The sequence below is a fragment of the Flavobacterium aquatile LMG 4008 = ATCC 11947 genome (assembly GCF_000757385.1).
Lineage (GTDB): Bacteria > Bacteroidota > Bacteroidia > Flavobacteriales > Flavobacteriaceae > Flavobacterium > Flavobacterium aquatile.
In genome coordinates, this window is record NZ_JRHH01000002.1 from 576,713 (window position 1) to 634,383 (window position 57,671).

Annotated in this window: 39 protein-coding genes and 1 tRNA gene (2 of these 40 running past the window's edge); 27 read left to right on the top strand and 13 right to left on the bottom strand. The window is 33.3% G+C overall.

What is annotated here, in order from left to right; all coding sequences use genetic code 11:
* The 3 genes in view from pnuC to LG45_RS05610 are tightly spaced (at most 36 nt apart) and all read right to left on the bottom strand, a layout consistent with a single transcriptional unit that may run on beyond the window.
* Positions 1-467 carry the 5' portion of a nicotinamide riboside transporter PnuC gene (pnuC, locus tag LG45_RS05600; RefSeq protein ID WP_035125192.1) on the bottom strand. The gene continues 154 nt to the left of window position 1, outside the view, so 467 of the gene's 621 nt are visible here — the first part of the coding sequence; it begins with the start codon at positions 465-467; its stop codon lies off the left edge, out of view.
* Entirely contained in the window at positions 461-1,177 is a 717-nt protein-coding gene (locus LG45_RS05605; RefSeq protein WP_035125194.1) for a phosphoglycerol geranylgeranyltransferase, read from the bottom strand. Before LG45_RS05605 ends, pnuC begins: the two co-directional genes overlap by 7 nt.
* A gap of 36 nt (positions 1,178-1,213) precedes the next feature.
* Positions 1,214-1,864: a 4'-phosphopantetheinyl transferase family protein gene (locus tag LG45_RS05610; RefSeq protein ID WP_035125195.1), complete on the bottom strand. Its 651-nt coding sequence runs from the start codon at positions 1,862-1,864 to the stop codon at positions 1,214-1,216.
* A gap of 291 nt (positions 1,865-2,155) precedes the next feature.
* On the opposite strand from LG45_RS05610, the gene ahcY reads away from it, so the two are divergent.
* The 3 genes from ahcY to LG45_RS05625 all read left to right on the top strand — a co-directional run bounded on the left by ahcY (position 2,156) and on the right by LG45_RS05625 (position 7,299).
* Positions 2,156-3,472 (top strand): adenosylhomocysteinase, encoded by a 1,317-nt coding sequence (ahcY, locus tag LG45_RS05615; protein ID WP_035125197.1) that lies wholly within the window; start codon positions 2,156-2,158, stop codon positions 3,470-3,472.
* Positions 3,473-3,725: 253 nt separating this feature from the next.
* Entirely contained in the window at positions 3,726-4,103 is a 378-nt protein-coding gene (locus tag LG45_RS05620; protein ID WP_035125199.1) for a hypothetical protein, read from the top strand.
* A gap of 562 nt (positions 4,104-4,665) precedes the next feature.
* Entirely contained in the window at positions 4,666-7,299 is a 2,634-nt protein-coding gene (locus LG45_RS05625) for a DUF5916 domain-containing protein (RefSeq protein ID WP_035125201.1), read from the top strand.
* A gap of 3 nt (positions 7,300-7,302) precedes the next feature.
* Here the strand turns inward: LG45_RS05625 and LG45_RS05630 are convergent, their stop codons facing one another.
* The 3 genes from LG45_RS05630 to polA all read right to left on the bottom strand — a co-directional run bounded on the left by LG45_RS05630 (position 7,303) and on the right by polA (position 11,734).
* Positions 7,303-8,040 carry a nicotinamide mononucleotide transporter family protein gene (locus LG45_RS05630; RefSeq protein WP_035125213.1) on the bottom strand — a complete coding sequence of 246 codons (738 nt, stop codon included), beginning with the start codon at positions 8,038-8,040 and terminating at the stop codon, positions 7,303-7,305.
* An 8-nt stretch (positions 8,041-8,048) separates the two neighbouring features.
* On the bottom strand, positions 8,049-8,444 hold the full coding sequence (locus LG45_RS05635) for a hypothetical protein (RefSeq protein WP_035125215.1): 396 nt from the start codon (positions 8,442-8,444) through the stop codon (positions 8,049-8,051).
* Positions 8,445-8,872: 428 nt separating this feature from the next.
* Positions 8,873-11,734 (bottom strand): DNA polymerase I, encoded by a 2,862-nt coding sequence (polA, locus tag LG45_RS05645; RefSeq protein WP_035125221.1) that lies wholly within the window; start codon positions 11,732-11,734, stop codon positions 8,873-8,875.
* 147 nt (positions 11,735-11,881) lie between these two features.
* Between polA and LG45_RS05650 the strand changes: the two genes are divergently transcribed.
* From LG45_RS05650 to LG45_RS05660, 3 genes are all read left to right on the top strand, one after another.
* A complete protein-coding gene (locus tag LG45_RS05650) occupies positions 11,882-13,114 on the top strand; it encodes a metallophosphoesterase (RefSeq protein ID WP_035125224.1) in 1,233 nt (410 codons plus the stop codon).
* A gap of 204 nt (positions 13,115-13,318) precedes the next feature.
* Positions 13,319-14,809, top strand: coding sequence for a hypothetical protein (locus LG45_RS05655; protein WP_035125226.1), 1,491 nt, complete (start codon positions 13,319-13,321; stop codon positions 14,807-14,809).
* Positions 14,810-15,009: 200 nt separating this feature from the next.
* Complete coding sequence (locus LG45_RS05660; RefSeq protein ID WP_035125228.1) at positions 15,010-15,306, top strand: thioredoxin family protein; 297 nt, start codon at positions 15,010-15,012, stop codon at positions 15,304-15,306.
* On the opposite strand, the gene LG45_RS05665 is transcribed toward LG45_RS05660, so the two are convergent.
* The 4 genes from LG45_RS05665 to LG45_RS05680 form a co-directional block, all read right to left on the bottom strand.
* Positions 15,303-15,935, bottom strand: coding sequence for a polysaccharide deacetylase family protein (locus LG45_RS05665; protein WP_035125231.1), 633 nt, complete (start codon positions 15,933-15,935; stop codon positions 15,303-15,305). The genes LG45_RS05660 and LG45_RS05665 overlap by 4 nt on opposite strands.
* A gap of 69 nt (positions 15,936-16,004) precedes the next feature.
* Positions 16,005-19,208 (bottom strand): glycosyltransferase family 117 protein, encoded by a 3,204-nt coding sequence (locus LG45_RS05670; protein WP_035125234.1) that lies wholly within the window; start codon positions 19,206-19,208, stop codon positions 16,005-16,007.
* Between the two features lie 125 nt (positions 19,209-19,333).
* Entirely contained in the window at positions 19,334-20,017 is a 684-nt protein-coding gene (locus tag LG45_RS05675; RefSeq protein WP_035125237.1) for a response regulator transcription factor, read from the bottom strand.
* 4 nt (positions 20,018-20,021) lie between these two features.
* Positions 20,022-21,377, bottom strand: a complete 1,356-nt coding sequence (locus LG45_RS05680) for a sensor histidine kinase (protein ID WP_035125240.1) — start codon at positions 21,375-21,377, stop codon at positions 20,022-20,024.
* 302 nt (positions 21,378-21,679) lie between these two features.
* Between LG45_RS05680 and LG45_RS05685 the strand changes: the two genes are divergently transcribed.
* Positions 21,680-21,750: transfer RNA gene (locus LG45_RS05685), tRNA-Gln, on the top strand.
* A gap of 195 nt (positions 21,751-21,945) precedes the next feature.
* Here the strand turns inward: LG45_RS05685 and LG45_RS05690 are convergent.
* The gene (locus LG45_RS05690) at positions 21,946-22,770 is read right to left on the bottom strand and encodes a universal stress protein (protein WP_035125244.1); all 825 of its coding nucleotides are present in this window, start codon (positions 22,768-22,770) and stop codon (positions 21,946-21,948) included.
* A gap of 171 nt (positions 22,771-22,941) precedes the next feature.
* Between LG45_RS05690 and rimP the strand changes: the two genes are divergently transcribed.
* From rimP to infB, 3 genes are read left to right on the top strand one after another with little or no spacing between them, the layout of a single operon-like run.
* Complete coding sequence (gene rimP, locus LG45_RS05695; RefSeq protein WP_035125426.1) at positions 22,942-23,409, top strand: ribosome assembly cofactor RimP; 468 nt, start codon at positions 22,942-22,944, stop codon at positions 23,407-23,409.
* Between the two features lie 9 nt (positions 23,410-23,418).
* Positions 23,419-24,660 (top strand): transcription termination factor NusA, encoded by a 1,242-nt coding sequence (nusA, locus tag LG45_RS05700; protein WP_035125246.1) that lies wholly within the window; start codon positions 23,419-23,421, stop codon positions 24,658-24,660.
* 42 nt (positions 24,661-24,702) lie between these two features.
* Positions 24,703-27,573: a translation initiation factor IF-2 gene (infB, locus tag LG45_RS05705; RefSeq protein WP_035125249.1), complete on the top strand. Its 2,871-nt coding sequence runs from the start codon at positions 24,703-24,705 to the stop codon at positions 27,571-27,573.
* A 35-nt stretch (positions 27,574-27,608) separates the two neighbouring features.
* Here infB and LG45_RS05710 read toward each other — a convergent pair whose 3' ends face one another.
* Positions 27,609-27,998, bottom strand: a complete 390-nt coding sequence (locus tag LG45_RS05710) for an SPOR domain-containing protein (RefSeq protein WP_035125252.1) — start codon at positions 27,996-27,998, stop codon at positions 27,609-27,611.
* A gap of 217 nt (positions 27,999-28,215) precedes the next feature.
* On the opposite strand from LG45_RS05710, the gene LG45_RS05715 reads away from it, so the two are divergent.
* From LG45_RS05715 to queG, 10 genes are all read left to right on the top strand, one after another.
* Positions 28,216-29,565, top strand: a complete 1,350-nt coding sequence (locus tag LG45_RS05715) for a c-type cytochrome (RefSeq protein WP_035125427.1) — start codon at positions 28,216-28,218, stop codon at positions 29,563-29,565.
* A 33-nt stretch (positions 29,566-29,598) separates the two neighbouring features.
* A complete protein-coding gene (locus LG45_RS05720) occupies positions 29,599-32,670 on the top strand; it encodes a TAT-variant-translocated molybdopterin oxidoreductase (protein ID WP_035125254.1) in 3,072 nt (1,023 codons plus the stop codon).
* Positions 32,671-32,745: 75 nt separating this feature from the next.
* Positions 32,746-34,155, top strand: coding sequence for an NrfD/PsrC family molybdoenzyme membrane anchor subunit (gene nrfD, locus LG45_RS05725; RefSeq protein ID WP_035125257.1), 1,410 nt, complete (start codon positions 32,746-32,748; stop codon positions 34,153-34,155).
* 8 nt (positions 34,156-34,163) lie between these two features.
* On the top strand, positions 34,164-34,691 hold the full coding sequence (locus tag LG45_RS05730; protein WP_035125260.1) for a DUF3341 domain-containing protein: 528 nt from the start codon (positions 34,164-34,166) through the stop codon (positions 34,689-34,691).
* Positions 34,692-34,698: 7 nt separating this feature from the next.
* Entirely contained in the window at positions 34,699-35,256 is a 558-nt protein-coding gene (locus LG45_RS05735; RefSeq protein WP_035125428.1) for a c-type cytochrome, read from the top strand.
* Positions 35,257-35,292: 36 nt separating this feature from the next.
* Positions 35,293-36,816: a hypothetical protein gene (locus tag LG45_RS05740; RefSeq protein WP_035125263.1), complete on the top strand. Its 1,524-nt coding sequence runs from the start codon at positions 35,293-35,295 to the stop codon at positions 36,814-36,816.
* 18 nt (positions 36,817-36,834) lie between these two features.
* Positions 36,835-38,001, top strand: a complete 1,167-nt coding sequence (locus LG45_RS05745) for a cytochrome c oxidase subunit II (RefSeq protein WP_035125267.1) — start codon at positions 36,835-36,837, stop codon at positions 37,999-38,001.
* 21 nt (positions 38,002-38,022) lie between these two features.
* A complete protein-coding gene (locus LG45_RS05750; RefSeq protein ID WP_035125268.1) occupies positions 38,023-39,828 on the top strand; it encodes a cytochrome c oxidase subunit I in 1,806 nt (601 codons plus the stop codon).
* Between the two features lie 80 nt (positions 39,829-39,908).
* Entirely contained in the window at positions 39,909-40,931 is a 1,023-nt protein-coding gene (ruvB, locus tag LG45_RS05755) for a Holliday junction branch migration DNA helicase RuvB (protein WP_035125270.1), read from the top strand.
* Between the two features lie 2 nt (positions 40,932-40,933).
* Complete coding sequence (gene queG / locus LG45_RS05760) at positions 40,934-41,857, top strand: tRNA epoxyqueuosine(34) reductase QueG (protein WP_035125272.1); 924 nt, start codon at positions 40,934-40,936, stop codon at positions 41,855-41,857.
* On the opposite strand, the gene LG45_RS05765 is transcribed toward queG, so the two are convergent.
* Complete coding sequence (locus LG45_RS05765; RefSeq protein WP_035125274.1) at positions 41,841-42,866, bottom strand: LacI family DNA-binding transcriptional regulator; 1,026 nt, start codon at positions 42,864-42,866, stop codon at positions 41,841-41,843. The two genes, queG and LG45_RS05765, sit on opposite strands and share 17 nt — an antisense overlap.
* Before the next feature lie 158 nt (positions 42,867-43,024).
* Here LG45_RS05765 and LG45_RS05770 point away from each other — a divergent pair, with 158 nt between their 5' ends.
* The 7 genes from LG45_RS05770 to sov all read left to right on the top strand — a co-directional run.
* Positions 43,025-45,649 (top strand): TonB-dependent receptor domain-containing protein, encoded by a 2,625-nt coding sequence (locus LG45_RS05770; protein ID WP_052087502.1) that lies wholly within the window; start codon positions 43,025-43,027, stop codon positions 45,647-45,649.
* A gap of 141 nt (positions 45,650-45,790) precedes the next feature.
* The gene (locus LG45_RS05775) at positions 45,791-47,239 is read left to right on the top strand and encodes an MFS transporter (protein WP_035125277.1); all 1,449 of its coding nucleotides are present in this window, start codon (positions 45,791-45,793) and stop codon (positions 47,237-47,239) included.
* A complete protein-coding gene (locus tag LG45_RS05780) occupies positions 47,232-48,407 on the top strand; it encodes a glycoside hydrolase 100 family protein (RefSeq protein WP_035125430.1) in 1,176 nt (391 codons plus the stop codon). The genes LG45_RS05775 and LG45_RS05780 overlap by 8 nt, the downstream gene beginning before the upstream one ends.
* Before the next feature lie 30 nt (positions 48,408-48,437).
* A complete protein-coding gene (locus LG45_RS05785; RefSeq protein WP_035125278.1) occupies positions 48,438-49,367 on the top strand; it encodes a carbohydrate kinase family protein in 930 nt (309 codons plus the stop codon).
* A 307-nt stretch (positions 49,368-49,674) separates the two neighbouring features.
* Positions 49,675-51,972 carry an NADP-dependent malic enzyme gene (locus tag LG45_RS05790; RefSeq protein ID WP_035125431.1) on the top strand — a complete coding sequence of 766 codons (2,298 nt, stop codon included), beginning with the start codon at positions 49,675-49,677 and terminating at the stop codon, positions 51,970-51,972.
* Positions 51,973-52,039: 67 nt separating this feature from the next.
* Entirely contained in the window at positions 52,040-52,621 is a 582-nt protein-coding gene (gene ruvA / locus LG45_RS05795; protein WP_035125279.1) for a Holliday junction branch migration protein RuvA, read from the top strand.
* A 63-nt stretch (positions 52,622-52,684) separates the two neighbouring features.
* Positions 52,685-57,671 carry the 5' portion of a T9SS outer membrane translocon Sov/SprA gene (sov, locus tag LG45_RS05800; RefSeq protein ID WP_035125280.1) on the top strand. Its footprint extends 2,228 nt past the window's final position, so the window shows 4,987 of its 7,215 coding nt (coding positions 1-4,987); the start codon lies at positions 52,685-52,687; the stop codon falls past the right edge of the window.

Sequence of the window (57,671 nt, forward strand, 5' to 3'; positions counted from 1 at the left end):
CAATTCTCTATTTTTCTTCTTGCCATGAGCCACATTCCAACAAAGAAAATTGCGGTGGCTAATGTATCAATATATGATGTCCAATGGGTAAATTTATCAAAAAAGATGTAAACAGCAATAACAAAAACAATCGTTGCTAAAAAAATAAATACAGATAGCTTCTTTTCGTGCATTGTCATTGTAGAAATTGGAAATTCTACAACGTTATCTTTTTTTCTTGTCCAATGATACCATCCATAAATACTCATGATAAAGTAGTATGCATTAATCATCATATCACCAAGTAAAGACCATTTCCACAACAAGAAAACAAAAATTGAAGTGTTGATTAATCCTGTGGGAAAAACCCAAATGTTGTCTTTTTTGGCAAACCATACACTGAATAATCCAAAAATTACTGCTGTAATTTCTAGAATTATTTCGTGAGTTGGATAATTATTATATTGTTCGAATAAGTATTCTAGCATTCGTTAAAAAAGTTTATATCATTTTCAAAGGCTGTCCCGATTACTACTATATCGGCTCCAGCATTGTAAGCGCTTTCTATTTCTTGTTTAGAGCGAATTCCGCCACCGACGATTAATGGGACTTTTATGTTTTGCGAAACTAACGAAATCATTTCTTTTGGAACCGAAAGTTTTGCACCGCTTCCAGCTTCTAGATAAATTAATTTATTTCCGATGAACTCGCCAGCTTGTGCGGTTTGTAATGCATATTGGTGATTATTTCTGTCTAATGGTTTGGTTTGGCTTACTCGTTCTACAGCAGTTTCGTTACCGCTTTCTATCAAAATATATCCTGTGGAAATGACTTCAAGATTGGTTTTTTTAATGATTGGAACGGCATTTACCTGATGTTCTATTAAATAATCGGGGTTTCTGCCAGAAAGTAAAGTTAAAAATAAAATTCCGTGCGCTTCTTTAGAAATTTGCGATGGATTGCCTGGAAATAATAGAAATGGTAAATTGATTTGGGCTTTTAATTGGATGATTAGTTCGTCGAGATGATTTCCATCAAAAGAACTTCCGCCAATGAAAATGTGTGTTGCAGGCGATTGATTAATTTTTAGAATTAAATTCGAAAGATTTTCAACAACCAACTTGTCTGGATCTAAAAGAATCGCTAGAAGTTTTACACCTTTGGTTTTGCAAGTAAGTATTTGTTGGTATAGTGACATTTTTTTGGGAACGCTGATTGGAGAAATTAGAGAAATCTACTTTACGGCTTCAAAGGCACAGACAAAGATATAATCTTCTTCTTGATCAAAGCGAATTTTGAAATTTTCTTCTTTGTTATTAAATTTCAAAGTTGCAGTTGTAATTTTATCATCGAATGTGAATGCGGTTTCCGAAATATGATCGGAGAAACTGATTCCGATTTCGTTTTTTAATTTGAATATGCTTTCTTTTATTCCCCAAATTACGGTTGCTTTTTTTATTTTATCTTCGGTTGATAGATTTTCTAAATGTGAAATATCCATGAAACGAGGTGCAATTTTTAACGTTTTGTCTTTGAGTTGCTCGAGGTCTAATCCTACTTTTTGTTCGCTGATAACAATTGCTGAAAAATCATGTGAATGTGAAATTGACAATTCTAAATCTTTAATACTACAACCTTGTGGTTTTAAATGTGGTTTACCAAATTCGTCGTAAAGCAAATCAAAATCGGTGTACTCTAGATGTTGCAAAATCATGCGAACCGCGAGAAATCCTTTTTGGTGGCTTTCCGATTTCATGCCTTCTAATCGTGCTAATGACGAATCTTTAAGTCGTACTTCTCTAAAAAGCGTGTTGTAGTCTTCGGAGATTTTCCAGAGGTATAGTTTAGTATTGGGTTGTAGATAGACTACTTTATGTAATGGCATGATGTTTAAATTTTGTACTAAAACCTTACTAACTAAGCGGTAGTATAAATTGTGTTAGCCCAGATTGCAACGAAAATCCTTTTTATTTTTTCTTTAAAAATGAAAAGATTGTAGTGGAAAGCTGGAAATAGCTCCTGAGATTACTTCGCACACTCGTAATGACAATTATGCGATTGTTTTTCAGTAGCTTAAGAATGTAAACATTTCATAATTTTTGAAATAAATTATTAAATCCAAATCCTATGTTGTAAATTTGCAAAAATTATTTAATAAACACAAATTTTTACATAGATGAGTACACAAACTTTGCCTTATGTAGCTTTTAAAGTGAAAGATATTTCGCTTGCAGCTTGGGGAAGAAAAGAAATTGAATTGGCCGAAGCTGAAATGCCAGGATTAATGGCTCTTAGAGCAGAATATAAAGACGAACAACCCTTGAAAGGTGCTCGTATCGCTGGTTGTTTACACATGACCATTCAGACTGCGGTTTTAATTGAAACTTTAATTGCTCTTGGTGCAGAGGTTACTTGGTCTTCTTGTAACATTTTCTCTACACAAGATCAAGCTGCTGCTGCTATTGCTGCTGCTGGTATCCAAGTTTATGCTTGGAAAGGTCTTGATGAGGAATCGTTTGACTGGTGTATTGAGCAAACATTATTCTTTGGTGAAGATAGAAAACCATTGAACATGATTCTTGACGATGGTGGTGATTTAACTAATATGGTTATTGACCGTTATCCTCATTTGGTTGAAGGTATCAAAGGTTTATCTGAAGAAACTACAACTGGTGTTCACCGTTTGTATGAAAGAGTAAAAGCTGGAACTTTACCAATGCCTGCAATTAACGTTAATGATTCGGTTACTAAATCGAAATTTGACAATAAATATGGTTGTAAAGAATCTGCGGTTGATGCTGTAAGAAGAGCAACTGACTTAATGTTGGCTGGAAAAAGAGTAATCGTTTGTGGATATGGTGATGTTGGAAAAGGAACTGCTGCTTCTTTTAGAGGTGCAGGTTCTATTGTAACTGTTACTGAAATTGACCCAATTTGTGCGCTTCAAGCTGCAATGGACGGATTTGAAGTTAAAAAATTAAACTCTGTTATTGCAACTGCTGATATTATTATTACTACAACTGGAAATAAAGATATCGTTCTTGGTTCGCACTTTGAGCAAATGAAAGATAAAACGGTTGTTTGTAACATCGGTCACTTTGATAACGAAATTGACATGGCTTGGTTAAACTCTAATCATGGTGCGTCTAAAATTGAAATCAAACCACAAGTTGATAAATATACAATCGCTGAAAAAGACATCATCATTCTTGCTGAAGGTCGTTTAGTAAACTTAGGTTGTGCAACGGGTCATCCAAGTTTTGTAATGAGTAACTCATTTACAAATCAAACTTTGGCTCAAATTGAGTTATGGAAAAACAGTGCAGCTTATAACAACGACGTTTATATGTTACCAAAACATTTAGATGAAAAAGTAGCGATGTTACACCTTGCAAAATTAGGAGTTGAGCTAGAAACGTTACGTCAAGATCAAGCAGAATATATTGGTGTTGAAGTTCAAGGTCCATTTAAACCTGAGTATTACAGATACTAATTTAGTGATTAGTCATTAGTGATTAGTGATTAGCAAAAATATAAAACCCCGATTTCAATTGAAGTCGGGGTTTTTGTTTGGTGTACCATTTTGTGAAGGTGTTTATTGTGTAATAGTATTATTGAATTGTGTAACTTATTTTACTGAGATTTCGTGAACTTTACAATAGTAATTAGCTCTAGAAATTGGTACCCTTAAATGTGGATTTTTCTCTGAGATAATACTTTTAAACAAACTATAAAAAATCAAAAAGATGTCAGGAAAAAACAAAAAACAGTTTGGTGTATGGATGGATACGCATAACGCTACAATTATTGGAAGAGAAGATGTTGATACAGGAGAATTTGTGGTACTAGATCACGTAACAAATAGTGGTGCTGATAGAAACACGAGTGAAAATGCAGAGAACAATCAAGAGATTGCTTTAACGCAGAAGTTTTTTAAAGAGATTGCAAGTGTGATGCCTAATGTAGATCAAATTCACATTACTGGAACAGGACAAATACAAGAGCAATTCATTAAGTTCTTGGCCGATACTGCGCAGTACAAAAACGTTGAATCGTCTGAAAGTACTTCTAACAAAATGAGTGATGAGAATATGGTTGCTTATATTGAAAAGTATTTTAATTAGGGAGAAGCACGGAAGTGTGAAGATGGAAGTGTGAAGATGGAAGATGGAAGTGTGAAAACTTCAGTTGTATTACAAAACCCCGATTTCTTAGGAAATTGGGGTTTTTTATTTGTCGTAAATGCACAAAAACCGTGGTTGACCACGTCTTGAACTCCGTTTACCACGTCATATGACGTGGTAAACGACGTACGGAACGTGGTAGACCACGTACACCAACGTGGTAAACGTAGTTAGGAACGTGGTCAACCACGTATACCAACGTGGTAAACGTAGTTAGGAACGTGGTCAACCACGTATACTAACGTGGTAAACGTAGTTAGGAACGTGGTCAACCACGTATACTAACGTGGTAAACGTAGTTAGGAACGTGGTCAACCACGTATACTAACGTGGTCAACCACGTATACTAACGTGGTAAACCACCATTTTGAAGATTTATTTGGTTAGCAATTCTTGAAATTGAATCAGTCGAAAGTTAATTTTTTTATTTTGTGTTTTAAAAGTGTAACAATTGTTAAAAATAAGTGTCTATTATTTCAATCAATCATCACAATCATCAATCATGAAATCATCAATCACATTAATTACATTATTTTTCTCGTCCTTATTTATTCCGATTCTTGCTCAAGAGAATTCTACTGTTGAAAAACGAGTTTACACTACACAATTTTTAAATGAAACCGAAGCGCCAACAATTGATGGACTTTTAAACGATTCTTCTTGGGATATTGTAGATTGGACATCCGACTATATTGAGAATGAACCCGACGAAAATACACCACCAACAGAACAAACAAAATTTAAAATTGTTTATGACAAAAGCTTCTTGTATTTTGCCTTTAAATGTTATGATAAAGACCCAAAAGGAATTGTAAAACGACTGTCTAGACGTGACGGATTTGAAGGCGATTGGGTTGAAGTCAACATTGATAGTTACAACGATAAGCGAACAGGTTTCTCCTTTACAATATCGGCATCGGGAGTAAAAGGTGACGAATTTATATCCGACAACGGAAACAATTGGGATGGAAGCTGGAACCCTATTTGGTATGTAAAAACCAATGTCGATGAAGAAGGTTGGACTGCCGAAGTGAAGATTCCGTTTAGCCAATTAAAATTTGGTGCGAGTAAAGAACAAGTTTGGGGTTTGCAATCTACCAGAAGGTATTTTCGTGCCGAAGAACGCTCGGTTTGGCAACGTGTAAAACGTGATGCGCCAGGTTGGGTTAGTGAATTTGGTGAACTTCGTGGTTTGGTAGATATTCAGCCACAAAAGCAACTAGAAATTCAACCGTTTGTTGTTACGCAACTCGATACGTATCCAAAAGAAGAAGGAAATCCGTTTAGAGACGGAAGTAATTCTAAAATCACCGGAGGTTTGGATGCGAAAATTGGTATCACCAACGACTTGACTTTAGATTTAACCATCAATCCCGATTTTGGTCAGGTTGATGCCGATCCAGGAGCGATTGCACTTGATGGTTTTCAGATATTTTTTCAAGAACGACGACCGTTTTTTGTAGAAAATAAAAACATTTTTAACTATCAATTTGCCGATGGTCAAGATAATTTATTTTACTCTAGACGAATTGGTAGAAGTCCGCAAGGTTATCCGAACACTTCTGGTGGCGAATATGTTGATATACCAACCAACAGCACGATTCTTGGTGCAGCAAAGTTTAGCGGAAAAACTAAAAACGGTTGGTCAATTGGTGTTTTAGAAAGTGTCACCGATAAAGAGTTTGCCAAAATTGATGACGGAACGAGTAGAAGAGAAGCACTTGTTGAACCATTAACCAATTATATTGTTGGTAGAGCGCAAAAAGATTTCAATAACAGAAACAGTTATTTTGGTGGGATTTTCACTGCAACCAATAGAAATTTACAAGCCGATCAATTGAATTATTTAAGAAAGTCGGCTTACACGGCAGGTTTCGATTTTATGCACAATTGGAAAAATAGAAAATATTATATTCTTGGAAATGTGGTTGCCAGTCAAGTTAACGGAAGCAAAGAAGCAATTGCTATTACGCAACGAGAATTAACACATTTATTTCAACGTGTTGATGCTGGTCATGTTGAAGTGGATGAAAACCGAACTTCGCTAACTGGAACCGGAGGAAAATTAGAAATAGGAAAAAACAGTGTAGGAAACTGGCGTTATTACGGATTTTTCTCTTGGCGTTCTCCAGAATTGGAACTGAACGATATTGGGTTTTTGCGTCAAGCAGATGATATTAAACAGATAGGGATTCTAACTTATCAAACGCTGAAACCTGTTGGTTATTTTAGACGAATCAATGCTCGTTTTGAGCAATTTACCACTTACGATTTTGACGGAAATCACAACCGAACTCAAAATTCATTAAGTTCAAATGTCAATCTTAAAAACAATTGGTATTTGAATTATCAACTTATTCATAAACCGAAGATTTTCACCAATACGGTTTTGCAAGGCGGACCACGATTTAGATATTCTGAAGAAGTAATTAATAGCTTGAATGTTTCTACCGATTCTAGAAAGAAAATTAGATTTGACGCTGGGATTGTAGTTTCTCAAGGAAAAGACAATTCGTTTTCTTACACCGAATTTTCTTCTGGTTTCGCTTATCAGCCAATCAATGCATTTACCATTTCGATGTATCCAATGTATACTATCAATAAAAGTAAAACGCAATATGTTACGCAAACCGATTTTGGAGCAACACCAAGATATATTATGGCCGATATCGATCAACGAACTTTAAGCGCTGCGATTCGAATGGATTATTGTATCAATCCCAATTTGACAATTCAGTATTATGGTGAACCATTTATTTCTCGTGGAAAATATAGAGATTTCAATAGAGTAACCAATCCTGTTGCTAAATATTACGGTGATAGAATTGAGGTTTTTAATTCTAATCAAATTGCATTTGATGAAACAAACGATCGATATGATGTAGATGAAGATGCGAATGGATCAACCGATTATAGCGTAAGAAATCCTGATTTTGCTTATGTACAATTTCGATCTAATTTGGTTCTGCGTTGGGAGTATATTCCGGGTTCTGAAGTTTTCTTAGTTTGGTCGCAAGGAACAACTGGTTTAGGAAATCCGAAGGATGATTTATTCACAAGTCTAGATTCTCAAATATTAGGAAGAAAACCAGAAAATATCTTTTTGATAAAAGCTACTTATCGATTTTTATTGTAGGTTTTATTTAGAATTAGATTCGATTTTCTTATCATCATCCCAAGTAATGTATCCGATAATGGCGTTGAAAAAGTAGAAAATATATTTAGCACAATTTGCAATATTCATTTGTAGCAAATTTTGAATCAGCTTTGTTAAATTATAAATCTGCCACATAAACCAGTTGTCTGGATACATTCTTGCGGTGTTGAATGTTCCGCCAAAGGTTAATCCTGCAGGAATTGCAATTGCAAAAAATAATTTCCAGTCAATAGGTTTGTCAGAAAGATATTTGAAAGCGATGTAATTTAGAACTAGCGAAAAGACAAATCCAAGAATTAAATTTCGATAAAAAATAAAATCTATCGAACGTAAAATAGTACTTTTCTTCCACGCTCTAAAAACTAGATAATTTCCAATAAAAGTTACAGGATAAGTTAAAATGGCACCAATATTTCCAAGTAAATAATCGATTGTGCCACTTAAGAAGGTGTTGCAAGTAGCTAGAAAGTTTCCTATGTTATTTCTTTTAGTAACCAATCGATTTCCAATCATCGACAATCCAGTGTTGACAATGGAAACGTAACCCAAAAAGAAAACATAGTTTTTTCCTTGAAAAGAAAATTTATATTCGGTGTTGTGATATCCTAAAACAATCGAAGCGCTAATTACAATTGCCAAACCAATAAAATCAAGATAAGTACTATTGGTTATAGACTTAATAACTTGAATTGATTTTTTGGAAAGAGAGAGTTTGGACATTTTTTATTTTAAGAAACAAAAGTATAAATTATTATTACTAAAATGAATAATAATATTATTGGTCTATACTTTCTTTGAATACTTGCTTTTTTTAAAAAACCATCTTTTTCATATTCCCAAGAAAAAAGGAACATAAAAATCTCACTCCAATTAATAAATAAGTTTGTAGGGTCCAGACTAAAAAAATTAAAGCTTTCATTGGCAATTTTAGAAGTTTCAATTCGATCTCTTTTATTTTCTAAATATTTTGCTTGTTCAATTTTTTTAGAATCAACTTTTCTGTTGTAAAGTTCATTTTCTGCAAGTTTAAATGCAATAGGATTCCATTTTTTTGGTGCGCCAACAATTTTTAATAAATCTTCGGTGCTTCTTGATTTTATTGGCGGTTTGAAATCGTCAGTCATTTCTTCTTAAATTTCAAATAAATAGAATAGATACAATTTGATAAAAATAAAAGTATGCTAGATATAAATAATATGAAAATTAAACTATAAAATTTGAAGCAAATCAAAAGTAACACTATGCTTAAAATTGAAAAAATTAAATTTGTTTTTATTTTTAAGAGATATAAAGTTAGATAAGTTGAAAAGTAAATTATCGAAAGCGGAATTATATAGCTTGTTATATCCCAGGCCCAACCAACAGTTTTGTTAATTCCAGTTATTCCTGTTACATTCATGAAAACTATTCCAATTACAAAAATTGAAATTAGAAGGATAAAAGAGAATTTTATAAAAAAGATGAAATACTTCATATCATTAACTAATGCGATTCCTGCGGAATGACAACTTTGTGTGAATTACTTTTCTGAAATCTGAAATCTGAAATCTGATTAATGCGCTTCCAACCAATTTTTTCCAACACCAATTTCAACATCCAACGGAACATCCATTTTAAAGGCGTTTTCCATTTCGTGTTTAATCATTGGTTTGATTTTTTCTAATTCAGAGTTGTGAACGTCAAATACAAGTTCGTCGTGAACCTGCAATAACATTTTCGATTTCCAATTTTCAGAAGTCAATTTCTTGTGAATATTAATCATCGCAATTTTGATAATATCAGCTGCCGAACCTTGAATTGGTGCATTTACTGCATTTCGTTCAGCGCCACTTTTTACCATCATATTGGCAGAATTGATGTCTTTTAAATAACGTCTTCTTCCTAAAACTGTTTGTACATATCCATGTTCTCTAGCAAAATCAACTTGATTGCTCATGTACGATTTCAGTTTTGGATACGTTGCATAATACGCATCAATTAACTCGGCACTTTCTTTTCGGGAAAGCGATGTTTGATTCGAAAGTCCGAATGCAGAAACTCCGTAAATAATTCCGAAATTTACAGTTTTGGCATTGCTACGTTGTTCTTTTGTAACTTCTTCTAACGGAACATTGAACACTTTTGCAGCCGTACTTCTGTGAATATCTTCGTTGTTTTGAAACGCTTTTATCATATTTTCTTCACCAGATAAAGCTGCTATAATTCGAAGTTCTATCTGAGAATAATCGGCAGAAACTAAAGTGTAATTTTCATCACGAGCGATAAATGCTTTTCTTATCAATCGTCCACGTTCGGTACGAATTGGAATATTTTGTAAGTTAGGATTATTCGAACTCAAACGACCAGTTGCGGCAACGGTTTGCATATAATCGGTATGAACGCGACCAGTTTTTTTATCCACTTGATTTGGTAACGCATCAATATAAGTACTTTGCAATTTCACCATTTGACGCCAGTCGAGAATATCTTTCACAATCGGATTGTCATTCGCCAAATAGCTCAAAATCTCTTCGCCAGTTGCGTATTGACCAGTTTTGGTTTTCTTTTGTTTGGCACCGCCAATTTTCATTTTGTCAAATAAAACGTCGCCCAGTTGTTTCGGTGAAGCCAAATTGAATTTCTCGCCAGCAGTTTCGTATATTTTTTGTTCCAATTCTGAACTTTCTTTTGCCATTTCTACCGACATTTCTTTCAAGAATGGAACGTCAAGATTGATTCCTTCCAATTCCATTGCAGCCAAAACTGGAATTAGCGGAATTTCGATTTCGTTAAACAACTTTTTGGTTTCGGCTTTGTCTAAAATCGGACTGAAATTTTGCTTTAATTGATACGTAATATCGGCATCTTCGGCAGCGTATTCTTTGATTTCTTCCAAAGAAACATCGCGCATCGATTTTTGATTTTTACCTTTTTTACCAATTAAATCCTCAATTGATTTTGGTGAATATTTTAAATAAGTTTCACTCAAAACATCCATATTATGACGCATATCAGGATTTATTAAATAATGTGCAATCATGGTATCGAATAATTTTCCTTTGATTTGAACTCCGTAATGCGACAGAATTTTCAAATCGTATTTTATATTCTGACCAATTTTTTCGATGCTTTCATTTTCAAAAAACGGTTTGAATTTATCAACTAAAACTTGTGCTTCTTCTTGATTTTCTGGAAACGGAACATAGAAAGCCTCGCCTTTTTGCCATGAAAATGACATTCCAACCAATTCGGCATTCAAGGCATCAATTCCTGTAGTTTCGGTGTCAAAACATACAGAAGTTTGATTTTGTAAATTTTGCAAAAATAATTTTGTACCCAAGTCACCTTGAATAATCGTATAGTTATGATTGGTGTTTTCCAAAGTTGCGTAGAACGAATTTGGTTTTACATCATCATTTTCTTCATCAGAAAAACCAAATAAATCAAATTGATCTTCGTTGGATTTTTTTGCTGGAGCTTTTTTTGCTGGTTGAGGTGTATCGCTTGAAGTTCCATTACCATTGGTGTCAATCTCATCGTATTCTTTGCCAGTTCCAAAATATTTGTCAAACTGCGCTTTCATTTGACGGAATTCCAATTCTTGAAACAATTCGTCAGTTTTTTCAACATCAGGTTTAGAAAGTTCAAAATCTTCGGCATTGAAAGTTACTGGACAATCGAGTAGGATAGTGGCTAGTTTTTTAGACAACAATCCCAATTCGGCGTTAGCTTCAATTTTATCTTTTATGGCACCTTTTAGTTGATGTGTATTTGCCAAAAGATTTTCCATCGAACCGTATTCTGCCAAGAATTTCTTCGCAGTTTTTTCGCCAACGCCAGGCAATCCCGGAATATTATCGGCTGCATCGCCCATCATTCCTAGGAAATCGATTACTTGTAACGGATTGGTAATTTCAAATTTTTCTAAAACTTCTGGAATTCCCCAAATTTCGATGTCGTTACCCATTCGAGCTGGTTTGTACATGAAAATGTTTTCGGAAACCAATTGTGCAAAATCTTTATCTGGCGTAACCATGAATACTTTGAAATCTTCTTTTTCGGCTTGTTTTGCTAATGTTCCAATTAGATCATCTGCCTCAAATCCTGCCACTTCAATTATTGGAATGTGCATTGCTTTCAGCAATTCTTGTATATAAGGGACAGCAATTTTTATAGCTTCTGGCGTTTCGTCACGATGCGCTTTATATTCTTGGTACATTTCGTAACGATACGTGCTTCCGCCTTTGTCAAAAGCCACTGCTAAATGATCGGGTTTTTCACGTTTGATAACATCCATCAAGGCATTCATAAATCCCATAATGGCTGAAGTATCCATTCCTTTCGAATTGATTCTTGGGTTTTTTATAAAGGCAAAATAACCGCGAAATATTAATGCGTAGGCGTCTAGAAGGTAAAGGCGTTTTTGAGTTGACATAAAGTAGTTTTTATAAAGTGTAAAAATAGAGAAAGTTTCAAAAAATACTATTTGTTTTTCTGTAGAATTTAAACCAATGTTAAATAATATTTAACAACTGCCGTTTGCTTTCAGTTTCTTCGTTAATTTGTTAAAAATTTTCAAAAAATGGCTTTTCGCTGGATTATCTTACTAATACTAATTTCAATCATTGAGATTTATGCTTTTCAAGCTGTAAAAACATTTACTAAAGTTAGATGGGTTCAGCTTTTGTACATTGTAATTTCATTTGCTGCAGTAGTATTTATTTTCTATGGTTTTTCAAAATTTGACAGAGGCGTAGGTCAAACGCAAATGTTCATGATGACCATTGGAGTTTTGTTATTGGTCTTGGTTCCTAAAATGCTTATTACTTTACTTATGCTTCTTGAAGATATACTTAGATTGATAGTTGGAACTAAGAATTATTATGCAAAGTATGATACTGATAGTTTTTTGCCAGAGAGAAGACGTTTTGTGAGTCAGGTTGCTTTAGGAATTGCTGCTGTTCCTTTTCTTTCAATGATATACGGTATGACCGTTGGAAAATACAATTTTAAAGTTTTAAGACAAACCTTATTTTTCCCAGATTTACCTGATGCATTCGATGGTTTTAAAATAACTCAAATATCAGACATTCACAGTGGTAGTTTCGACAATCCTGAAAAGATAAGTTATGCAGTAGATTTAATTAATGAACAAGAATCTGATTTGTTATTGTTTACTGGTGACATTGTAAATACCCATGCTACCGAAATGCATCCTTGGATTGAAACTTTTAAAAACATTAAAAATCACGAGTTTGGTAAATTTTCTGTTTTAGGAAATCATGATTATGGTGAATATGTAGATTGGAAATCGGAAGTAGCAAAGAATAAAAATTTTGAAGACATAAAAGATTTACATCGACAAATAGATTTCAAATTGATGTTGAATGAGAACACCAAGATTAAAAAAGGAAACGACGAGATTGCTATCGTTGGTGTAGAAAATTGGGGTGTTAAATTCAAGAAAGTTGGCGATTTAAATAAAGCTGCGGCAGATTTGAATAAAGAAGATTTCAAAATCTTAATGAGTCATGATCCAAGTCATTGGGATGCTGAAGTGAAAGATCATCCAAAAAATTTCCATTTAACACTTTCTGGACATACACATGGATTTCAATTTGGAATTGAAATTCCAGGAATTATCAAATGGAGTCCAGTAGAATATGTCTACAAACAATGGGCTGGACTATATGAAAACCTTGGTAAATACATCTACGTAAATAGAGGTTTCGGATTTCATGCATTCCCTGGAAGAGTTGGAATTATGCCAGAAATTACCGTTATTGAACTTAAAAAAGGTCCTGTTACAGCCTAATTTTTTGTTTTTGTGAATCTCATAATTTTTTTCATAAGAAAAATAGTATAATACTTTTATATAGTTTTATTCTTGTTAATACTTCAATATTTTACATTTTATCGAGTTTTTATGCTTTTTAACTACATAAAAATATTTGATGTGTAGAAATAAAATTAAGTTTGTTTAAATAGTTGCCCAAACCCCACAAGCAAATTTATTATTATGAAAAAAATTACTTTTGGGTTGTCTTTTTGGACAACTTTACTGCTTTTGTGTGTCTTTAATTCTCAGGCACAAGTTGGAATTGGAACTGTCACTCCAGATACAAGTTCGATGATGGATGTAAGTTCTACTACTAAAGGATTTTTAACGCCAAGAATGACCACTACAGAGCGAAATGCAATTGCATCTCCAGCAGATGGTTTAATTGTTTATGATGTAACTTTAAAATCATTTTATCACTACAACACTGCAACCAGTACTTGGGTAAGAATTAATAGCGAAGTTAATGGAAGATTAAAATTTAAAAGAATAAAATCGACAGATGTATTAGCGACCGTTTTGGCAGCAGAAAAAACAGCTGGAAGTAATACTAAATATCTTTTAGATGCTAATACTTATTATGAAATTAATGGAACGATACTTGTAGATTTGCCAATTGATTTAAATAATGCTTATTTGGTTGGATTGGATGCTAATGAGGATGTTTTATCTAGATCGGGAAATTTATTTGTGGGTGCCACTGGAGGAACTATAAAAAACATTACTATTTCTGTTCCAAGCGGAAATGTTTTTACATTAAGCGGAGCAAATACAGAAAACTTTCTTGTTAGAGATTGCATTATTGCTAATTGTAGCAATGTTGGATCAATTAGTGGTTTTGGATTAGTGTTTTTTGCCATTGTTCAGTATTCTGGAAATACAACTGGAATTACTTACAATAACATTACTAGATTATTGCTAAGTAATACTGCGTGGTTTGGAAATAACGCAGGAACATTTGAAAAATATACTGGTACTTTTTCCTTGATTCAAAAGCAAGGTGGTTTCTGTGAAGTTAATGGAACGGCAATTGGTGTAGATGTTTCTACGGCTGGTCTTTCAATTACTGGTGACGCTGTTATGGAAACTGTTGTATTTACAGGAACTTTAAGTACAGGTAAGTATGTAAAAGGATATTCTCCAGCAACTTATTCGGGATATAACTTTAACAATAGTTGGACCGTTCGCTGTGCCGGAATTCCAGTAGAAGCAGATGCGACGTCAACGGGAAATTTATATAAATCTTCTTTAACAGGTGTTAGTACTATAGCAACAGTTTTGGGTACAAACTATAAAGTACAAACTACTTCAACTTCAACTACGAATTTGTTTAGATTTGAATCAACAACAACTGGTAGGCTAACGTATAAAGGTAAGAAAACCAGAGCATTTCAAGCAAACGCTTCTTTATCATTTCAGGAAAACGTTGGTTCAACAAATACTGATTATGTATTTTTCTTTGCGAAAATTTCCGCTAATGGTTCAGTAACGACACCATTGCCAGAAACAGAAACTTATATAGATACGAATAGTGGATTTGTTCAAGCTTTTCCAATTAGTGGAACTATTACTTTAGCAGAAGGAGAATCAGTAGAGCTGTTTTTAAGAAGAGTTGGATCTGGAAATAGAATAACTATCTCAACTCTTTCCTACAATCTATCTCTTAAATAAAAAAAGTAAATGATTAATTGAAACGCATTATTTGTAATTAAAGAATGCGTTTTTTTAATTTTATAATCATCGAACTATATTTATTTTACTACAATTTTCATTAAAAATGATAAAATTTGATGTAATTTGGTATAAAATACTACATTTGTATATTAATATTTCTTTTTCATACGTGAGAAGGATACAAATATTTTGGTTTTATGTCAAAATTTGGTGAACTTATAAACGCTCAAGTTCCTGTGTTAATTGACTTTTACACAGAGTGGAACGAATCATCTGTATCAATGCATCCTGTAATTAGAGATGTAGCGGCAGCACTTGGTGATAAGGCAAAAGTGATTAAAATTGATGTGGATAAAAATCAAGAATTAGCAGAAGCACTTCGAATAAAAGGTTTACCAACACTTATGATTTACAAAGAAGGTCAAATGGTGTGGAGACAATCGGGTGAATTAGATGCTAATACTATAATTGGTTTAGTTCAAGAACAGGTTTAATCTAATTTTTCAAAAACAAATCCTCTTTCATTTAAAAACTCTAGAGTTCTTGGTAATACATATTCCAAGTTCTGGAATGCTTTTTTACTGTCGTGAAAAACAATAATACTTCCCGATTTCACATTTTTCAATACGTTTTCTAAACATTGTTCTTTAGATATTGTTTGGTCAAAATCATACGAAATTACATCCCACATTATTATTTTGTATCCTAACTTTCTAAGTATTTTAGATTGCGATGGTTTTATTTTGCCATAAGGCGGACGGAATAGTTGGCAGTGTTCAGTACTAAGTTTGCAGTGTTCAGTTTCGTATAATTTGGTATTTTTAACATAATCATGTGTAGAAGTTTTCCAGCCATTTAAATGATTGTACGTGTGATTTCCTATTGAATGTCCATCGGTTATAACTTTTTTAAAAATTTCTGGATATTTTCTAACATTATCTCCTATACAAAAGAAGGTTGCTTTGGCATTATAATCTTTTAGTTGATTTAATGTCCAATTTGTGATTTCGGGAGTTGGACCATCGTCAAATGTTAAATATACTTTATTTTCATTGTTAGGGATATCCCAAACGTAATTTGAAAATAATTTCTTTATTAACCAATGTGTTTTTATCCAATTCATTTTTCAAAAATAAATAAAAAAAGTGCCAATAAATAAATCATTGACACTTAAATATAAATTGAAAATCAATTATTCCATTTCTCTTCCAATATTCGCAAAACGATTGTTGTAATTGTTGAATTCGGTTCTGCTTTTAGTGTAGAATTCTAAATCGTTGTTGTTTTTCATCACACCAAGAAGACTTCTATATCGTTCAATATCAGTTGCGATATCGGTTCCAATATAGGTTTGATCAATAGGTTTGATGTTGCTATAATACTTTAAATTTTCTTTGTATTTTGTCATTAATTTAGTTAGTAAATCACGTGCTTTTTGTTTTTCACCAACTTTGTAATATCCATCAGCAAAAGGTTCAACAGTCGAATAATAACCATAATAATCTAATGGAAATTTGCTAATTCCCATGTCAATTATTTTCTTGGCTTTATCTATTTTACCCTCTTTTATTAACTGATACATTAATCTAGATAGGTTAGTTCTTGATGATATACTATTTTTTCTAGTTTCTGGATCATGATAAATTGTGGTTTTTTCACCATTACCCCAAGTCCATTTGTTAACGATATTATACATTTTATCGGCATCAATTTGACCCATATCAGGATAATTCTCTTCGTTATATTTAGTTTTTATTGGAACCAATTTATAAACCATTCCGTCCAATTGAAGATAATCTTTCATCCATAAATAATCATCATCTGCAAAACTTCCTGGACTAAAATAGATAGGACGTTTCCAATTGTTATTATTTAAAATGTCTAACATTATGATACGGTTTTTATATATTGCATTTCCAGAAATATCAATATCAATGAAGGGAACAATAGAATCGTTGTATTTTGCATCAACTACTTTGTTTTTAATTACCGCATTTTTATCAACTGGAATTCTAACTTTATTCGTTGGGAAAAAATGAACTTTTTGACCACTTCCCATTTCTACTAATGTTCTTGGGTCTTCGCTTTTAGCAAATTCCATAAAGTCTTTAATATCCCATCTTGAATCTTTAGCTTGATCACTAAAAATGATGTAATCTCTTGTGCCATCAACATACTGATTGTGTTCAAATGAAATAGGCAATCCATCAGATGTATACGTTTTCATTTTCATCTGATCTACATACCAATCGGTCATCAATAAACTGGTACAGCAAATTTTAATATCGGGACGAACACCTTCAATTTCTTGTGCGTACCAAAGTGGGAATGTGTCATTGTCACCAATTGTATATAAAATAGCATTGGGTTCACAAGATTCTAAATATGCTTTAGCCATAGCAATTGCAGTATATTTATCAGATCTATCGTGGTCGTCCCAATTTTGGGCAGCCATAATAATTGGTGCCGCGAGTAATGTTGCAGCAATAGTAAGTGGAGCGGCAATTTTAGAGGCTATTTTTTCTCTAATAATTTCATAGATAGCATAAACTCCGAAGCCTATCCAAATAGCAAAAATATAGAATGAACCAACTAGTGCATAATCTCTTTCTCTTGGCTCAAAAGGTCTTTCATTAAGATAAATTTTTAATGCTAATCCAGTAAACAAAAACAGTGCTAATAAGACATAAAAGCTTTTTAAATCTCTTTGTGCATGATACATAAATCCGATTAATCCTAAAATGAACGGAATAAAGAAGTAAACGTTTCTACCTTTATTGTTTAATGTATCTGATGGCAAATCGGTTTGAGAACCTAAGTGAAGTTCATCTATAAACTTAATTCCGCTCAACCAATTTCCGTCTAAATTGTCATATCTTCCTTGGATATCATTTTGTCGTCCTACGAAATTCCAAAGTAAATAACGACCGTACATGTAACCAAATTGGTATTCAACCATATATCGAAGATTGTCCCAAGTTGATGGTTTTTCGATAATTAGATAATCGCCGTAAGCTTTTAAAAATGCCACATAACCATCATTGTCAATTTTTTTAGAAGCATAAGCATTTCTGAATTCTGATACAATTTTGGTAAGTTCAGGCTCTTCGGAATAATCAGGATTTATTCTAAATTCTGGTGGACTTGAAAAATTAATATAATTTGCTACGTGATCGGTACTCCACATTCTAGGTAAAATGGCTTTGTGCGCGTCATCAGTATTTTGTTCCGCATTTTTGAAATTATTTACAACAACATATTTACCCGTTTTGTAATCTCTTTCGTAGTTTGGTGCTTTGTCAAGATAAGGGTTATCTTCATCTAAACCTGCAAAAGTATCTGTATATTGTGGTCCGTAAAACAAAGGATTTGCACCATATTGCTCACGATTGTAGTAGGCTAAAACTTCGGCAGCATCAGAAGGTTTGTTCTCGTTAATTGGGGTATTTGCATTGGCACGAATTGGCAACATCATCCAAGTTGAAAATCCAATTAAGACAAATAATACACACAATAATATGGTGTTGTAAAATGGTTGTTCTTTTTTCTTGGTGTATCGCAATCCTAAATAGAAGAAACCAATAATCAACAACAAAGCAAAAATACTTCCAGAATCGAATGGTAAACCTAATGAGTTGACCATGAAAATTTCGGTTTTTCCGAAGAAAGCCAAGGTGTAAGGCAATAATAATTTGAAGATAAAAAGTAAAACTGCAATGATAACAATGTTTGCTACAATGAAGTTTTTAATAGTTACCTTTTTATAATTTTTAAAATAGTATAAAAATCCAATTGACGGAATAGCAAGCAATGCCATGAAGTGAACTCCAAAAGACAAACCAACTACCAATGAAATCAATACTAACCAACGATTTCCTCGTGGTGTATTCATATCTTCTTCCCATTTTAATCCTAACCAGAATAATAATGCAATTAGTAAAGTTGCCATTGCATAAACTTCGGCTTCAACGGCATTGTACCAAAAACTATCCGAAAAAGTGAAAGCTAATGAACCAACAAATGATGCTCCAAGAATAACAATGCTATTGTCTTTGTTCAATTCAGAATAAGATGCAATTATTTTTTTGAGCAACATTGTAGAAGACCAAAACATAAATAAAATGGTAAATGCACTAGAAAATACCGACATCATATTAACCATGTAAGCCACATTTTCATTGCTTGTAGCAAACATAGCAAAAAATGCTCCCATCATTTGGTATAGTGGCGCTCCAGGCGGATGTCCAACCATTAATTTAGCAGATGTTGCAATATATTCGCCACAATCCCAAAAACTCATAGTAGGTTCAACAGTTAGTGTAAAAGTTACTAAAGCCACAGCAAAAGCAAACCAACCTAATATTGTATTCCACTTATTAAAATTAAATGTTGTCATAAAAAAGGTATGAAATTAATTCAAATGCAAAGAAACTATTTTTTTATCGAAACCACATAAATTGACGTTGATAAAATTTTTACAAATCCTAGTTTCTGTAAAGTTTGATGTAAATTATTATTTTGTTATTCTGATATTTTAAATTCTAATCCAATGAAGCGCGTACTTTCAATGGTAATTCGGGCATCATCCTGAAAATATTTTCTAATTTTAGTTATAAATACATCCATACTTCTACCCGAAAAATAGTCGTCGGTTTTCCAAACTGCCTTTAAAATCGCTTCTCTTTTGACCAATTGATTTCTATTATTGTACAGAAAATGAATTAATGCTGCTTCTTTTTCGGTTAATTGTTGTGTTTTGTTTTCTAATTTTAAACACATTCTCTTTGTATCGAAAAGATATTTGCCAATCTTAATTTCTTGAATATTCATTTTTGAATTGCTTTCACTTCTCTTTAGAATATTGTTCAATCTTAAAATTAATTCTTCTACTTCAAATGGTTTTACGATATAATCATCCGCGCCAAGCTGAAGTCCTTTAATTTTATCTTCCATCATACTTTTAGCAGTCAAAAAGATAAAAGGCGTTTCCGGATTTATTTTAATCAGCTCTTCTGCCAATGTAAATCCGTCCATAACTGGCATCATAACATCCAAAATGCAAATATCAAAAGTGTTTTTCTGAAAAAGTTCTAATGCTTTTGCTCCATTTTCTGCCCAAGAAAGCTCAAAATTATGCAATTGCAAATACTGAATTAATACGGTAGACAAATCTAAATCGTCTTCGGCTAAAAGTAATTTCTTCATAAATTTAAGATGGAATTGATAAAATAAAACGCGTTCCTTTTCCTAAATCACTGATCAAATTAATACTTCCTTTATGAGCTTTAATAATTTGGTCTACATAATAAAGTCCTAATCCTAATCCTTTTGTAGTATGTAAATTACCTTGCTCAACTCTGTAAAATTTATCGAAAAGTAATGATTGTTTATTTTTTGCAATACCAATTCCGTCATCTTCAATGCTGACACTGAATTGATTGTTTACTAGATTTGTTGAAACAACAATAGTTGTGCATCCATATTTTACAGCATTTTCCAATACATTTATAATAGCAGTTGTAAGATGAAATTTATCTAAAGTCAATTGTGTTTCTGCTTTAAAATCAGTTTTAATTTCAATATTTGGATACGCTAATTTAAAATCATCAATTAGGGTTGTCAAAAATAAATTAGCTTTTATTTTTTCTTTTTGTAGTTCAATTTCTTCAAATCCGAGTGAATTGCTCATAACTTGATCGATTAAACTTTGTAACCGGTCGTTTTGGCGATTGATGGTGCTTAACAATTGATTGTAAATGATTTCGTTTTCTTTGACTTCTTTGCGTTCCAATATTTTTGTAGAAACCGATAATGTGGTAAGTGGTGTTTTTAATTCATGTGTAATGTTGTTGATGAAATCGGTTTTTACATCACTAATTTTTTTCTGCTTGATTAATGCTTTAAGAGTGATGATAAAAATCGTAATTAATGTGATTATGGATGCAAAAGCGAAGAATAACAATAAAGCCATTCGTTTTAAAATGATGATTTCCCAGTTTTTTACCGAAACATACAGCGCGTCTTCGGTAAGTAATTTGTAATTTGATTTTTCAGTATTTGAGCTTGTAGTTCCAACGTAATTTCTAATTAAAAAAGCATCGTCTAGGGAAGCTAGATTTCCGTACATTTTATTTTCAATAAATGGCTTTTCAGCAAATAACGTGTCGGCTTGTTTGGCGTTATTGTAAATTACAAATTTGTTTAGAACGATAGCAAAATCAATTGAATGATCTGGAAATTCTTTATCGAATTCTTTTTGTAATTTTTGAGTGAGTTGTTTTCTAAAATGATTTTCTAGTAATTGCTTCTTTATTTGTGAACGATAATTTCGATCTATCAAATAGTTTTCGGCTAATTCTTTATAAAGAAAATCTTTCTTGTGAAAAATAGTACTGTCAATATCGCTATAGTCATTGGTTATGTTACTGAGTCGTTCCTTAACTTCGGTTCTAAATTGGGCTACCTTATAATTGTATGTTGTAGTTACCAAATAATATTGCATAAAACAAAGCGCAATTAAAACAATAGCCGATAGAGAAATTAATATGTTTATTTTTTGCTTCATTAAATAGGTAATCAAAGTTCAAAAATAATAGGATTTCTATCAAAAATACCATTTTAATTCATCTTTAACCTACGATTAACTTTCGAATGCATTTTTTTGAAATTTAAAAATCAATTTTATAATTGCAAAAACACATTAAAAACTAATTAGTTACCTTGAGACAAACTAAAATTGTTTTATTTTTTCAATAAAAAAAGCATAAATGTTTGCTTAAAATAAAATTTGTTTTAAATTTGCACCCGCATTCAAGTACAAACGAAGTTCATTGAACTCCAATAAAGATAAATGCTTGGTGAGATAATTGGTCTATGGTGTAATGGTAACACAACTGTTTTTGGTGCAGTCTTTCAAGGTTCGAGTCCTTGTAGACCAACAAAATAATCCTAACTTTACGGTTGGGATTTTTTGTTTCAACAAGGCGAGAAGTTTATCCCGATACTTCGGGAAGTCCTTGTAGACCAACAAAATAATCCCAACTACTAAGTTGGGATTTTTTGTTTCAACAAGATAAATAAAAAAACCTCTCAAGCAATTGAGAGGTTTTTTTATTATATAAAACTCTAAAAATTTAGATTTTAAAAGTCACTACAGGACGCGTTGCATGATTTACTAAATCCTCACTGATGCTTCCGTTAAAGAAATGCGACAATCCTTTTCTTCCGTGTGTACTCATTCCAATTAAATCAGCATCAATACTGTTTGCAAAATTTAAAATTCCTTTTTCAACATTGGTTTCGTTGTAAACGTGCGTTGCTACTTTTTTAACTTCAAATCCTTTTAGGAAATTATTCATCGTTTGCTCAGCAACAGAAGTTGATTTGAAATTATTCGGAGTATTTACAGTAACTAGGTGAAGTGTAGCATCAAATTTGTTTGCAAATTCTACCACTTTAGCGAAAGGTTTTTTTACTTCATCAGCAAAGTCAGAAGCGAAAACAAAATCATCAACTTGGAAATCATTTTCTTCTTTTTTGATAATTAATACAGGAACTTCAGAGTTGCGAACTACTTTCTCAGCATTCGATCCAATAAACATTTCTTTGTATCCGCTGGCTCCGTGAGAACCCATTACAATTAAATCAACATTGTTAATTTGACTAATTTTAAGAATTCCGTCAAATGCCAATTCAAATTGAACTACTTCCGAAACTTTAATACCGTCAAGATAATCTTCGTCCATTAAATCTTCTAGTTTTCTTATTGCTGCATTTTTGAAAAACATTATTTCTGGAATATCAGAACCACTTCCAACAGCGTCACTTCCTTGATGAGGTAGTTCTAACATGTGTAATAAAATGATTTCTCCATCATTTTTTTTAGCGATTTGAGCTGCAACTTTTAAAGCATATTCTGCATGGTCTGAAAAGTCAGTAGGTATTAGAATTTTTTTCATGATTATAAATAAAGATAAATTTTGTTGTTTGTTCGTTATTAGAATATAAAGGTATAAAAAAAATATAAAAGCCAATGGTTTTTTAATATAAAAAAAATTCCTATATTTGCACCATTATTAAACAGAAATGGGATAATGAGGGAAGCACTGCTTCCCTCTTTTTATAAGAATATGACATTTAAAGAGCAAGTTTTAAAACTTTTAAATGATGGCTTAACTGATAAGCCTGAGGTTTTTTTGATAGATTTATCAATTTCAGATACTTACAAAATTATTGTAACTTTGGACGGTGATAATGGAGTAAATCTTCAAGATTGTATAGATATTAGTAGAGTCATTGAAAATAACTTAGACAGAGAAGAACATGATTTCTCTCTTGAAGTGGCTTCTGTAGGTGTTGGGTCTCCATTAAAATTGATTAGACAATACAAGAAAAACGTTGGTAGAACATTAATTGTGAAAACAGCTAATGAAACTATCGAAGCCGAATTAGTTGATGCTAATGATGAAAAAATAGTGTTGTCTTGGATGGCTAGAGAGCCAAAAAAGATAGGTAAAGGTAAAGAAACGGTTCAAAAGACTCAAGAAATACCTTATAGTGAAATAAAAGAAGCAGTTGTTACAGTAAATTTTAATTAAAACAGAATAATGGAAAATATTGCATTAATCGAATCATTCTCAGAGTTTAAAGACGATAAACTTATTGATCGAGTAACGCTTATGGCGATTTTAGAAGATGTGTTTAGAAATGCTTTAAAAAAGAAGTATGGTTCTGATGACAATTTTGATATTATCATAAATCCTGATAAAGGAGATATGGAGATTTGGCAAAGACGTATCGTTGTAGCTGATGATGATTTAGATTTAGAGCACTTAGAAATCACACTTTCTGATGCAAGAAAAATTGAACCCGATTTTGAAATTGGTGAAGAAGTTTCAGAAGAAGTAAAGTTGATAGATTTAGGAAGAAGAGCTATTTTAGCATTACGTCAAAACTTAATTTCTAAAATACATGAGCACGATAATACTAACTTGTACAAACAATTTAAAGATATTATTGGCGAAATTTATACAGCAGAAGTGCATCACGTTCGTCCAAGAGTTGTTATCTTGGTGGATGATGAAGGAAACGAAATTGTGTTGCCAAAAGAAAAACAAATTCCGTCTGACTTTTTCCGTAAAGGAGATAACGTAAAAGGAATTATTGAAAGCGTTGAATTAAAAGGAAATAAACCTCAAATTATTATGTCTAGAACTTCAGAAAAGTTTTTAGAAAAATTATTTGAACAAGAAATTCCAGAAGTTTTTGACGGTTTAATTATGATTAAAAAAGTAGTAAGAATTCCAGGTGAAAAAGCTAAAGTAGCTGTAGATTCTTATGATGATAGAATTGATCCTGTTGGAGCTTGTGTTGGTATGAAAGGTTCACGTATTCATGGAATTGTTCGTGAATTAGGAAACGAAAATATCGACGTAATTAATTACACAACCAATGCATCTTTATTAATAACAAGAGCATTAAGCCCAGCAAAAGTATCTTCTGTGAAAATCAATGAAGAAACAATGCATGCTGAAGTTTTCTTGAAATTGGAAGAAGTTTCTAAAGCAATTGGTCGTGGTGGTCAAAACATTAAATTAGCAGGACAACTTACAGGTTACGAATTAGACGTAATTAGAGAAGGAAGTACTGCAGAAGATGATGATGTTGAATTAACAGAATTCTCTGATGAAATCGATGGTTGGATTATTGACGAGTTTGCAAAAATTGGATTAGATACAGCAAGAAGTATTTTAAAACAAGACGTTGCCGATTTAGCAAGAAGAACCGATTTAGAAGAAGAAACTATACAAGAAGTAATGCGCATATTGAAAGAAGAGTTCGAGAACTAATTTTTCAACCTAAATTAAAAAAAAGAATTTATAAAAGATTTTATGTCTGAAGAAAGAAATATTAGAATAAACAAAGTTTTAAGGGAATTAAACATTTCGTTAGAAAGAGCTGTCGATTATCTTAAGGATAAAGGAATTGCAATAGATGCAAATCCAAACGCTAAGATATCCGACAAGGAGTTTGATATTCTACAAAATCAATTTGCTGGTGATAAAGGCAACAAAGAGGCGTCTAAAGGTGTTAGCGAAGAGATAAAAAAGGAAAAAGAAGCGCTTCGTCTTGAAAGAGAAAAAGAAATTGAAGACAAAAGAAAAGTAGAAGAAGAGCGTCAACGTCTTGAAGTTATCAAAGCTAAAGCTGTAGTGTCTGGCCCAAAACAAGTAGGTAAAATTGAACTGGATCCAAAACCAGGTGCTTCAAGTAAGACAGAAGAAGTAAAAGCTCCAGAAGCCAAACCACAAGAAGTGAAAACTCCTGAGGTGAAAGCACCTGAAGTAAAAATACAAGAGGTTAAAGCTCCAGAAGTGAAAACTCCTGAAGTTAAAGCTCCAGAAGTAAAAGTTGAAGAGATTAAAGTTCCAGTGGCAGAAGTGAAAGCGCCAAAAGTGGTTGCAATTGAAACTCCTAAAGTGGAAACTAAAGCAGAAAATACTTCAGAAGTAGTTGAGGATGAAACACACACTACTCAATATCAAAATCTTTCTGGTCCAACATTAACAGGTCAAAAAATCGACTTATCGCAATTCAACAAACCTAAGAAAAAAGTTGAAACGCCAAAGATTAATAGCGGAAGTAAATTAAATCCAGATCCGAATAAAAATAAGAGAAAAAGAATCCCACCAAAACCAGGTGAAGCACGTCCAAATACAGGTGGAAATGCCGCAGGAGGAAATACTGGAGGTCCAAATAGACCAGCTGGTGGAAATAAATTTACAGCAAATAAACCTGGCGGTGGCGGTGGTTTCCAAAAAGGAAATCGTCCAGCTATTGTTCAAAAAGTCGAGCCTACTGAAGAGGAAGTTAAAAACCAAATCAAAGAAACTCTTGAAAGACTTCAAGGTAAAGGTTCTAAATCTAAAGCTGCAAAATACAGAAGAGATAAAAGAGATACGCACCGTCAACGTTCAGATGATGAGCAAAAAGCAATCGATGAAGGAAGTAAAACTATCAAAGTAACAGAATTCGTTACTGTTGGTGAAGTTGCTACCATGATGGATGTGCCAATTACAAAAGTGATTGGAACTTGTATGTCACTTGGAATAATGGTTACAATGAACCAGCGTTTAGATGCAGAAACATTGTCAATCGTTGCGGACGAGTTTGGATATGAAGTAGAATTTATCACAACAGATTTAGAAGATTCTATTGATGTTGTCGTAGATAGAGAAGAAGATTTAATTACTCGTGCACCAATCGTTACCGTTATGGGTCACGTAGATCACGGTAAAACATCGTTACTTGATAATATCCGTAAAGAAAATGTAATCGCTGGAGAATCTGGAGGAATTACGCAACATATCGGAGCTTACGGAGTAACTCTTGATGGTGGACAAAAAATAACTTTCCTTGATACACCAGGTCACGAGGCGTTTACCGCAATGCGTGCACGTGGAGCTCAAGTTACAGATATTGCAATTATTGTAATCGCTGCGGACGATGACATCATGCCTCAAACAAAAGAAGCAATTTCTCACGCTCAGGCGGCAAATGTTCCTATGATATTTGCAATTAACAAAATTGATAAACAAGGTGCTAATCCTGAAAAAATCAAGGAGAAATTAGCCGGAATGAATTTACTTGTTGAAGATTGGGGTGGAAAATATCAATCACATGATATTTCTGCAAAATCTGGAATTGGAGTAAAAGAACTATTAGAAAAAGTATTGCTTGAAGCTGAAATTTTAGACCTAAAAGCTAACCCAAATAAACCAGCTGTTGGTACGGTTGTAGAAGCTCAACTTGATAAAGGTAGAGGATATATTTCTACAATATTAGTACAATCTGGGACATTAAAAATTGGAGATTACGTTCTTGCTGGAAAAAACCATGGTAAGGTTAAAGCAATGCACGATGAGCGTGGAAATAATATTACAGAAGCTGGACCATCAACACCAATATCTATTTTAGGATTGGATGGTGCGTCAACTGCTGGAGATAAATTCAACGTTTTTGAAGACGAAAGAGAAGCCAAACAAATTGCTGCCAAACGTACTCAGTTAATGCGTGAACAATCGGTAAGAACACAGCGTCACATTACTCTTGCAGAGATTGGTCGTCGTATCGCTCTTGGACAATTTAAAGAACTTAATATTATCCTTAAAGGAGATGTTGATGGTTCGGTTGAAGCACTTTCGAGTGAATTCACAAAATTATCGACAGAAGAAATTCAGATTAATATTATACATAAAGGAGTTGGAGCAATTACAGAAACCGACGTTATGTTGGCATCTGCGTCAGACGCAATTATCATCGGATTTAACGTTCGTCCTGCCGGAAGTGCTCGTCAATTAGCTATGAAAGAAGAAATTGATATTAGAAATTACTCTATTATTTATGACGCTATCAACGACTTAAAAGATGCGATGGAAGGAATGCTTTCTCCAGAAATGAAGGAAGAAATTACTGGAACTGCCGAAATTCGTGAAACATTCAAGATTTCAAAAGTGGGTACAATTGCTGGATGTATGGTTACAGATGGTAAAATATTCAGAAACTCTAAAATACGTTTAATCCGTGAAGGAGTTGTAATTTTCACTGGAGAATTATCTACACTAAAACGTTTTAAAGACGATGTAAAAGAAGTTTCAAAAGGATACGATTGTGGTATTCAATTAAAGAATTACAACGAAATAGAGCAATTAGATATTATCGAAGCGTTCCAAGAAGTAGAAGTAAAGAAAAAGTTGAAATAAGAACAAATAAAAAATCCCGAGAAATCGGGATTTTTTTATTTACTAGGTTTTATTAAAATTGAATTTGGATATTTTTTTCGAACTAAATTCAAATTTCGTTCAGCTTCAATTCTTGTTTTAAAATTACCAACGATAACTTTATAAGCCGGAGTACTAAAAATTATTGTAGCATCATAGTTTTTAAATTCTCTTTTAAAGTCAATCAATGCTTTTTTAGAACTCTCACTATTTCCATTAAAAATCTGTATTTTATATCTGTTATTGATTGTTATTGAGGAGTTTATTCTTCTTTTTTCGTTTAATAACTGCTCAAAATTGTCATCTTGACTAACAGTGACGCTTTGTGCATTTACAGTTGAAAATGAATTTAAAATGATAAAAGTCAACAGTGAATAAATGACTCTTTTTTCCGATAAATAGTTCATAATAGTTTGATTTATATGCAAATGTACTACTTCTTAAATTAACCAAAACACCTAATATTATTTAGAATTAATATAAATTAAGAATTAAGATATATTTAAGGTTTTGAGAATAATTCTTAAGTCGTATTTTTGTGCAAGTTTTTAAAAATGTACAATGTTTTTCTATAATTATTCAATAGAAAAAATCATACCAAAATTGTCGATAATCATTAACTATATGAAAAAAGTGGGTAACCATAATTCGATTTCTAGGAATTTAATTCTAAGCTTAGCTTTAATGCTAACAATTTCCTTAACTTCATTTGCTCAAGATGCTGCGCCTGTAACGGCTGCTCCTGCTACTGATGTTGCTGCAACTCCAGCCGCTGCTCCTGCTGCCGGTGGTGATGCTGTAAAAGGTAAAGAACTTTTTAATGCCAATTGTGCTGCTTGTCACAAATTAGATGCTAAAGCAACTGGTCCTGCACTTCGCGGTGTAGCGAACAAGTATGACATGGCTTGGATTTACAAATGGGTAAATAACAGTTCTGAACTAATTAAATCAGGTGATGCAAAAGCTGTAAAAATATTTGAAGAATACAATAAGTCTGTAATGACTGCGTTTCCTCAATTATCAACTGCAGATATTGATAACATTATCGCTTACACTTCAGAAGTTAAGCCAGAAGCTCCAACTGGAATGCAAATCAGTAATGGTGGTCTTCAAGCAAAAGACGAAAATTCAATTTCAAACAACGTAATTTTAGGGTTTTTAGTAACAGTAATGTTATTATTAATTGTGATGTTGTTCCTTGTTTATAACATGTTGAACAGAATTGCTGCTTCTAAAGGATTAGAGATTCCTAAAAAAGATAATTCTTTATTATCAGTTTGGAGAGCATTCGCAAGAAATCAATTCTTGGTTTTAGTTTCTTCAATCTTTTTATTGCTTGCAAGTGGTTATTTTGTTTACGGATATTTATCTCAAATTGGTGTAGATCAAAACTACGCCCCAATTCAACCGATACATTTCTCTCATAGAATTCACGCTGGAAGTAATGGTGTTGATTGTAAATACTGTCACTCTGCGGCTCGTGTTAGTAAAAATGCTGGTATTCCTTCATTAAATGTTTGTATGAACTGTCATAAAAACATTGCTGAAGTTGCAGATACAACCGCGACACCAGAATACTCTAAAGCATTCTACGATGGAGAAATCCAAAAATTATATACTGCTGTTGGTTGGGATAAGTCAACTCAAAAATATACAGGAAAAACAAAACCAGTGAAATGGGTTCGTATTCATAACTTACAGGATTTCGTTTACTTCAATCACTCACAACACGTTTCTGTTGCTGGAATTGAGTGTCAAAAATGTCACGGTGAAGTTCAAACGTATGAAATCCAAAAACAATTCGCTCCATTAACAATGGGATGGTGTATCGATTGTCACCGTAAAACCGATGTTAAAATGGAAGGAAATGCTTACTACGATAAAATTCACAAAGAACTTTCTAAAAAATACGGTGTAGACAAATTGACTGCTGCACAAATGGGAGGTTTAGAATGCGGTAAGTGTCACTATTAATCAATTTATTAAGAAGCTAATAATATATATACGATGTCATCAAACAAAAAATACTGGAAAAGTGTTGAAGAACTAAACGAAAATAGTTCTATTGTTGAGACGCTTAAAAATAACGAATTTGTGGAAGCAATTCCAACAGATGAATTTTTAGGAGACGCAGCATCTTTGTCATCATCATCAACTACTCGTCGTGATTTTTTAAAATACGTTGGATTTAGTACAGCAGCAGCTACATTAGCAGCTTGTGAAGGTCCAGTGCATAAATCAATTCCTTACGTAGTACAACCAGAGCAAATTATTCCTGGTATTGCAGATTTTTATGCAACTACTATGTTTGACGGTTTTGATTTTGCCAATCTTTTAGTTAAAACTCGTGAAGGTCGTCCTATCAAAATAGACAACAACAAAATCGAAGGTGCAAAATTTGCTGCAAATGCAAGAGTTCATGCTTCAGTTTTGTCATTGTATGATAGTATGCGTTTGAAATCACCAATGATTAATCAAAAAAACGCCAATTGGACTGAAGTAGATGCTAAAATTAAATCAAGTTTAGCTGATGCAAAAGCTAAAGGTGGTCAAGTAGTTTTATTGACTAACACATTAGCAAGTCCTTCAACTGAAAAATTGATTGCAGATTTCTTAGCTAAAAATCCAAATTCAAAACATGTAATTTATGACGCTGTTTCAGAATCGGCTGCTTTAGATGCTTTCGAAACTGTTTACGGTCAAAGAGCTCTTGTAGATTACGATTTTTCAAAAGCAAATACAATAGTTTCTATCGGTGCTGATTTCTTAGGTGATTGGCAAGGTGGAAGTTTTGATTCAGGTTATGCAAAAGGTAGAATTCCTCAAGCAGGAAAAATGTCTAAGCATATCCAATTTGAAGCAAACATGACTTTATCTGGTGCTGCTGCCGATAAAAGAGTTGCAATGTCTGTTGCAAATCAAAAGCAAGCATTAGTTAAAATATATAATGTAATAACTGGTTCTTCAATTGCATCTTCTTTAGGAAAAGAATTTGATACTGAAGTAACAAAAGCTGCAAAACAATTACAAGATGCAGGAAGTAAAGGTGTTTTAGTATCTGGAATTCAAGATAAAAACGCACAACTTTTAGTTATTGCAATCAATCAAGTTTTAGCAAGTGAGGCATTCTCAACTACTGGAGCAAGACAAATTAGAAAAGGATCAAACGAAAAAGTAGCTCAATTAATCGCTGATTTAAATGCTGGAACTGTTCACACATTAATCATGAGTGGCGTAAATCCAGTTTATACTTTAGCAAACAGTGAAGCATTTATATCTGGACTTAAAAAGACAAAATTATCTGTTGCATTTTCTTTGAAAGAAGATGAAACAGCATCTATAACTACAATTGCTGCGGCTGTTCCTCATTATTTAGAATCTTGGAACGACCACAGTTTAACTGCAGGAACATATTCATTAACTCAACCAACAATTCGTCCATTATTCAATACGAAACAATTTCAAGATGTTTTATTGTCTTTAAATGGTGCTGGTGGTACTTTTTATGATTATTTAAAAGTAAATTCTGGAGCATTTGTTGCAGGAACTTCTTGGAATAAAGTAGTTCATGATGGTATTTTCGTTGGTGCGGCTTCTACTGTTTCTGGTGGAACTGCTGATTATGCTTCGGCTGCTAATGCATTATCACAAGCAAAACCTGTCGCTGGATTTGAATTGGTTTTATATACTAAAACTGGTTTAGGTGATGGACAACAAGCAAATAACCCATGGTTACAAGAATTTCCAGATCCAATCACAAGAGTTTCTTGGGATAACTATTTAACTGTTTCTAAAGCTGATGCTGAAGAATTAAAATTAGGAAATGAAATCGTTGCTAATGGTGGTTTAAATGGTAGTTATGCAACAGTAAAAGTTGGAAAAACTGAACTTAAAGTGCCAGTTATTATTCAGCCAGGTCAAGCTAAAGGAACTGTTGGTTTATCTTTAGGATATGGTCGTAAAGCGGCTTTAAAAGAAGAAATGCAAGTAGGTGTTAACGCTTACGTATTATATAATAATTTCGATAATGTTCAAGCTGCACAATTAGTAAAAGCTGATGGTGAACACGAATTTGCAAGTGTTCAATCTCAGAAAACATTAATGGGTAGAGGTGATATTGTTAAAGAAACTACATTAGCAGTTTACAAAGAGGCTAGTGCTAAAGGTGATATCAAAGCATTTAATGCTCCACCAATGGTATCTTTAGATCACAAAGAAGTAGAAGCTACAAAGGTGGATTTATGGGAGTCATTTGACCGTTCAGTAGGACATCACTTTAACCTTTCTATCGATTTAAATGCTTGTACAGGTTGTGGAGCTTGTGTAATTGCTTGTCATGCAGAAAATAACGTACCAGTTGTTGGTAAAGACGAAGTAAGAAGAAGTCGTGATATGCACTGGTTGCGTATTGACAGATATTATTCGTCAGAAGATACTTTCGCAGGTGATAATAAGAAAAAAGAAGAATTTGACGGTTTAACTGGAGATAAAGGTTCATTAAGCGGATTTGGAGAAATGGAAGATCCATCAGATAATCCTCAAGTAGTTTTCCAACCAGTAATGTGTCAACACTGTAATCATGCACCTTGTGAAACAGTTTGCCCGGTTGCTGCAACATCTCACGGTCGTCAAGGTCAAAACCAAATGGCTTACAACAGATGTGTTGGAACTAGATATTGTGCAAACAACTGTCCTTATAAAGTACGTCGTTTCAACTGGTTCTTATATAACAATAATGATGAATTTAATTTCCATATGAATGACGATTTAGGTCGTATGGTAATTAATCCAGATGTTAACGTTCGTTCTCGTGGAGTTATGGAAAAATGTTCATTGTGTATTCAAATGACGCAAAAAACAATTTTGACAGCTAAACGTGAAGGTAGAGAAGTAAAAGCAGATGAATTTGAAACAGCTTGTTCTGCAGCTTGTTCTTCTGGAGCCATGATTTTTGGTGATGTAAATAATACTGAAGATGCGGTTACAAAATTAGCAGCATCAGATAGATCATACCATTTGTTAGAGCACGTTGGTACAAAACCAAACGTAGTTTATCAAGTAAAAGTTAGAAATGTATAATAAGAACATATAGATAGAAATAATAGTTTTTCTGAGTAAAATCTAAAGTTAAAATCTAAAATTTAAAATTAAATTATGTCGTCTCATTACGAAGCACCCATTAGAAAACCCTTAGTTATAGGTGATAAAAGTTATCATGATATAACGGTAGATGTAGCTGCACCAGTTGAAGGTAGAGCAAATAAACAGTGGTGGACTGTATTTTCTATCGCATTAGCCGCTTTCCTTTGGGGAGTTGGTTGTATAATTTATACCATATCTACAGGTATTGGAACTTGGGGTTTAAATAAAACCGTTGGTTGGGCTTGGGATATCACTAACTTCGTTTGGTGGGTTGGTATCGGTCACGCCGGAACATTAATTTCTGCAGTATTATTGTTATTCCGTCAAAGATGGAGAATGGCAATTAACCGTTCTGCTGAAGCAATGACTATCTTCTCTGTAGTTCAAGCTGGATTGTTCCCAATAATTCACATGGGTCGACCTTGGTTAGCTTACTGGGTTGTGCCTATTCCAAATCAATTAGGTTCTTTATGGGTGAATTTTAACTCACCTTTATTATGGGACGTATTCGCAATTTCAACATACCTTTCAGTATCATTAGTTTTCTGGTGGACTGGTTTATTACCTGATTTCGCAATGCTTAGAGACAGAGCTGTCACACCATTTACTAAAAGAGTTTATTCTATTTTGAGTTTTGGATGGAGCGGAAGAGCTAAAGATTGGCAACGTTTTGAAGAAGTTTCACTTGTATTAGCAGGTTTAGCAACTCCACTCGTACTTTCTGTACACACGATTGTATCTTTTGACTTCGCAACTTCAGTAATTCCTGGATGGCATACTACTATTTTCCCTCCATATTTCGTTGCTGGAGCGGTTTTCTCTGGATTTGCAATGGTAAATACTTTACTTATCATCATGAGAAAAGTATCTAACTTAGAAGCATATATCACAGTTCAACATATCGAATTAATGAATATTGTAATCATGATTACAGGTTCTATCGTTGGTGTTGCTTATATCACAGAGTTATTCGTTGCTTGGTATTCTGGTGTAGAATACGAACAATATGCATTTTTAAATAGAGCAACTGGACCTTACTGGTGGGCATATTGGTCAATGATGACTTGTAATGTATTCTCTCCTCAGTTCATGTGGTTCAAAAAATTAAGAACTAGTATTATGTTCTCTTTCATCATCTCAATTGTGGTAAACATTGGAATGTGGTTTGAACGTTTTGTAATCATTGTAACATCATTACACAGAGATTACCTTCCGTCTTCATGGACAATGTTCTCTCCTACATTTGTTGATATTGGAATTTTTACAGGAACTATCGGATTCTTCTTCGTATTATTTTTATTGTATGCTAGAACATTCCCAGTAATTGCTCAAGCAGAGGTGAAAACTATTTTGAAATCTTCGGGAGAAAATTATAAAAGACAAAGAGAACAAGAAGGACATAATCATTCAGAAAAACATTAATATTTGTTATGAGTAGTAATAAAGTTATACACGCTATATACAATGATGATGACATTTTAATGGATGCCGTAAAGCAAACAAGAAAAGCACATCATCATATTGAAGAAGTTTTCACTCCTTTTCCAGTTCACGGATTGGACAAAGCAATGGGATTAGCACCAACTAGACTTGCAATATGCGCCTTTATTTATGGCTGTATTGGTCTTTCGGTTGCAACTGCAATGATGAATTATATTATGATTACTGACTGGCCTCAAGATATTGGAGGTAAACCAAGTATGAGTTATATTCAAAATATGCCAGCTTTCGTTCCGGTTATGTTTGAGATGACTGTATTTTTTGCAGCTCACTTAATGGTAATTACTTTCTATATGAGAAGTAAATTATGGCCATTCAAAGAAGCAGAAAATCCAGATGTAAGAACTACAGATGATCACTTCTTAATGGAAGTAGCTGTTAAAGATAATGAAGAAGAATTGACTTCTTTTTTAAGAAATACTGGCGCAGTAGAAGTTAAAGTAATTGAAAAGCACTAATTTAGATATGAAAAGTTTAATTAAAATAGCAGGTCTATTCGTATTAGTAGTTTCAGTTTCATCATGTAAAAATGATTTGAAACCAAACTATCAATACATGCCTAATATGTACGAATCTGTAGCATACGAAACTTATGCTGAATCTGATGCTTTTAATTCGCCAACAGGTTTAAAAGGTAAAGAAGGACAAATCCCAGCCGAAGGTTCTATTAAAAGAGGTTTTGAACCATACGAATATCCAAACACAACCGCAGGTTATGATGCCGCAAAAGCTAATTTAAAATCGCCACTAGATTCAACAGGTGTTGATGCTAAAAAAGCAGAAGAATTGTACACTATATACTGTTCAATTTGTCACGGTGAAGCTGGTGATGGTAAAGGAAAATTAGTAAAGCAAGAAAAGTTTTTAGGAGTTCCTGCATATAAAGACAGACCGGTTACTGAAGGTAGTATTTACCACGTAATTACATACGGTTTGAACTCAATGGGTTCTCATGCGAATCAGCTTTCTTCTAAAGAACGTTGGATGGTAACATCACATGTTCTTAAATTAAGAAATCAATAATTAAGAATTATTTCATAAACAGATAGTTATATAGATATGTACACATTTTCAAAAAATTTAAAAAACATTGCACTTGCCCTAATGATTTTAGGATTAGTAGGTATTGTGTATGGTTTTTTATCTGCTCCAAAGACTATTGAAGAGGTAGAAAAAATTGTGGCAGAAAGTCATCATGGTGGACATCATGCTGAAGCAACAACTCACGATGCTCATGCAACAGAAGCAACTCATGAAACTAAAGCTGCTGTAGCTCATGAAGAAGTAAAAGATACTACTCATGCAGTTGCCCACAATACTGAAGTTAAAAATGATTCGGTAGTTGCATCTGAAAATGATTCTACAAAAACTGAAGTAGCACCAGTTGTTACTGAAAATCATGATAATCACACAACAACTGAAGTACCTCACGTTGCTAAAGTTGATGCTGAAAAGGAGCACAAAGAACATATTGAGCACGTTTTTCATCAATTACAAAATAAACCATGGGCTGCTTTATACGTAGCTTGTATATTTTTCCTTTTAATTTCTATGGGAGTTTTAGCATTTTATGCTATTCAACAAGTTGCACAAGCAGGTTGGTCTCCAGTTTTATTTAGAGTTATGCAAGGAATTACGGCTTATTTGCCATATGGTTCTGTGATTTTCTTCATATTATTATTACTTTCAGGTTTCCATGTAAATCATTTATTTGTATGGATGAAAGAAGGTGTAGATGTTGTTGGTCACGAGAATTATGATAAATTAATTGCTGGTAAAACAGGATACTTAAATGTACCTTTCTGGTTAATTAGAGCGGCAATATTTTTAATTGGTTGGAATTTATACAGACACTTATCAAGAAAAAACTGTTTAGCTCAAGACGAAGCTAATGATAATTTATTCTATAAAAAGAACTTTAAATTATCTGCTGCATTTTTAGTTTTCTTTATAGTTTCTGAGTCAATCATGGCTTGGGATTGGATTATGTCTGTTGATCCTCATTGGTTCAGTACATTATTTGGATGGTACGTTTTTGCAAGTTTCTTTGTAAGTGGAATTACTACAATTTCAATGGTAACATTATATTTAAAATCTAAAGGATATTTAGAAAATGTAAATTCAAGCCACATTCACGATTTATCTAAATTTATGTTTGGTATTAGTGTTTTCTGGACGTATTTATGGTTCTCACAATTCATGTTGATTTGGTATTCTAATATTCCAGAAGAGGTAACTTATTTCATTACAAGAATCAAAGATTACAATTTATTATTCTTTGGTGCTGTAGCTTTAAACTTCTTATTCCCAATATTAGTTTTAATCAATACTGATTTCAAACGTGTAGCTGGAATTGTAGTTTTTGCTGGTATCATCATTTTATTCGGACATTATATTGATTTCTTCAATATGATTATGCCTGCAACAGTCGGAGATCAATGGTTTATTGGTGTATCTGAAATCAGCTCTCTATTATTTTTCTTAGGATTATTTATTTTTGTAGTATTCAATGCATTAACAAAAGTGCCACTTACTCCAAAACGTAATCCATTCATCGAAGAAAGTAAACATTTTCATTATTAATATTTAAAGAAAAAACAAATGACAAGTTTTTTGGTACTTTTTATTTTAGTTTTATTATCAATTGCAATTTGGCAATTAACTAAAATTTTTGACCTTACGCAAATTGGGCAATCATCAGATAATACTCAAATTGCTAACGATAATGATAATAAGGTTAATGGCTACTTAATGTTCGCCTTCCTAGTTTTTATATACTTAACTACAATAGTTTGTATCGTTAAATATGGTGATTTGCCTTTAATGAGCGGATCAGCGTCAGTTCACGGTAAAGACGTAGATCAATTGATGTGGATATCAATGATTTTAATTTTTGTTGTTCAAACGATTACTCAGGCTTTATTACATTATTTTGCATTTAAATATAGAGGTCGTAAAGGACAAACTGCAATGTACTTTGCAGATAATAATAAATTAGAATTTATTTGGAGTTCTATTCCAGCTGTTGTCTTAGCAGTTTTAATTTTCTACGGATTGTATGCTTGGACAGACATTATGTTTGTTGATGAAGATGAAGATACAATTGTAATTGAATTATATGCTAAACAATTTGGTTGGGAAGCAAGATATTCAGGAAAAGATAATGTATTAGGAAAAGCTAATGTTAGATACATCGAAGGTGTAAATACCGTTGGCGTAGATTTAGCAGATCCAAATGCGCAAGATGATATAGTAGTAAATGAATTACACTTGCCAAAAGGGAAACGTGTAGTTTTTAAAATTCGTTCTCAAGACGTTTTACACTCTGCTTACATGCCACATTTTAGAGCACAAATGAACTGTGTTCCAGGTATGGTAACTCAATTTTCTTTCATTCCAAACATGACAACGTCAGAAATGAGAGAGACGGAAGATATGATTACGAAGGTGAATAGAATTAATCAAATTCGTGAAAAGAAAAATACTCAACTAGTGGCGGAAGGTAAAACACCTCTTGATCCTTACACATTTGACTATTTACTTCTATGTAACAAAATTTGTGGAGCTTCTCACTATAACATGCAAATGAAAGTTGTAGTTGATACTCCAGAAGAATTTAAAACATGGTTAAAAGATAAACCAACTTTAGTTCAGGCTGTTAAAGATGCAAATGCTGCTCCAGCAGATGCTGAAAAACCAAATGTAACTAACGATTCAACTACTGCGAAAGCAGATACTACAGTAGTTGCTCAAGTTGAAATGAAATAATAAAAATAACTTTACACTTATATGTCAGCAATGAGTCACGAACACGATCACCACGAACACGATCACCACGAAGAACACCATCACAAAGATACCTTCATTACTAAATACATTTTTAGTATTGATCATAAGATGATTGCTAAGCAATATCTTATTACTGGTATTATAATGGGTTTAATTGGTGTTGGTATGTCAATGCTTTTCAGAATGCAATTGGCTTGGCCTGAGGAATCATTCAAAATATTCAGCTTTTTCTTAGGTGAAAGAATGGCACCAGGTGGCGTTATGAATAACGAAACTTATCTTGCTCTTGTTACAATTCACGGTACCATCATGGTATTCTTTGTTCTAACAGCCGGTTTAAGTGGAACTTTCAGTAACCTTCTTATTCCACTACAAATTGGAGCTCGAGATATGGCTTCTGGTTTCTTAAATATGATTTCTTATTGGTTATTCTTTACTTCAAGTGTAATCATGGTTATCTCTTTATTTGTGGAATCTGGACCTGCATCTGCTGGATGGACAATTTATCCACCGTTAAGTGCCTTGCCACAAGCAATTTCTGGTTCTGGATTAGGTATGACTTTATGGTTAGTTTCTATGGCCATTTTCATTGCATCTTCTTTAATGGGTTCATTAAATTATATCGTAACTGTTATTAATTTAAGAACTAAAGGTATGTCAATGACAAGATTACCACTTACAATTTGGGCTTTCTTTATTACAGCTGTTATTGGTGTGATTTCGTTCCCAGTATTATTGTCTGCGGCTTTAATGTTAATTATGGATAGAGGTTTTGGTACTTCTTTCTTCTTGTCAGATATTTATATTGCAGGTGAAGTATTGAATTATCAAGGTGGTTCTCCAGTTTTATTTGAACACTTATTTTGGTTTTTAGGTCACCCTGAAGTTTATATTGTATTATTGCCAGCTTTAGGAATTACATCTGAAGTTATAGCAACAAACTCTCGTAAGCCTATATTTGGATACAGAGCGATGATTATGTCAATTCTAGCAATTGCATTTTTATCAACTATCGTTTGGGGTCACCACATGTTTATCTCTGGTATGAATCCATTCTTAGGTTCTGTTTTTACATTTACAACTTTATTAATTGCAATTCCATCAGCAGTAAAGGCATTCAACTATATAACGACACTTTGGAAAGGTAATTTACAATTAAATCCAGCAATGTTATTTTCAATCGGATTGGTTTCTACTTTCATTACTGGAGGTTTAACAGGTCTTATTCTTGGAGATAGCACGCTAGATATTAACGTTCACGATACGTATTTCGTAGTTGCTCACTTCCACTTAGTAATGGGTATTTCTGCTCTTTACGGAATGTTTGCAGGTATTTATCACTGGTATCCAAGAATGTTTGGTAGAATGTTAAATAAAAACTTAGGCTATATTCACTTTTGGGTAACTGCAGTTTGTGCTTACGGAGTTTTCTTTCCAATGCACTTCATAGGAATGGCTGGTTTACCAAGACGTTACTATACAAATACAAACTTCCCTTTATTTGATGATTTGCAAAATGTAAACGTAATTATTACTTGCTTTGCTTTAGTTGGTGGTGCCTTCCAATTGGTTTTCCTTTGGAATTTCTTCCACAGCATGTTCTTTGGTAAAAAATCAGTACAAAACCCATGGAGATCAAATACTCTTGAGTGGACCGCTCCAGTAGAACACATGCACGGTAACTGGCCTGGGGAAATTCCTGAAGTTCACAGATGGCCTTATGATTACAGTAAACCAGGACATGAAGAAGATTTTGTTCCGCAAAATGTTCCAATGAAACCAGGAGAAGAAGTTTTACATCACTAAGATTTTAAATCACTATAAAAAATGCCTTTCATTTCGGAAGGCATTTTTATTTACTTATAACTTTGTTATATATTTGTAGTATGAACGAAAATTTAGACCCAACGAATAAAGGCTTTAATCCTGAAGAACTTGACATCGAAAAGAAGTTAAGACCTCTTTCGTTTGATGATTTTACTGGTCAAGAGCAGGTTTTAGAAAACTTGAAAGTATTTGTTGAAGCTGCAAATCAACGTGAAGAAGCACTTGATCACACTTTGTTTCATGGTCCGCCAGGATTAGGAAAAACTACATTAGCTAATATTTTGGCTAGTGAACTTGGTGTTGGAATAAAAATTACGTCTGGACCTGTTTTAGATAAGCCAGGAGATTTAGCAGGTTTGTTGACAAATCTTGAGGAAAGGGATGTTCTTTTTATAGATGAAATTCACCGTTTAAGTCCAATTGTTGAAGAGTATTTATATTCTGCGATGGAAGATTTCAAAATTGATATCATGATTGAATCGGGTCCAAATGCTAGAACAGTTCAAATCAATTTGAATCCTTTTACATTGGTTGGTGCAACCACGCGTTCGGGCTTGTTAACTGCACCAATGCGAGCTAGATTCGGAATTCAAAGTAGATTACAATATTATAATACCGAACTTTTAACAACCATTGTTCAACGAAGTGCATCTATTTTAAAAATGCCAATTACTATGGAAGCTGCAATTGAGATTGCAGGTAGAAGTCGTGGTACGCCTCGTATTGCAAACGCACTTTTACGACGAGTGAGAGATTTTGCTCAAATAAAAGGGAACGGAAAAATTGATATTGAAATTGCTAGGTTTTCTCTTAAAGCATTAAATGTTGACGCGCACGGATTAGACGAAATGGACAACAAAATCCTAACTACAATTATCGAAAAATTTAAAGGTGGACCAGTTGGATTATCAACTCTTGCAACAGCGGTTTCTGAAAGTGGTGAAACAATTGAAGAAGTGTATGAACCCTTTTTAATTCAAGAAGGTTTTATAATGCGTACGCCTAGAGGTAGAGAAGTGACTGAAAAAGCATACAAGCATTTAGGAAAAATTAAGTTGAATGTTCAAGGTGGACTTTTTTAATTTTGATAAACAATAAAGAAAAATATACAAATCTTATAAAAACCGAAGCCAAACGCCTCGGTTTTCTTTCTTGTGGCATATCTAAATCTGGGTTTCTTGAAGAAGAAGCTCCACGATTAGAAAATTGGCTGAACAATCAAATGCAGGGTCAAATGAGTTATATGGAAAACAATTTTGACAAAAGATTGAATCCTAATTTGCTTGTTGACGATGCCAAAAGTGTCGTTTCATTATTACTGAATTATTATCCATCGGAAATTCAAAATGAGGAAAGTTATAAAATATCAAAATACGCCTATGGCCAAGATTATCATTTTGTAATCAAAGAAAAATTAAAAGAATTATTACATACAATTCAAATAGAAATCGGTGAAGTTTCTGGACGTGCTTTTGTAGATTCTGCTCCAGTTTTAGACAAAGCTTGGGCTGCTAAAAGTGGTCTAGGATGGATTGGTAAAAACAGCAATTTATTAACTCAAAAAGTAGGTTCGTTTTACTTTATTGCCGAATTAATTATTGATATCGAATTAGACTACGATCACGCAACAACTGATCATTGTGGAACATGCACCGCTTGTATCGACGCTTGCCCGACTGAAGCAATTGTTGCACCTTATATAGTTGACGGAAGTAAATGTATTTCTTATTTTACGATTGAATTAAAAGAAAATTTGCCAATCGAAATGAAAGGAAAATTTGATGATTGGGCTTTTGGATGTGATATTTGTCAAGACGTTTGTCCGTGGAATAAATTTTCAAAACCGCACAACGAACCGTTATTTAATCCCAATGCTGAATTGTTGTCGTTTTCTAAAAAAGACTGGCAAGAAATTACCGAAGACACTTTTAAAAAAGTATTTAAAAATTCAGCTGTTAAGCGAACTAAATTGGAAGGTTTTACCAGAAATATTACTTTTCTAAAGTAGATTCTCTTTCTAAAATTTTTGTTTCTAATTCAATGGTTTTTGGTTGAAATGAAAGTGATTCTTTTTTACAATTCATTTCTTCCAATAGTAAACAGAACGATTGAACGCCCATTTCATAACTTGGTTGATCTACAGTGCTAAGTTTTGGAGTTATCACTTGCGACATAAACCAATTACTGAAACCAATAACCTTGATTTGTTGCGGTACTTTAATTCCAATTTCATTAAAATAATCTAATACCCCAACGGCAACCAAATCTGTAATCACAAAAACGCCATCTACATCTGGATGTTCTTTTATTATTTGTTCAGCAAAAAGTTTTCCTTCTTCAAACGTTACATTATCGCAAGTGTAAACTAGTTTAGAATTGTATACGATATCATGTTTTTCTAAGGCTTTTTTATATCCTAAAAAGCGATCGATTGCATTTTGAGGATTAACTGGTCCACGAATATGGGCAATTTTTTTGCATCCTTTATTTATCAAATGAGCAACAGCATTATAAGCTGCTTTTTGATCGTTAATAATCACTTTGGAGCAATTAACCAATTTAGAGATTTTGTCAAACATCACAAATGGAATTTCTCTACGAATTAATTCTTTTATGTGATCATCATCGTTCGACTCATTTGACAATGACATAATTATTCCATCAACTCGCTTGCTCATCAATAATTCAACTTGCTTTTTTTCTAATTCTAACGATTCATTTGATTGTAAAATAATTACTAGATAACCGTTTTTTTCTGCTTCAGCAATTATTCCATTAATGACATTCGAAAAGAAATGATGTACGACTTCTGGAATGATTAATCCTATAGTTCGTGATTCTTTAGTTCTTAGATTAACTGCAAAAGAATTTGGGGTATATTGTAAGCTATTTGCTAAATCTAAAACAGCTTTTCTAGTTTTAGCACTAACATCAGGATAGTTTTTTAAGGCTTTTGAAACTGTTGTTATAGATATTCCCAAAGTTTCGGCAATTTGTTTAAGAGTAATATCTTTCATTTAACAAATATGATACTTTTTTTTCAAATTTCAAATCGAAAACGTTTTCGTAGTTTTCGAAAACGTTTTCGATACTTTATTCTCATTTTTGTAACATCAAATACTATAATTTCGAAATATTAATCAACCTATTTTATAAATCAAATAAAAATATTAAAATGAAAAAAATTACTAGTTTTTTGAAAAAAACGATGTTTTTAGTAGCAATTATGCTGATAAATCAATCGTTTGCTCAAAGTGGTGTTTTATCAGGTAACGTAAAAGACAATAAAGGTGAAGCCGTTATTGGTGCGAATGTTGTTGCTGGATCCAAATCTACAACAACAGATGTTGACGGTAAATACGTTATTTCTGGAGTTACAAATGGTAAAATTACAGTTTCAGTATCCTACATTGGATACAAACCAAGTTCGCAAGAAGTAACTATTCAAGGCGATACAACGCTAGATTTTAATCTGCAAGAAGATTCTTCAAACCTAGAAGAAGTTGTTGTAACTGGGGTTGTAAATCCAAAAACAAAATTAAAGTCGAGCGTTTCTATTACGTCATTAGATGTAAAACAAATAGAACAATCTGCACCTAGATCAACTGCCGAAATTTTTAGAACTATTCCTGGTATTCGTTCAGAATCTTCTGGAGGTGAAGGAAATTCTAATATTTCTGTTCGTGGTGTGCCTATTTCTTCTGGTGGATCTAAATATTTACAAATTCAAGAAGATGGTTTACCAGTGCTTTTATATGGTGATATAGCTTTTGCAACTGCAGATATATTTACAAGATTTGATAGAAACATAGCTAAAGTTGAAGCTATTCGTGGAGGTTCTGCTTCTACACTTTCGTCAAATTCTCCTGGTGGAATTATCAACTTTATTAGTAAAACTGGTAAAGTAGAAGGTGGAAGTATGGCTACAAGTTTCGGTTTAGACTACAATGATTTTAGAACCGATTTAGAATATGGTGCAAAAATTGGAGACGGCTTATACTTTCATGCTGGCGGATTCTACAGATCGGGTGAAGGTGTAAGAAGTCCTGGATTTATCGCAAATAATGGTGGACAAGTAAAATTTAATATTACTAAAGAATTCGAAAACGGATCAGTAACTATCTATACTAAGTTTTTAAATGATAGAGCAGCATCTTACATGCCAATGCCGGTGAAAGTTACAGGGACAAATTCTAACCCAAATTGGGATAGTGTAAGTGGTTTTGATGCAACAAATGGAGCTTTACAATCGGTTTATTTAAGTCATAATGTAGGACTTGGTCCTGATGGACAATTGAGAAGAGGTAAGGTGAATGATGGGATGAATCCAATTTCAAAATCAATTGGTGCAAATGTAAATTTTGATTTACAAGATGGATGGAAAGTAACAAACAACGGTCGTTTTTCATCTAATAGCGGACAGTTTATTTCTCCATTTCCTGCAGAAGTTGCTTCTGCCTCAACAATTGCTACATCATTTGGCGCTGGTTCAACTTTATCTTATGCTAATGATGGAACTGCTTTTAATAATCCTAACGGATTGGTAGCAAGAATTCACATGTTTGATGTACAATTAAACAACTTCAATAACTTCATGAATGATTTAAGAATCACTAAAAAGTTTGATAACATCGGACTTGGAGTTACTGCTGGTTACTTCAAATCAATTCAAAATATATCAATGTCTTGGTTGTGGAATTCTTATTTACAAGAAGTATCAGATAACAATCCTCGTTTAATTAATGTAACAGATGCATCTGGAAATTTACTATCTGATAACGGATTGTACGCATACGGAACACCTTTATGGGGTAACTTAGCCAGAAATTATGATACACAATATAATGTTTCTGCACCTTATTTAAATTTAGCTTTAGATGTAAATACTAAATTGTCTTTAGAAGGTGGTTTGCGTTATGATAAAGGTCAAGTAAATGGTTCATTTGCTGGCGGAACTTCTACAACTTATGATATCAACAATGACGGAGTAATTTCTGCTCCTGAACAAAATGTTTTCGCTGTAAATACTGCAAATACAACTGCTGTTGATTATGATTATGACTATGTTTCTTATACTTTAGGTGGAAATTATTTGTTAAACGAACAACAATCAGTATTTGCAAGATATAGTAAAGGTGCTTCTGCAAAAGCCGATAGAATTTTATTCTCAGGTTTAAATTATTTAGATGGAGATAAAATCAATGCAAAAGATTTCTTAGCGCAACTTGAAGTTGGATATAAAAGAAAATTCTCTAAAGGGTATTTTTATCTAACTGCTTTTCAAGCAACTACTACAGAAGAAGGAGGATTTGAAGCTACATCTAATAGCGTAATTGAAAACGATTACAAATCATTAGGTTTAGAGTTGGAAACATCATACAATGTGAATAGCGATTTTAATTTACGTGGTGGTTTAACTTACACAAAAGCCGAAATCACTTCTGGTGCTAATGACGGTAATGATCCAAGAAGACAACCAAAATTAATGTATAATTTCATCCCAACTTATAAATTCTCGCAAAAGAAAAATACATTAGGATTAAGTTTTATTGGTCAAACAAAAGCTTACGCTCAAGACAATAATGACTTGGTTATGAATGGATTTTTAATCGTTAACGGATTTGTAGAAGTTGGTATCACAAAAGGACTTTCTGTAAATGTTTCTGGAAACAATTTATTTGATACACTTGCAATTACAGAAGTTGAAGAAGGAAGTATTACAAATAATGCAACCAACATTGTTAGAGCAAGACCTTTACCTGGACGTTCGCTATCAATGGCATTAAACTATAGATTTTAAGATAATTTCAATGCTTTATTTTGTTGATAATTCCTGTACCAATACTACTTGGTATGGGAATTATTTTTAAAATAAAAAACATATTTTTACACTATTCAACTACTTCATATTCATTATTTTAAAATATTAATTTGTACTACCATGAGTAAAAAAATCAACTTAAGCTTTTGGCAAATTTGGAATATGAATGTTGGTTTTTTCGGAATCCAATACAGTTTTGGGTTGCAACAAACTGCTGTGAATCCTATATTTTCGTTTCTCGGTGCTGATCATCATGATTTGCCTTGGCTAAATTTAGCCGGACCAATTACAGGATTGTTAGTACAACCAATAATTGGAGCATTATCAGATAAAACTTGGTCACCAAGATTTGGTAGAAGAAAACCCTATTTTTTCGTTGGAGCAATTCTTTGTAGTTTATGTCTTTTCCTTTTTCCTTTCAGTTCAAGTCTTTGGATGGCTGTTGGTTTACTCTGGATTTTAGATGCTGCGAACAATACTGCAATGGAACCTTACAGAGCTTTTATTGGTGATAATCTTCCACAAAATCAGCATACTTTTGGATTTCAAATGCAAAGTTTGTTCGTTGGAGCCGGAATCACAATTGCTAACTTATCGCTGTTTGTTTTTCAAAAGTTCTTTAGTCAGCCTGCGGTTGAAAGTGCTTCAATTTGCCAAACAGATAATGCTAATTCCATTCCAACTTGGGTATATTATTCCTTTTTTATTGGTGCTTTTTGTTCTATAGCTTCTGTTCTTTGGTCTATTTATAAAACTCCGGAATATCCGCCATCAGAGGAAGAATTACAAAAATTAGTAGAAGAAAAACAAAAGAATAATAATTTCTGGAAAAGAATAATGGCACCAATAATTGAAATTTTTCAATCTATTGCAAACATGCCAAAACTTCTTTGGCAATTGGCTTTAGTTTACTTATTTCAATGGTATGCACTTTTTTGTTATTGGCAATTTATAACACCTACAATTAAAAGAACGCTTTTCGGAATAACAGCTGCCGATGAAGAAAAATCAACCAGACTTATTGACGCCTGTAAAAATGGTGTAGAATTAACATCACAAGACGCCAATTTTGTAAAACATATTGCTGATTTAACAGAACAAGCTGTTGGTCACACTGGCTTAATGAACGGAACTTATAATTTTGTTACTATGATTATTGCTCTTGCTCTTGTGCCTTTAGCCCGAAAATATTCCTCTAAAATAATTCATACATTTTGTCTCTTTTTTACTGCTTTTGCATTATTAATGATTCCTCAAATAGAAAATAAATACATGCTTTTTATTCCTATGATTTTCTTCGGAATTGGCTGGGCTTCAATGATGGGATTGCCTTATTCTATGGTTTCTAAATCAATTCCTACAGACAAAAGAGGAGTTTATATGGGAATTATAAACATGATGATTGTAATACCAATGTTTATACAAACCATCACTTTTGGACCAATATTAAAAAATCTACTTAACGACAATCCAATAAATGCAATTTACGCCGCTGGAGTTTTATTTGTCCTAGCCGGAATTAGTGTTTTATTTATGAAAGTTGAAAGAGAAAATGCCAATCATGAATAATATAAATTACGACAAAGCGATACAATTATTGCAACAGGTTTCAACTAATGCAGGGTTTTTAGCCAGCGCCGAAAACACTTCTAACTACCAACGAGTTTGGGCAAGAGATGGTGTGATTTGTGGATTGGCAGCATTGGCATCTGGTGATGAAAAGTTAATTGAAACCTTTAAAAATACACTAGAAACATTAGCCAATAATCAACATGATTTGGGTACAATTCCATCTAATGTTTTAGTTTCAGAAAATGAAAATACTGTTAGTTACGGCGGTCTTGCTGGAAGAGTTGATGCTGTAACTTGGTTTATAATAGGAGTTTGCCAATACGGATATTATAAAAATGACCGTCAATTTGTAGAAAAGTATAAACCACAAATAGAAAAATGTCTTCAGTTGTTAGATACGTGGGAATTCAATAATAAGCATCTTGTTTACGTACCGCTTTCTGGCAATTGGGCAGACGAATATATTACAGATGGCTACGTTCTTTATGATCAATTGTTGCGTATTTGGGCTTTAAAATCTTATAATCATTTCGAAAAAAGTGAAGATATTTCTAATAAAATAAATCAAATTACTAAACAATTAGAAATCAATTTCACACCCAACTCAATTGGAGAAAAATACCATGAACGTGCATATAATGAAGTTGTTTTCGATAACTATATGCCGTGCTCATTTTCACCTTCTGGATATAAAATACAATTTGATGCTTTCGCAAATTCACTAGCGGTGCTATTAAATATTGGTTCTTCAAGCTTTCAAGATACTATTTTATCTTCGGCTAAGCATTTAGCTTCGAGTACAAAACTTGGTTTAGTTCCAGCTTTTTGGCCTCCAATATTTGAAAATGAGGAGCATTGGAATTTATTGAAAAATAATTGCAAGTACGAATTTAGAAATTACCCAAATGAGTTTCACAATGGCGGAAGTTGGTCGATGGTAAACGGGTTTTTTGGTTTGGCTTTGATATCAAAATCTCAAACTAAATCAGCTCAACTAATTTTAGATAGAATAAATGAAGCAAATGCTATAGAAGATTTTTCTTTTTATGAAAATTTCAATACCATTTCAGCTAAACCAAACGGAGTTGCTTATTGCGCTTGGAGTGCGGCAGCAGCAGTGTTAGTTCATCAATCAATTACAAATGATTTTAAATTTTTAGTTTAATTTCAAATTGATAGTTAAAAATAAATTACAATGAAATCAATAGATATAATAAGTATAGGAGAAGTTTTAATTGACTTTATAGGTCATGAAATTAATACTTCCATAAATAGAACCAAAGATTATCATCGTTTTCTTGGTGGATCACCAACTAACGTAGCGGTGAATGCTTCAAGATTAGGTTTGAAATCGGTTTTGGTGGCTTCCTGCGGACAAGACGGTTTGGGTGATTATGTGGTAAGGAAATTGAAATCAAATAATGTAGACACTTCTTCAATTAGAAAATCGGATACTGCGCCAACTTCTGTAATTTTTGTCTCGAAATCTACAGAAACACCCGATTTTATTCCGTATCGACAAGCCGATTGTGAAATATTTGAAAGTCAACTTAGTGATGCAACTATTGCCGATGCTAAAATTTTTCATACCACTTGTTTCGCTTTAAGCAAAAACCCAGCAAGACAAACCATTTTAAATAGAGCTAGAAAAGCCAAAGAACTTGGATTAAAATTGAGCATTGATATTAATTTTTCTGAAAGAATTTGGCCAGATAGAGAAGAAGCCAAACAAGTTTTAAAGGAATATTTAGCAAACGATCCATTAGTAAAGTTAAGTGAAGACGATTGCTACAGGTTATTTGCCGAAGTGAAATCGGAAGATTATATATTTGATTACTTTCATAATCTTGGCGCATCAACTATTTGTTTAACAAAAGGTAAAAACGGAGTCGCATTATCTGATGTTAATGAAGGTTTGTTGTTTCAAAAAGCTATGAAAATTGATGATATAAAAGATACAACTGGAGCTGGTGACGCCTTTTGGACCGGATTTTTATTTGCTCAAATAGAAAATAAAAGTTTGAACGAATGTATTACAATAGCTCAAAAATTGGCTTCAATAAAATTGCAAAATGTTGGTAGATTACCTGATAACATCAATATTAAAAAAATAATTCAAGAATAAAGTTAGTTAGAGATTAGTTTGATTTGATTGAAAAGCTGTGATATTACAGCTTTTTTTGTTGAAGTTAATCCAAATGTTACTATAGAATTGAGAAACTCTACAAAAGACACTTGCTATCTAGCCCTGATTGTAACGGCATTCCCGATTTTTCATCGGGAATATAGCGAAAAGCAGGAATAGGGAAACCAAAAGTGACCAAGCGATTCGCTCCTGAAAAACAATAAAATTTTATTTAAAAGAAAACTGGTAAATGTTTCCTTTTTCGGTTGATACTTTTACCTTTGTAGGTCAGAAGAAAAAAACCAAAATGAATAAATCAAGTAAACGTAGAGAAGCGCTTTTATATCATGCTAAACCTACTCCGGGGAAAATTCAAGTTGTTCCAACAAAGAAATATGCGACACAAAGAGACTTGTCTTTGGCCTATTCGCCAGGTGTTGCCGAACCGTGTTTGGAAATTGCAAAAGACGTAAACAATGTTTATAAATATACTTCTAAAGGAAATTTAGTTGCAGTAATTACTAATGGAACGGCCGTTTTAGGTCTGGGTGACATTGGTCCAGAAGCTTCTAAACCAGTGATGGAAGGAAAGGCATTATTGTTTAAAATATTTGCCGATATTGATGTTTTTGATATTGAAGTTGATACAAAAGACATTGATGCTTTTATTGAAACAGTAAAAAATATTGCTCCTACTTTTGGCGGAATAAATCTAGAAGATATTAAAGCTCCAGAGTCGTTTGAAATTGAAAGACGTCTTGTGGAAGAGCTGAATATTCCGGTGATGCACGATGATCAACATGGAACTGCAATTATTTCGTCGGCAGCTTTATTAAATGCTTTAGAATTAGCCGATAAAAAAATTGAAGATGTTAAATTGGTAGTTTCTGGTGCTGGTTCTGCAGCTTTGGCTTGTGCTAATTTGTATGTTTTACTTGGCATAAAGCCAGAAAATATTGTAATGTTTGATAAAGAAGGTGTTTTGTCTGAAGATAGAACGGATTTATCTGAACTTCAAAAAAGATATTCTAAAGGTAAAAAAGGAATCACTTTACAAGAATCATTGGTAAATGCCGATGTTTTTCTTGGACTTTCGGCAGGAAATATTCTTACTTCAGAAATGTTGCTCGGAATGGCAAAAGATCCTATTGTTTTTGCTATGGCAAATCCTACTCCAGAGATAGATTACAACGTTGCAATTGCTACTAGAGAAGATATTATCATGGCAACTGGTCGATCAGACCATCCTAATCAAGTGAATAATGTTCTTGGTTTTCCTTATATTTTTCGCGGCGCATTAGACGTTCGAGCTACAAAAATTAATGAAGCTATGAAAATGGCAGCTGTTCGTGCATTGGCTGCTTTGGCTAAAGAAATGGTTCCAGAGCAAGTGAATATTGCTTATGGTGAAACCAAATTGAATTTTGGTAGAGATTATATAATTCCAAAACCATTCGATCCAAGATTGATTACAATGGTTGCGCCAGCGGTTGCAAAAGCAGCAATGGAAAGTGGTGTAGCTTTAAATCCGATTAGCGATTGGCAAAAATATGAAGAAGAATTGTTAGAACGAATGGGTTCTGATAATAAAATGGTACGTTTGCTGACCAATAGAGCCAAAACTGATCCTAAGCGAATTGTTTTTGCAGAAGCAGATCAGTTAGATGTGTTAAAAGCAGCGCAAATTGTTTATGAAGAAGGAATTGGTCATCCGATATTATTAGGTCGAAAAGAAGATATTTTAGAGTTGAAAGAGGAAATTGGTTTTGATGCCGATGTGCCTATTTTAGATCCAAAAACTAAAGAAGAAGACAGCCGAAGATTACGCTATGCAGATATTTATTGGAAAGACAGGCAACGACGAGGTATTTCATTATTAGACGCGCAAAAGTGGATGCGTGAACGCAATTATTTTGCGGCAATGATGGTCAATGAAGGCGATGCAGACGCTATGGTTTCTGGTTATTCTAGAAGTTATCCAGCAGTTATTAAGCCATTAATACAGCTTATTGGTAAAGCACCAGGAATTTCGTTGATTGCATCGACGAATATGATGATGACCAATCGCGGACCAATGTTCTTATCTGACACGGCAATTAATCCAGAACCTACAGCAGATGATTTGGCTAAAATTGCTTTAATGACCGAAAAAACTGTTAGAATGTTTGGTGTTGAACCAGTAATTGCAATGGTTTCATTCTCTAATTTTGGTTCGTCCAATCATGAAAGTGCCAATAAAGTTCGAGAAGCAGTCGCTTATTTACACAAATATTATCCTGATTTAATTGTTGATGGTGAAATTCAAGCCGATTTTGCTTTAAATCCAGAGATGCTTTTAAAGAAATTTCCATTTTCAAAATTAGCAGGAAAGAAAGTTAATACATTGATATTTCCTAATTTAGAATCGGCAAATATTACTTATAAATTATTAAAAGAATTATATAAAGTAGATTCAATTGGTCCAATTGTAATGGGAATGGATAAACCGGTTCATATTTTCCAACTTGGAGCAAGCGTCGAGGAAATGGTAAATATGGCTGCAGTAGCAGTTGTTGATGCTCAAGAAAAAAACAAGCGACTAAAGAATTTCGACGTAAAAAACTAGCAATAAAACGGCTTAAGTTATTGTAATTAAAGTTTTTTGTTATATTTGGTTTACATTATTAAATACTATGATAGCACACATTCAAGGAAAATTAGTTGAGAAAACACCAACAGAGGTCGTAATAGACTGTAACGGTGTTGGTTATCATATTAATATTTCGTTGCATACCTACACTTTATTGCCCAATACCGATTTTGTAAAACTGTTTACTCACTTGATAATCAAAGAAGATTCACACTCTTTATTTGGTTTTGTTGAAAAATCTGAAAAAGAGATTTTCAAGATGCTTCTAACCGTTTCTGGAATTGGTGCCGGGATTGCAAGAACCATGCTTTCATCACTAGAACCAAAACAAATTATTCAAGCTTTGGCAAGTGGCGATGTGGGAACAATCCAATCTATAAAAGGAATTGGAGGTAAAACTGCCCAACGAGCAATATTAGATTTAAAGGATAAAGTGTTAAAAATATACGATTTAGATGAAGTTTCTATTTCTCAAAACAATACAAATCGAGATGAAGCGTTATCTGCTTTGGAAGTTCTAGGTTTTATTAGAAAATCATCCGAAAAAATAGTTGATAAAGTAGTTAGTGAAAATCCAGATGCAACCGTTGAAGTCATAATCAAGCAAGCATTAAAAAATTTATAGTTTTTGAAAACACATTACATACGATACATTCAATTAGCAATAAAGTCAGTATTTACTTTGCTAATGTTTTTTTTAAGTTCTTCATCATTTTCTCAAGTAGTTGAGCCAGACCCAGAGCCAACTCAAACAGGAAGTGATTTAGGGAGAATTAATTTAGGAAATCCTCCAAGTATAGTTGATGCTTATAAGTATGATCCTGTAACTGATAAATATATATTTTCAAGTACAGTATTAGATTTCAACATCAATTACCCAATTATTCTATCTCCAAAAGAATATCAAGAATTGGTTCTTCGTGAATCGATGAGGGATTATTTTAAGAAAAAATCGGATGCTATTGATGGTAAAAAAGAAGGTACAGAAGCCGAAAAAAGAAACTTACTACCAAGATATTATGTAAATTCTGGTTTTTTCGAAACAGTTTTTGGCGGAAATACCATTGATGTAAAACCAACTGGTTATGTCGAAATGGACTTAGGTGTTCGCTACACAAAGCAAGACAATCCATCATTATCACCAAGAAACAGAGCAACAACTACTTTCGATTTTGATCAAAGGATCAGTATGAGTTTGCAAGGAAAAGTTGGAACTCGATTAAATGTAAATGCCAATTATGATACGCAATCGACTTTTGCTTTTCAAAATTTAATCAAATTAGAATACGCTCCAACCGAAGACGATATCATTCAAAAAATTGAAGTCGGTAACGTAAGTATGCCGCTTAATAGCTCTCTAATTCGTGGTGCACAAAGTTTATTTGGTTTTAAAACCCAATTGCAATTTGGGAAAACTACTGTTACTGGTGTTTTCTCTGAACAAAAATCGCAAACCAAAAGCGTTTCGGCTCAAGGTGGCGGAACTATTCAAGATTTCGATTTATTTGCATTAGACTATGATGCCGACAGACACTTTTTCTTATCTCAATATTTTAGAAATGAATACAATTCTTCTTTAAGAAATTATCCGTTTATTAATAGTAGAGTGCAAATTACTCGTATTGAAGTTTGGGTAACCAACAGGCAAAATCGTGTGAGTCAAACCAATAATAACTTAAGAAATATTATTGCACTTCAAGATTTAGGTGAATCGCGATTAACTGGATTGACACCAGAACAAACGGTTGCAATTGATATAAATGCCAATCCACCTTTCTTTGGTTCAACTCCGATCGATACGCCATCAGATAATAGTAATAACCAATATGATCCAGAATTAATTGGAGCTGGAGGTTTATTAAATCCGAATATTAGAGAAATTGTAACTTCAAGCTCTGGTTTTAACAATACTGTGAGTGAAGGTGATGATTATTCTAAACTTGAAAATGCTAGAAAATTAAGCCCAAATGAATTTACATACCATCCACAATTAGGTTATATTTCACTACAACAACGTTTGGCTAATGATGAAGTTCTAGCTGTTGCTTATCAATACACAATTGGTGGAGAAGTATATCAAGTTGGAGAATTTGGTACCGATGGTGCTACTGCAACCGAAGTAAATGGCGCTGGAATTCCAGAAACTCAAACATTGATTTTAAAATTATTGAAAAGTAATTTAACCAATGTTCAAAAACCAATTTGGAATTTGATGATGAAAAACATCTACCAACTTCCAGGTGCTTATCAACTTGAGCAAGAAGATTTTAGATTTAACATCCTTTACACCGATCCATCTCCATTAAATTATATTTCACAGGTAGGAACGACGCCTTTACCTGTTGACGATTTGTCAACTCCTACAATTGATGAAGGTGTAAAAGACACTCCTCTTTTAAAAGTATTCAATGTTGATAGATTAAATTACAACAATGATCCACAGGCAGGTGGCGATGGTTTTTTCGATTTTATGCCAGGTTTAACTGTAGATCAACAAAATGGTCGATTAATATTTACAACTGTTGAACCATTTGGTAAATACCTTTTCGATAAACTACAAGTTGGAGCAACCGGAAACTACTATGGTGATCCAAACTCAACGGCAGATTATAACGAAAATCAAAAGAAATATGTCTTCAAAACGATGTACACGAGTACACAAGCTGGAGCATTACAAGATAGTGATAAAAACAAATTTCAATTACGAGGAAAATTCAAATCTACTGGTGGAGACGGAATTCCGATTGGTGCATTTAACGTGCCAAAAGGTTCGGTTGTCGTAACAGCTGGCGGAAGAGTTCTTGTAGAAGGAATTGACTACAGCGTAAATTATCAAGCTGGTAGAGTTCAAATTTTAGATCCAACTTTAGCAAATACACCAATTGAAGTTTCTGTCGAAAACAACTCTGTTTTTGGACAACAAACAAGACGTTTTTTTGGGGTTAACGTAGAACATAAATTTTCAGATAAATTTGTTGTTGGAGCTACCTTATTGAAAATGACGGAACGTCCGTTTACTCAAAAATCTAACTACGGACAAGAATCGGTGAACAATACTATTTTTGGAGCCAATTTTAACTATTCTACTGAAGTTCCATTTTTAACAAGATTAGTAAATAAATTACCAAACATTGATACTGATGTTCCATCAAATATATCCGTTAGAGGTGAAATTGCTTTCTTAAAACCAGATACACCTAAAGCCGATCAGTTTGAAGGCGAATCTACTATTTATGTTGACGATTTTGAAGGTTCGCAAACAACTATCGATATGCGTTCTCCTTTTTCATGGTATTTATCATCAACACCTGAAAGACCAACTACAGGAACACCAGCACCGATTTATGATGATTTTGGAGCAGGTTCATCAGGTTTAGATTATGGATTTAAAAGAGCGCGATTGGCATGGTACAGTATTGATCCAACTTTTTACACTCAACCTCCAGGTGGCGTAAGTCAAGACGACTTATCTTTAAATGCAACAAGACGAATTTTCAATAGAGAATTGTATCCAGAATTAGATGTTGCTCAAGGTCAATCTACTGTTATTAATACGTTAGATTTAAGTTATTTTCCACAAGAGCGTGGTCCATATAATTTTGATCCTGCAGCTGCTTCAACAAATACATTATCGGAACCAGAAAAAAGTTTTGGTGGTATTACAAGACCAATAAACTCAACCAATTTCGAACAAGGAAACGTAGAATACATTCAGTTTTGGGTTTTAGATCCCTATTTTGGAAATGCAACTGATACAAGTATTGCCGATCCTTCTAATACAGGTAAAATTTATTTCAACCTTGGTGAGATTTCAGAAGATATATTAAAAGACGGAAGAAAACAATACGAAAATGGTTTGCCAGAAGCAGGTTCAACATCACCAACAGTTCCAACAATTTGGGGTAGTGTTCCAGCATCACAATCGTTAATTTATGCATTTGATACTAATGGTGCTAACAGAACAGTTCAAGATATTGGTCTTGATGGTTTAAATGATGATGCCGAAGCAGCAACCTATCCAGCATTTGCTTCACAACCCGATCCAGCTGGAGATAATTACCAATATTTTCTTCAAGGTAGTGGCGGAGTTGTAGATCGTTACAGAAATTATAATGGACTTCAAGGTAACTCACCAATTGATGTTACAGATACAAATAGAGGTTCTACCACAGTTCCTGATGTAGAAGATATCAATAGAGACAATACCATGAATACCATCAATGCTTATTATGAATACAGTATTGAGATGAAAAGTGATATAGTTGTTGGAGAAAATTATGTAACCGATATTCGACCAGTTACAGGAATTGAATTACCAAATTCTGGGACAGCAACAGGTAGATGGATTCAATATAAAATTCCAGTTTCACAACCAGAGAGTACTATTGGTGGGATTTCTGATTTTCGTTCTATTCGATTCATGAGAATTTTCATGACAGGATTTTCAGATCCATTAACGGTTCGTTTTGGATCTTTAGATTTAGTACGTGGTGAATGGCGTCGTTATGTGAGTTCGTTAGAATTTCCAGCAGATGACCCAGCAACAGATGATACAAGTTTTGATGTTCAAGCAGTAAATATTCAAGAAAACGGAGATAGAGTACCAATTCCTTATGTGTCTCCACCAAATGTTGTTCGCGAACAATTATATAACAATAATACACTTATTAATCAAAACGAGCAATCATTATCGCTAAGAGTTACAGGAAATACAGGTTCTGGCGGATTAGAGCCAGGAGATTCTCGTGCTGTTTTTAAAAATGTAAGCGTAGACATGCGCCAGTTTAATAAACTGAAAATGTTTCTTCACGCTGAATCAATTCCTACTGATGAAAATTCAATTAAAGATGATGAATTAGTAGCGTTTATTCGTTTTGGAAATGACTTCACAACCAATTATTATCAAGTTGAAATTCCGTTAAAAAAGAGTGAATTTACATCAACAACAGCCGAAGAAATTTGGCCCGAAGAAAATGAAATAGATTTATCAATGGCGTTGCTAACCAAGTTAAAAATATTAGCAATGAGTATTGATCCTAATTTATTACCATTAGATGGTGTTTATTATCAAGACGAAGATCAATTAGACCCATCTTTGGCAAGTAAACCAAATAAATTGCGTCTTGGTGTAAAGGGTAATCCTAACTTTGGTTTGGTTAGAACGTTAATGATTGGTGTAAAAAATCAAACCGATGTTTTAAATACTCCAGAACATCCTTTAGAAGAAAGAGATTTAGAAGGTGAAGTTTGGTTTAATGAGTTGCGTTTGGCCGAAATGGACAACAAAGGCGGAATGGCAGCAGTTTTAAATCTAGATTCGAATTTTGCCGATTTTGCTACAATTTCTGCAACTGGTAGAATGAGTACTATTGGTTTTGGATCATTAGAACAAGGTCCGAATGAGAGAAGTAGAGAAGATGTACAACAATATAATGTAGTAACCAATTTAAGTTTAGGAAAATTACTTCCAAAAAAATGGGGTATCAATTTACCTTTTAACTATGCTGTTGGTGAAGAAATTATCACGCCAGAATACGATCCTTTTAATCAAGATATTCGTCTAGATCAATTATTAGACAATACTGCCGATGCTTCAGAAAGAAGAAATATTGAAAACAGAGCAATAGATTACACTAAAAGAAAAAGTATCAACTTTATTGGTGTTAAAAAAGAAC

Excerpts from the sequence above, each read along its gene's own strand:
- infB (WP_035125249.1), top strand. The coding sequence starts at position 24,703 with ATGTCTGAAGAAAGAAATATTAGAATAAACAAAGTTTTAAGGGAATTA.
- LG45_RS05765 (WP_035125274.1), bottom strand. The coding sequence starts at position 42,866 with ATGAAAGATATTACTCTTAAACAAATTGCCGAAACTTTGGGAATATCT.
- nrfD (WP_035125257.1), top strand. The coding sequence starts at position 32,746 with ATGTCGTCTCATTACGAAGCACCCATTAGAAAACCCTTAGTTATAGGT.
- LG45_RS05735 (WP_035125428.1), top strand. The coding sequence starts at position 34,699 with ATGAAAAGTTTAATTAAAATAGCAGGTCTATTCGTATTAGTAGTTTCA.
- LG45_RS05660 (WP_035125228.1), top strand. The coding sequence starts at position 15,010 with ATGTCAAAATTTGGTGAACTTATAAACGCTCAAGTTCCTGTGTTAATT.
- ruvB (WP_035125270.1), top strand. The coding sequence starts at position 39,909 with ATGAACGAAAATTTAGACCCAACGAATAAAGGCTTTAATCCTGAAGAA.
- LG45_RS05770 (WP_052087502.1), top strand. The coding sequence starts at position 43,025 with ATGAAAAAAATTACTAGTTTTTTGAAAAAAACGATGTTTTTAGTAGCA.
- LG45_RS05745 (WP_035125267.1), top strand. The coding sequence starts at position 36,835 with ATGACAAGTTTTTTGGTACTTTTTATTTTAGTTTTATTATCAATTGCA.
- LG45_RS05785 (WP_035125278.1), top strand. The coding sequence starts at position 48,438 with ATGAAATCAATAGATATAATAAGTATAGGAGAAGTTTTAATTGACTTT.
- LG45_RS05665 (WP_035125231.1), bottom strand. The coding sequence starts at position 15,935 with ATGAATTGGATAAAAACACATTGGTTAATAAAGAAATTATTTTCAAAT.
- LG45_RS05650 (WP_035125224.1), top strand. The coding sequence starts at position 11,882 with ATGGCTTTTCGCTGGATTATCTTACTAATACTAATTTCAATCATTGAG.
- LG45_RS05780 (WP_035125430.1), top strand. The coding sequence starts at position 47,232 with ATGAATAATATAAATTACGACAAAGCGATACAATTATTGCAACAGGTT.
- LG45_RS05720 (WP_035125254.1), top strand. The coding sequence starts at position 29,599 with ATGTCATCAAACAAAAAATACTGGAAAAGTGTTGAAGAACTAAACGAA.
- LG45_RS05675 (WP_035125237.1), bottom strand. The coding sequence starts at position 20,017 with ATGAAGAAATTACTTTTAGCCGAAGACGATTTAGATTTGTCTACCGTA.
- LG45_RS05680 (WP_035125240.1), bottom strand. The coding sequence starts at position 21,377 with ATGAAGCAAAAAATAAACATATTAATTTCTCTATCGGCTATTGTTTTA.
- LG45_RS05790 (WP_035125431.1), top strand. The coding sequence starts at position 49,675 with ATGAATAAATCAAGTAAACGTAGAGAAGCGCTTTTATATCATGCTAAA.
- LG45_RS05710 (WP_035125252.1), bottom strand. The coding sequence starts at position 27,998 with ATGAACTATTTATCGGAAAAAAGAGTCATTTATTCACTGTTGACTTTT.
- ruvA (WP_035125279.1), top strand. The coding sequence starts at position 52,040 with ATGATAGCACACATTCAAGGAAAATTAGTTGAGAAAACACCAACAGAG.
- polA (WP_035125221.1), bottom strand. The coding sequence starts at position 11,734 with ATGTCAACTCAAAAACGCCTTTACCTTCTAGACGCCTACGCATTAATA.
- nusA (WP_035125246.1), top strand. The coding sequence starts at position 23,419 with ATGGAAAATATTGCATTAATCGAATCATTCTCAGAGTTTAAAGACGAT.
- rimP (WP_035125426.1), top strand. The coding sequence starts at position 22,942 with ATGACATTTAAAGAGCAAGTTTTAAAACTTTTAAATGATGGCTTAACT.
- LG45_RS05690 (WP_035125244.1), bottom strand. The coding sequence starts at position 22,770 with ATGAAAAAAATTCTAATACCTACTGACTTTTCAGACCATGCAGAATAT.
- LG45_RS05610 (WP_035125195.1), bottom strand. The coding sequence starts at position 1,864 with ATGCCATTACATAAAGTAGTCTATCTACAACCCAATACTAAACTATAC.
- LG45_RS05670 (WP_035125234.1), bottom strand. The coding sequence starts at position 19,208 with ATGACAACATTTAATTTTAATAAGTGGAATACAATATTAGGTTGGTTT.
- LG45_RS05625 (WP_035125201.1), top strand. The coding sequence starts at position 4,666 with ATGAAATCATCAATCACATTAATTACATTATTTTTCTCGTCCTTATTT.
- LG45_RS05605 (WP_035125194.1), bottom strand. The coding sequence starts at position 1,177 with ATGTCACTATACCAACAAATACTTACTTGCAAAACCAAAGGTGTAAAA.
- LG45_RS05775 (WP_035125277.1), top strand. The coding sequence starts at position 45,791 with ATGAGTAAAAAAATCAACTTAAGCTTTTGGCAAATTTGGAATATGAAT.
- LG45_RS05750 (WP_035125268.1), top strand. The coding sequence starts at position 38,023 with ATGTCAGCAATGAGTCACGAACACGATCACCACGAACACGATCACCAC.
- LG45_RS05635 (WP_035125215.1), bottom strand. The coding sequence starts at position 8,444 with ATGACTGACGATTTCAAACCGCCAATAAAATCAAGAAGCACCGAAGAT.
- LG45_RS05655 (WP_035125226.1), top strand. The coding sequence starts at position 13,319 with ATGAAAAAAATTACTTTTGGGTTGTCTTTTTGGACAACTTTACTGCTT.
- ahcY (WP_035125197.1), top strand. The coding sequence starts at position 2,156 with ATGAGTACACAAACTTTGCCTTATGTAGCTTTTAAAGTGAAAGATATT.
- LG45_RS05715 (WP_035125427.1), top strand. The coding sequence starts at position 28,216 with ATGAAAAAAGTGGGTAACCATAATTCGATTTCTAGGAATTTAATTCTA.
- LG45_RS05630 (WP_035125213.1), bottom strand. The coding sequence starts at position 8,040 with ATGTCCAAACTCTCTCTTTCCAAAAAATCAATTCAAGTTATTAAGTCT.
- LG45_RS05730 (WP_035125260.1), top strand. The coding sequence starts at position 34,164 with ATGAGTAGTAATAAAGTTATACACGCTATATACAATGATGATGACATT.
- LG45_RS05620 (WP_035125199.1), top strand. The coding sequence starts at position 3,726 with ATGTCAGGAAAAAACAAAAAACAGTTTGGTGTATGGATGGATACGCAT.
- LG45_RS05740 (WP_035125263.1), top strand. The coding sequence starts at position 35,293 with ATGTACACATTTTCAAAAAATTTAAAAAACATTGCACTTGCCCTAATG.